We start from the raw sequence: 49547 nt of genomic DNA, 5'->3' as shown, positions 1-49547 counted from the left end.
AACGGGAAGAGTTACCGAAGAGAGAAGAAAGCATAATCATTAAATATGATTATCCAAGAGTGAGTATTTAAAGGGGGGATCAGTTCGGATCGGCGTTAGGGGATCAATTTGGATCGGCGAATACAATTTTCGGTAAAAACGTCGAACTTATCGCAGAACATGCACTCGATTCCAGAATCCGACCGGTAGTTATTGATGAGGTGATCTGGATTTGAAGACAGATACCTTTTTATATCAGCCATATTATTCATGAGATTGACTACATCCAGAAGAAATGTGAAAATCAAACCATTGATGACCTTTATTCAGATGAGGATCTTCAACATATCGTATCCCGTGCCTTAGAAATCATTGGCGAAGCGTCAAAGAATATCTCTCCAGAGATGAAGAGCGCCCATGATAACATTCCCTGGAAAGAGATTGGTGGGATACGGGATAAGATCATTCACGGGTATTTTTCAATCAACTGGATTATTGTATGGGACGTTATCACTCATGAGATAGGGGACTTAAAAACCCTGCATTTAGAGATTAAATAAAATAAAGAAGGGGGAGCAATTCCCACATCCCCCAACAATCACAGGTAAAACAGCGCCCCAAAGAGCAGTGCAAACGAAACTGCGATTACCACAATAAAGATTAACGGGTTCCATGCAAGTACCTTCTTCCCGTCAAGTGGTCCGAACGGGAGCATATTGAAGGCGGCGAGCATCGCGTTGATCTTGACGCCGACAGCGCCGACAAGCATCACAAACCAGCCGAGACCAAACATTGTTCCCGCTATAAAGAGCAGACCAAAGGGGATTGCGAGGAGGAGGTTTGTTACCGGGCCGGCAACCGAGATCAACCCGTTCTCCCTCTTTGAGAGGGTCGGACCATAGATCATCGTGGCGCCGGGTGCCGCAAAGACAACCCCGACGAGGGCGGCAATTGCTACTGCAACAAGGAGCATCTGGTTATCTTTCTGAAATTCTGCCCAGTACCCATACCGCATCGCTGTGAACTTATGGGCAAGCTCATGAAGCACAAAGCCCACCCCGACCGTTATCAGCGAGAGGAGGAAAAAGAGGGCGGCAGTTCCAAGATGCACGCCGGTTGCCGAAAATCCGCCGACAAGCGCAAGGGTGAACGCCAGGGCAAGCGCAAGCCAGGCAATGCCGAGATCCTTGCGCTCACGTTCCGATATACGTTCCAACATACTGTATACCTCTGTTGCATGAAGAGATAGGGTTTCTCATTTTGATCAAATCCATCAATCAATCATCCAAATCAAGAAATCGTCCTGATCTTCATTCCCGGAGAGGGAAGAGAGGGTAGTGTGCGGGAGACAGGTGAAAACTCTCAATGAACAATCGGTATCAGAACATATTTTCTCCTCTTCTGCAAAATATCTCTTTAGGGTTAAAAATTCGGAATGAATACCATGAGTACTATATCATCACCCAGAAAACTCATCTTCACTATCTCTCTCCTCCTGATCCTCAGTGCACTCATCGGAGCAGCGGGATGCCTCAGTGAAGAACAAAACCAGAACCCGGCCACTGGGACAGAACAGCCGATACAGGCAGAGTATGCCCCGGGCGAAATAACCCTCCTCTATGCAGAGGCAGAAAACAAGGCACGAGCCGGATTCGATGCAATCGCAGATATACCGGCAGATAAGCGGACATTTGAGAATACCTTCCTTGCTTTTGATACCATCTTCACCGATTATACGGATCTCGTCCACCCCATGCTGGTGATGGGGTATGTCCATCCCGATCCAACCGTCCGGGAGGAGGGGATGGCCGCCGATGAAGCCCTTTCGGTATTCACAACAGAGACCTATGCCCGGCGGGATCTCTATGATGCTCTGGCTGATCAGCTGCCCCGGACAGCGGATGAAAAACGTCTCCGTGATGTTATTGTGAGAAGATTTGAGAAGCAGGGGCTCCACCTCGACGATGATCAGCTTGAGGAGGTCATCAGGATGAAGAACCGGATTGCTGCACTTGAGGCAGAGTACAACGCTAACCTCAACAGTGATAACACAACCCTGATCTTCTCAGAGGAAGAGCTCCGCGGACTCCCCCCATCCACCCTTGCGGGTTTTGGCAGGACAGAAACAGGAGCCTGTATCGTCACGACAAGCTATCCCGATTATATCGCAGTCATGAGCTATGCGGATCTGAGTGAAACCCGGAAGCGGATGCTTGCTGCTAACAATGCCATGCAGGGAGACAAGAACATCCCGCTTCTTGAAGAAGCCATCCAGCTTCGCCAGAAGGTTGGCCGTGAACTCGGATATGATACCTGGGCTGACTACCAGATCGATGGCCGGATGGCAGGGGATGCGGATTCAGTAATGGCATTCCTTAACGATCTGAAAGATCCCCTCCGGGAGAAGAGGGAGGCTGAATTTGCCACCCTTCTCTCAATCAAACAGCGGAATGAACCCGGAGCAGAATCACTCGATCCATGGGATATTATGTATCTCACCGAGATCTACAAAACCGAAGAGTACGGGTACAGCACGGATGAGGTGAAAGAGTACTTCCCCCTTGATCGGGTACTGGATGGATTGTTTGAAATCTATGAATCCCTCTATGGGATAATAATTGAGGAAGTCGATAATCCAGTCGTATGGCATCCCGATGTCCGGCTCTTCAAAATCAGCGATGAGGCAGATGGGACAACAATTGCACACCTCTATCTTGATCTCTATCCACGCGAAGGAAAGTACAATCATTTCGTCATTCATGGCCTTGAAAGCGGACGGATGACTGAAGAAGGGTATGCACAACCTTCTGCGGTGATAGTCGGAAACTTTAACACCCCACAGGTTGGCAAGCCTACCCTGTTAACAATAGATGAAGTCTGGACCTTGTTCCATGAGATGGGGCATGCCACCCACAACCTTCTCACCCGTGCACCATATGGCATTCTCTCAGGGTTCGAGGTCGAGTGGGACTTTGTGGAAACCCCATCCCAGGCATTCGAAGAGTGGATATATGACCCTGCCATCATGGAATCGATCTCCGGCCATTATACAGATCCGGAACAAAAGATCCCACCGGATCTTCGGGACCGGGTGATCGCCTCGGAAGATTTCGGGAAGGGATATACCTACTCCTCATTACTCCTCGGTTCACTCCAGGATATGATCTATCACACGACAGACGGGCCCGTTGACACTGTCCTGATTTACAGGGAGCTGCATGAAGAGCTGCGGGGGATGCCCGCAATCGAGGGGACACAACAGCCTGCCAGCTTCTCCCACCTGATGGGCGGATATGATGCCGGGTACTACGGGTACCTCTGGTCAAAAGTGTATGCGATGAATATCGTAGAGCGCTTCAAAGAGGACGGCATGACCAGCCGGACAACCGGAATGGCATACCGAAGAACAGTTCTTGAGAGAGGCAATATGGCAGACGGCATGGTGCTATTGACAGACTTCCTCGGGGAAGAACCGGGGATCGAGCCGCTATACCGGTTCCTCCGGATCGAAGGGTAAACCAATCGAATAATACCACATCCCCCTCTTTACAGGCTCCATGACGGGTGCTGGCGCCAGATTCCGCCATCCTTTGGAGTATCAGGCTGGAGCCCCTGACTCAATCTGGCGGATTTTTTTGTTCATAGTACACATAGATACCAAAGAAGCAGGAACAGCCACCAAGGAGACACTCTAACTATGCCCAGGCCAAAACGAACACCCGGACAGGCGCACCCGTTTCTTAAATGGGCGGGCGGCAAAACACAACTTCTGCCCGAACTCATCGGCCGCCTCCCGCCAGGGATTGCCCACGGGGAGATCACCAGTTATGTCGAGCCTTTCATTGGCGGAGGGGCGCTCTTCTTTGCCCTGCATGAACATCATACCATAGAACAGTCATATCTCTACGACATCAACTGCGAGCTGATCCTCTGTTACACCGTTATTCAGAAGGATGCCGAGGCGTTGATCGGAGAACTGGAACACCTTCGATCTGAGTTTTTCAAACGTGACGAGGAGGGGAGAAAAGCCTTTTATTACGAGATCAGGGAGAGCTTCAACAGGCAGCTCTCTCTGATATCATGTGAAGGATACAACCGGGACTGGATCACTCGTGCGGCATGGATTATCTTTTTAAACCGCACCTGTTTCAACGGGCTGTTCCGGGTGAACCAGAAAGGCGGGTTCAATGTTCCCTTTGGGAAGTACAAAAACCCGGATATCCTGAATGCAGAGAACCTGAGGAATGTCGCAAAACTCCTTGCGGACACCACAATCAGGCAGGGAGACTTCACCTGCTGCCGGGATGTTGTGGATGATAAGACGTTTGTCTATTTTGATCCCCCCTACCGCCCACTCAACGAGAAGACTGCCGTATTCACCTCATATGCAAAGGATGGGTTTGACGAAGGCGATCAGGTTCGTCTCGCTGAGTTCTTCCGGGAACTTGATGCAAAGGGAGCAAAAGTCATGCTCTCCAATTCAGATCCCAAAAACACCGATCCCGATGACTGCTTCTTTGATGATCTCTATTCCGGCTTCACCATCAAACGCGTACCTGCAACACGGATGATCAATTCAAATGGTGCTGGGAGGGGTGTAATCAACGAGCTGATCATCACGAATTACCATGTAGACCTGACCACTACCAGCGGACTGTAGACGTGGTCCGGGGAGGTGCCACCTGATCGATCCTGATCCGGACAGATTTCAATGGTAATGGCTAAGTGGGTGCATTCGATGCCACCCTGAATGTATGTTATTCTGTGGGGAAGAGCAGCAATTCATAAGATCATTATACAAACAGGAATTGACATTTTCAGGAGGCATCCGGTCTCAAAAGACTGCCTTTAGCCAAAAAGCCTTTCTTTCTTTGGGTTTATTACTATTTTATATTGTTGAGGCCATCTCGACTGTCTGCTGAACGACCGATAAAACGTAAAACAAACATAAATATAATAAACAGAAACAAACAGGGGCAGCCATGATGCCGATAAAAAACAACTCAAAGGCAGTTTTTACAACCATTCTATTGATGGGCATCGCAATTGGAGCCATAATACCTGTAGCATTGGCATCATCCATCCCGCTCCTTCCCTGCGAGATATCCGGCACCGTCACCATCAACGGTGAACCGGCTCCTGCCGGGACAATCGTCGTTGCGTACATAGACAATCTGGAACGTGGCAGGATCATAATCAGAACATCCGGGATATTCGGTGGGACAGGAGCCTTTGATGAGCGGATCGTCATCCAGGGGGAAGGGGATGACCTGGGGAAGATGATCACATTTCTGGTGAATGATATTCCGGCAAATAACACTATCCCCTTCGTAAGCGGAGAAAGCTACCAAATCGACCTTGATGCCCGACTGCTCAGAGGTGATTTAAACCAAAACGATCGGATCGATATCGGGGATGTCGCAAAGGTTGCCTGGATGGCAGCCGGGCTTATTGATCCGGATCCGGCAGCTGATTTCAATAGTGATGGAGGGGTTGATGCGGCAGACGCAGCCCGGATTGCATATTATTATGTGGGGAAGAACCAGGTGCTCTGAGAGTAGTATCGAATATAGAAGCCAAATCATCAGGCAGGGTTTGAGGTACTACACGGAAATCACTTAGCAGGCGCATCCCGCATCCCCTGAATAGAGCTAATAGATCGGACCCCGAGTATCAATAACCCCGAGTCAAAAACAATCCTCATAATTATGGAGATTGACACATTACAATTCAACATCTGAAAAGATTAGAGAAAATACAATTTTATATTTAACATTAATTGAGCAATAAATTGCTCAAGAGATAGATATTAATAATAACAGATTATACTCCATTTAAAGCTGGATGGAACCATAAAATGGATGTCCAAACAGTTAATTTTTTTTAAAATTTTGGAGGAGAGAGATGACAAAAGCACTGTACAGAAACCGGAAAATCATACTAATTGGATTTCTTCTTCTCTGCTTCTGTTCTGGAACAGGAGTCATGGCTGATTCATTCAGCAGAGGAAGTAATATCCTCGTTTCAGTCGCAACAGACGGTAATCCAGGAAATTCAGATTCATTTCTGGGGGACATTTCATCGGATGGCAGGTTTGTGACCTTTTCATCAAGTTCATCAAACCTCGTGCAGGGAATGGACCCGCCAACCTGGCTTCAGAATATATTCGTGCGGGATAGAATAGCAGGAACCACAACTCTTGTATCCACTGCTATAAATGGAACACAAGCAAACGGAGACTCCACAAAACCTGTAATCTCATCAGATGGGCGATATATAGCATTTCAGTCAAATGCAAACAACCTTGTGCTGAATGATACAAACGGCAGGACTGATATCTTTGTATATGACAGGAATAACGCAAATATTACCCGTGTCTCCGTAGCAACAGATGGTACAGAAGGATGGGGCGGACGGAATCCATCTATCTCTTTGGATGGTCATTACATAGCATTTGAATCAATGGATGACTTTGGTGAGCCGACAGGCCACGCAGGGTATACCTATGTTTATATACATGATATAAACTCGAGCACCACCACGCGGGTTTCAGTCAGCTCAAGCGGGCAGGCAGGACTCGGACAGTCGTTAAACCCTTCAACTGCGGATAAAGGCGGCATCATTGCATTTGACTCCTCTGCAAACAATCTTGTGCCGAATGATACGAATGGACTGGCTGATATCTTTGTGCATTTGAAAGGTGCAAAAATCACTTCAAGAGTCTCGATTGCATCAAATGGGACCGAAGGGGATGGCGAATCATCCTCGCCTTCAATATCTGATGATGGAAGGTTTATCACATTTACATCAAAATCAAAGAATTTTGAATCAGGGGCAGAATCAAAGGGGTATGGTGAGCTTCCGGATATCTTTGTACATGACAGAGAACATACTACAACCACCCGCGTATCAAAAGATCCAAATGGAGCACCCGGCAACTACTGGTCACATAATCCCTCCATCTCCGGAGATGGCAGATATATTACATATGATTCTGAGTCAACAAATCTTGTCACCGGATTACCTCCAGAATCCTACATGAAACGCATCTTCCTCTACGAGATCGAAACAGAGAGCACCACGCTCATCTCTGTTGCATATGATGGAACACCCGCAGATGGCACCACTGAAAATGCTGTGATTTCTGAAGATGGCAGGTACATAGCCTTTGAGGGGAGAGCATCCAATCTCATTCCAGGTGGGTCATCATATCCCAAATCCATCTATATCCATGATAGAGAAACGTCTGCTCCAACTACCGCCCCAATTGCAAACTTCACCGAAGATCGAACGATCGGCATGGTACCACTCACTATCGCGTACACCGACACATCAACAGAATACCCTACATCCTGGCTCTGGGATTTTGGGGATCAGGCGACATCAACCGATCAAAACCCCACACACATCTACACAATACCTGGTATCTACACAGTTGAACTTGAGGCGAAGAATGGAATCGGATCAAACCGAACACAAAAGAAGGATCATATCGTTGCTCTTCAACCAAGATCCGATATGGGAATCCGTGCAGGAACACTCAACCTTGCTACCGGTATGAACAACACAATTCCAATTCAGATCACTAATATCACCGATGCCGGTAGAATATCCCTGAATGTAACGATCAGTCCCGAGTACGCACGAATTATCAGTATCATGGTTAACAACTCAGTCTCCAAAGGAGTAATCATTGAGAGCACAATCAATGATGAAACGGGAAGTGCCATGATTATCCTTATCGGAAATACCAGCACTTTTACTGCCGGCGCAACACCTCTTCAGATCCTGGAAATCATGGTTCGTGCCAGGGCCGTTCCCGGGGAAAGCAGGATCGAGATTCTTGATGCTGCCTGGAGCCGACCTCATTTCGCGGTTGAATTTGGCAGAATAGAGAATGCAATATTGATTATTCATCAGCGTGCCGACTTTAACGGCAATCAGAGGATAGATATCGGGGACGTTTCAAAGGTTGCATGGATGGCAGCAGGCCTCATTGAAGAAGATTTTGAGGCGGACTTTGACGGAGAGAACAGAGTCGGTAGCGAAGATGCTGCCAAAATCGCCTACTATTATGTAGGAAAGATCAGTGAGCTCTGAACTCACGTGAGTGGAGAGGGTCGGAAACCAACAATAGTTTTTTATATAAAAAGAGATATTAGACGGATAATGATGGGAAGAATGCTCCCCACTCATCATGTCAGTATCTCACAATCTGGTTACTGAATCACCCCATTTCGTTTTTTTTCTGAAATACCAGTATGACAGGGAAGCGGATATCGCCAAACAGGATTTTACCGGTGCAATAAAGTCGTATATCCTGCGGTGTTGCCATGAACGGTGGTGGAAACGATGATAGGAAGACGAAATAACCAGGCAATAAGGATGATCCTCTTTCTCCTGATCATATTCTCCTTTCTTGCTTCAGGAGTGCAGGCTATTGAAAACTATAGTTATGTGACAAAGTGGGGTACTTTTGGGGAAGGGGAAGGGGAGTTTAGAACACCGGTGTATGCTACACTTGACACTGCTGGAAACGTCCTTGTAACAGAGAGCAGAAATAACCGCGTCCAGATCTTCGATAGCACAGGCCGATTTATCACCACATGGAAAACAAGGGATCCTGAAACCGGAAAATTATTTACTCCAAAGGGGATTGCATGTGACGCTTTCGGGAATGTCTACCTGACCGATTCATCCAATCACCGGGTATGGAAATTCTCACGCACAGGGATATTTATAACAAATTGGGGAGGATATGGAGAAAAACCGGGGCAGTTCATCTATCCACATGATGTCGCCGTTGATAGTAGTTCAGGAGTTGTCTATGTAACAGATGAAAATAACCATCGCGTACAGAAGTTTACAGGTGGCGGCACCTACATCACCAGCTGGGGATCTCATGGTTCGGGTGAGGGCCAGTTTTCAGCACCTACCGGAATCACAGTCGATATATCCGGCAATATATATGTAGCAGACAACCAAAACCATCGCATCCAGAAATTCACAGACAATGGCACCTATATTACATCCTGGGGGACACAGGGTTCGGAAGAAGGGCAATTATACTGGCCTTGGGGGATTGCAGTTGATGATACGGGTGGCGTTTATGTGGCAGATCTCCAAAACGACCGTATACAAAAATTCAGCAGTAATGGCAGATTCATCACAGCATGGGGAAGGTACGGTACAGCTGATGGAGAGTTTCTCAGACCAAGAAGTGTCGCTGTGTATGGGGAGGGGAGCAAAGTCTATGTGGTTGACAGCGACAATTCCCGAATCCAGATGTTCACCACAATACCAGTCATACTGCATCTAAACTACTCCCCTAAAATACCAGTTACGGGACCGGAAACAAAGACAATATTCTCTGCCGTTATCGCTGAAGTGCCCGGATATGAGATCTGCGGTCTGGAGTGGGATTTTTTGAACGGCACAGAAGCATCATCACGTCCTGAAGAAAGACTCGGAGGAAAAACAAACCTGAATTATTCTCAGGGAAAAACATGGCAATACGGAGAATATGGCAATAAACAGTTACAAGTGAAGCTCTTTGGCAAACAAAATGGCGAAAACGACCCATACCTTCTCGATCAGAAAGATATTGATTTCAAAGTGTTCTTCCCAATGGGAGGTCCATCTGACTGGAAGACAAATCCCTATGCATCCCCGCTAAACTGGAGAAAGGATCCATCCATTCTAACTAACGAGCCAAACTGGTACCATTACTGGAAAAGGGAGGGTTCTATCGAGAAGATCAATCTGACAACCTATGATCCAGGCACTGGCAGCGCAGGTTATTATAATTCATCAACAGGAATCATCGCCCTTGGTCCGGCAGCTCCGACACTATGGAATACAATCACCCTCAACACCGCTCTCGAACCTGATGGGGAGACCATCGGTGGGACAGTTGGAATAACAGGGGCAACAGCAACAGTCTTCCATGAACTCCATCATGAAACAATACGGCTTACACGTGAATCGGGAATATTTTCAGGATTGCATGACTCTGATTACAATAACTCATCATTACGATATAATTATAGAGCAGATGGCCGATCATACTATCAGACATCAAACGACAATCTACCTGATGCTTTTGAAAATGGAACACTGACGACAGAATGGGAACCCCGGGGATCCCAAACCGACATCAACCATACAGACACATACAATTTCCGTACTCATTTTGATCAAAATTACATCACGTATGGAGACGAAGAGTATCTCTGCTACCGGGAGGAGAACCGGGCTCTCGGCCGTGTCGAAGGCTTTGTACCCAGGTATGATTATACCAAAGACTGGTCAGATGGAGGGAGGATGGCCAAAGAGCAGGCAGATTCAACTGTCCCATCAACATATAGTAGTGAACGTGTAACCATACCCTCTCTCGATCAGACAATACTCCTCTCAGAAGAGACCGATGACTCTGGATTCCTTCATTTTGTAGATAATGGTCTCGATACAAACGGGAATGGATTATACAATCTTCTTATCGTTGATGTGACATTGGGCGTTGACTATCCGGGAACATATACGCTATATGGAAACCTCACTGATGAAGAGGGTACCTTCATAGCATCCTCATCGCAACGGATCCCTCTTGCCACCAACGGCATTTTCGAAGTTACTTTACAATTTAACGGGACAGAGATCCATCAATCTGAAAGAAATGGACCATATATACTCAATGTAATCCTGTCAGAGTCCGGGGGAAGGGAAGCATTTATCCTTGACAATAGGGCATATGCCCATTTAACTGAGAGCTACACCCCCTCCCAATTCGAAGGAGCCCAGATCTCCCTAACAGATACATATGCCGATTTCGCTATTGATTCAGATGGGGACGGAACCTTGGATTTCTTGAGAATTGATACCGGACTGTCAGTGACACACGCTGGAAGATACAAAGTCTCAGCAGCACTGTATGGATATTCCGGGCACATCACCACTGCATTTTATGAAGGAGAATTCTACATGGGAGAAAATATAGCACCCCTTTTATTCAGTGGACGGGTAATCGGATTACAGGGTATTGACGGGCCTTATGAGTTGCGGGATGTAGTTATAATGAGCCAGGATAATATTCAAATAGATTATAATAGATCTCCTTATAGAACACATGATTATTCCAAAGGAGATTTTCTCCCATCCCCACCCAATGCCACCTTCATAACCGCACCGCACAAGGGAAATGCTCCCCTTACCGTTAATTTTACCGATATGTCAACCAAAAATCCCGACGCATTCAGATGGGAATACAATACAGGTATCGGCTGGAGAACCTTCTCACAGTTGAAAAACCCCCAATACACCTTCTTCGAACCAGGAAACTACTCCATCAGGCTCACCGCGAAGAATGATGGCGGAATTAACACTGACACCCAGATAGACAGAGTTATCGTTAATATCCAAGGTGATTTCAATGGAAACGGGCATGTTGATATAGGAGATGTATCAAAAGTCGCATGGATGGCATTAGAACAAATCAAACCAGATTTAGCAGCAGATTTCAACAAAGATGGCAGAGTGAATGGTGCCGATGCCGCAATAATCGCTTACTACTATGTCGGGAAAATTTCAGAGCTTTGATTGGGTAGTGTACTATCCGGTTCCATGGATTTCATGGGAACGGCAAACGTCTCAAATAACCCCAATCACAATCAATATCAGCACAATCCCCCCGATTGCAACCGTCAGTACCCCGGCGATCCCAAGAGCCAGATAGAGGAGCGGCAGATAGTCATTCACCATCGCCGCTCCTCCCCCCGTGCCTTTGTCCGTTTCCTCCTGAAGAGATCCTCCCGCTCCATCTCCTCAAGATAATCCGAGATATAGGCAATAATCCTTTTTTGCTGCGGGATCATGATCGAATCAAGGGCATTTGCCCGCCGCCTGACCGAAGTTATCCGGGACGAAAGGCGGAGGAGGGCGCCTTCCACCTCGGCGAGCCGGATGGCGGCGGCAATTGCCTCTTCTGCAAGATCGGAAGCGCAATCCAGCCTCCCGGTTGCTGCCGGGAAGCCGTATCCGGGGACACGCCCCTCCCTGAGCGGATCGGGGATATCAAATCGCGGAACCCCTACCCCCATGATACCCTTCTCAATTACCAAAAGATCGGGTATGATCCGCTCGACAGCGGCACAGCTCTCCACTTCCCGGTGAGACGCCGCCATCTCCGCTGCAAAGAGTGCCGGGTATGCCGCAGCAAACGCCTTCTCCATCACTCCCCTCAGCTCATCCCGCCGTTTTGAGAGGGAGAAGAACTCCATCACCATCGCGTCAAGCTTCTCCCTGAGGAGCTCGTGCCCCTTCTCCGCGATCACAAGCCGCTTGCGCACCTTCAGCAGTTCGATCCGTGTCGGGCGTGTACCGGGGGGGAGCCTCCGGCTCACCCGGTGCCACCCCGGTAATGCTCTTTAATATACTTCGGATCAATCCGCTTCAGCTCATCTTGTGGGAAGATCGAGAGGAGATCCCATGCACGGTCGAGGGTTTCATCAAATGATCGCCCCTCATCCCGCTTCTGGCCGACAAACTCATGCTCGAACCGATCGAGGAAGGTCAGGTACAGGCGGTCGACATCAGTCAGCCCTTCATCGCCGATCACTGCCACAAGCCCGGCAAGCCGCCGTCCCCGGGCATAGGCGGCATAGAGCTGGCTTGATACATTCGCATGATCGGGCCGGGTCCTCCCCTCCCCGATCCCGCCCTGCATCAGCCGTGACAGGCAGGGAAGCACATCGATCGGGGGATAAATCCCCTTCCTGTGCAGTTCGCGGGAGAGGACAATCTGCCCTTCGGTGATGTACCCGGTCAGATCAGGAACCGGATGGGTGATATCATCATCAGGCATTGAGAGGATCGAAAGCTGAGTGATCGAGCCTGGCCGCCCTTTCACCCGACCGGCCCGTTCATAGAGCGATGCGAGATCCGTGTACATATATCCCGGGTACCCTCTCCGTGCCGGTATCTCCTCACGGGCAGCCGAGACCTCGCGGAGCGCCTCGCAGTATGCGGTGATATCCTGCATGACAACAAGCACATGCATCCCCAGGTCAAATGCCAGGTATTCAGCCGCAGTCAGGGCGAGCCGTGGGGTAACGATCCGCTCAATCGCAGGGTCATCGGCACGATTCAGAAAGATCACCGCATGTGCCCGGGCCCCGGTCTCGGAGAACTCCTCGACAAAGAATCGTGCCTCCTCGTGGGTGATTCCCATCGCCGCAAAGACGACTGCAAACGATTCGTCAGTCCCCCGTACACGGGCCTGCCGTGTGATCTGGGCGGCAAGGAAACTGTGGGGGAGGCCTGAGCCCGAGAAGACCGGGAGTTTCTGGCCCTGGACAAGCGTATTCATCCCGTCGATTGCGGATATCCCGGTCTCAATCGAATCCTGCGGGAACTCCCGTTTTGTCGGGTTGATCGCATAGCCGGAGATCTCCATCTCCTTCTCAGGTACGACACTCCCTCCGCCATCGATCGGATCAGCCGATCCTGAGAAGATCCGGCCGAGCATCTCTTTTGAAACAGGCATCGTCATCGGCCTGCCGGTGAACCGTACCGCGGTGATATCGCAGTCGAGATCGCGTGTTCCTCCGAAGACCATCACGATCGCCATCCCTTTCCTTGACTCAAGCACCTGCCCTGTCCGGACTGTGCCATCGGGGAGGAGAACCTTCACTACCTCGTTATACCCGGCATCATCGATCCCGGATACTGCAAGGATTGGCCCTGCCACCCTGACAACAGACTGGAACTCGCGGAGCGGCGGCATCAGGCATCACCCCCTGGAAATGCAGAGTTCATCTCTTCACAAATCTTTGGATACAACGAGTCGAACTCCTCATGCGGTATCGGGCCCAGCCGGGAGAGCCGGGCAGTCACCGGAAGCTGCTGGATCTCAGCAGCTGTCATCCCCTCACCAACTGCATGACGCCCCAGCCGGTAATACCGATGGATCAGCGTCATCATCCGATACTGCTTCTCTGGTGGGCAGAAGGTATCGACCGGATCAAATGCAGACTGCACCAGAAAGGACTCCCTCAGGATGGCAGCGACATTCAGCGTGAACTTGTCTTCTTCGGGGAGGAGATCGGGGCCCACCAGCTGAACAATCTCCTCAAGTTCGTTCTCTTTCTGGAGGAGGGCAAGCAGATCAGATCGCATCGTTCCCCATTCAGATCCCCCGTGCTTCTCCCACCATGGGGCAACAAGATCCGAATAGAGCGAATAGCTGAGGAGCCAGTTCACTGCCGGGAAATGGCGCTGGTGTGCAAGATCAGCATCCAGAGCCCAGAAGACCCGGACAATCCGGAGCGTGTTCTGGGTCACCGGCTCGGAGAAATCGCCCCCCGGCGGCGAGACTGCCCCAATCACCGAGATTGAGCCTTCTTCGCCGGAGAGCGTCTTCACCCGCCCTGCCCGTTCATAGAAATCGGCAAGCCGGGAACCGAGGTAGGCAGGATAGCCATGTTCACCCGGCATCTCCTCCAGGCGGCCTGAGATCTCCCGCATCGCCTCTGCCCACCGGGAAGTTGAGTCTGCCATCAGGGCAACAGAATACCCCATGTCACGATAGTATTCTGCAATCGTAATACCGGTATAGACCGATGCCTCACGGGCCGCAACCGGCATATTCGAAGTATTGCCGATCAGGACAGTCCTCTTCATCAGGGGCTCCTTTGTCTTTGGATCGACAAGAGACGGGAACTGCCTGAGCACATCTGCCATCTCATTCCCCCGCTCACCGCACCCGACATACACAATGATATCTGCATCGCACCATTTGGCGAGCTGGTGCTGGACAACCGTCTTGCCAGCACCAAAGGGACCAGGTACAGCGGCGGTTCCCCCCTGCACCATCGGGAAGAAAGAGTCGATCACCCGCTGGCCGGTGATCAGGGGGCGGATCGCCGGGAGCTTCGACTGTATCGGGCGGGGCACCCGGACCGGCCAGCGCTGGAGCATTGTGATCTTCTGTACCTTGCCGGTATCATCTTTCAGCCAGAGGATCGTTTCATCCACGGTATACTCACCTTCACCTGCGATCCGCTCCACCGTCCCCGAGAGATCAGGTGCGAGGAGAATTGTGTGCAGAATCTGCTTCGTCTCAGGAACTGACCCGATCACCGCACCACCGGAAATTTCGTCTCCCTCAGAGAGGGAAGGGGTGAAAAGGAACTTCTTCTCACGCGATAGTGCCGGAGCCGAGACACCCCGGACGATGAAATCCCCGGAGAGATCCCCAAGCTCTGTCAGCGGCCGCTGGATGCCATCATAGATCATCTCAAGAAGGCCGGGGCCAAGCTCCACCGAGAGCGGCATCGTTGATCGTTTTACCGGCTCACCGGGGGTAATACCGGTGGTATCCTCGTAGACCTGGATGGTTGCGGTATCGTTATACAGCCCGATGATCTCGCCGATAAGCTCATCCTCGCCGACAAAGACGACCTCATACATCTGTGCTCCACGCATCCGGTCAGCCTCGACAACCGGTCCTGTAATCCGAATTATACTGCTCTCTGTCATCCAATCACCCTGGCATCCCCCGCCCGGCAACCCGTCTGATCGCCTCGGTTATCGTATCATCCCCTTTCACCGGACCCTTTGGCCCCGGTATTTCTACAACAACCGGATAGACCCGGTGCGACCGCCCATGCTCTTCAAGCATCGGGATGAGCGGTCGCACATACCGATCCTGTATAAGGACGATAGCGACTGATTCCTCCATAAGAAGCTCTTTCAGTGCAGCTTCAGCAGATGAAAAATCCTCGCACCGGATCGTCTCTGCCACACCGCCGAGCCGGCATAGGAGAGTGACCGTCCGATCACCAAGTGCAACGATCTTCACCTGCCGCTCACCTCCACCACCATCTGCCCCCTGATCGTCTCGGCAGGTACATGATACAGAATTCCGGCAGCAGCCGCCCGCAGGTTTTCGCATTCGATGCCAAGCGCCATCAGGTACCGAAGAATCGGACCGCTCCCAAGATGATACTGGCTGCTCACCATCCTGCCGACATCAAGCAGGCATTGAGAGAGGGCCATCTCGATTGCACCGGGATCACGGCTCTTCCTCACCTGCTCAATGAAAGGCTCGATATAGGGGCTATACATCGTCTCACTGATCAGGGAAGAGAGTTCCACAAGATCGGCAGAACGGGTTAATGCCCGGAGCATATCATCTGTGATCTCAAAGCCTCCCTTTTGAATGAGGAATGGCTCGATTGCTGCTGCATCCGCACCAGACAGTCGTCCCCGGATCAGAATCCCAAGGTTTTTGCAGTCTATCATCCGTCCGGCCATCAGGACTGCCGGTTCGTACTGGGATTCTTCGATGCCCCGTGCGGTCATCATCAGGGAGAGGTAGCTCTCAGAGAGAAGCGCTGATTCGAATGCCGCATATTCTTCCTGTTCACCAACCACCTTCCAGAGATCCCTGATTCGGGGAAGAATACCTGCCCGGTCAAGTCGCTGGACTGCCTCTTCAACAGAGCCTGAATGGGCGGCCTTCCTGATCGCTGATTCAGAAAATGAGCCGATTGGAACCGCCCTCTTCTCGATCAGATCTCCCGGCAGACCGCCTGCAATCCCCCTCAGAACGGCTGCAACCTCCAATCCCTCGTAGACCTGGATATATCCGAGGATCAGGGAATGGATCGCATCCGGGACAGATACAGCGAGGTTGCCTAGTAATGTATAGTGATAGTGACGGATCAGCCGTTCGGTATCGTCTGCGGTCATCCCCTCCCGGTACTCAATTGAATGGCCTGACCTTCCGGCCCGTTCAAAGAGTTCGAGGAGATCACCTGCATCCGAGAGGGTATCTGCACCCTCTGCCGTCACGAGCGGATTTCCCATCGCCCTGACCCGTGCAGATGGATAGGCAAACGAGGCGATGCTTAAAATCAGCCTGAACCATCCGGCAGATACCGCGATGAAGACTGCGATAAAAAACGCAATGGCAAACGCAATCGCGATCAGCCCTGATCCTTCTCCGGTGAAGAGTTCTGAGAAGATCAGATCAATATCCATTCTCCCCACCTCCATAGAGAATCCCGGATACCTTCCATGCCAGGTGATCCCGCATCTGATCCAACCGTGTCGCAAATGTCTGGTCACACCGGATGGGAGTATCTTTGGAGATGACGATCACCCCGCCAGAGCGGATCTGCGGATCATGGGGTGGTAAGGAGCGGATTGTCACCCCTTCAAGTCCTTCTGCTGCGCTTTCAACTGCTTTCATATCAGCAAACCGGCAGAGAAGAACGATCTCTCCCCCCCCGAGGATCTCCCTCCCTTCATCGATTAGGGTTCGAAGAATTTCGGGGTATCCGGGAGATGACGAGAGTGCAGCCAGCTCTTCTTCAGCAGAAACAAACACCTCCCGTATCCCATGCCATCTCGCATCCCGGATGGCCTTCATCTCATCATACTCAGCCTGGAGGAGGATTTTCTGTTCTTCACGCAGAGCTTTCCGATCACCTTCAAGAAGGGTGCGTTCGTGTTCACGACGAGCCCTCTCCCATGCAGCATCGTGGATCGCATTACTTTCTTCTTCTGCCTTCTGCCAGATCCTCGCGATCTCCTCTTCGGTTTCTTCTTTAATCAAGGAGATGATCTTCTCAAGCCCCATTCAGAGACCCCCAAAGAGCCCGATTCCAAACATGATCAGGATCGCAACAAGAAGGCCGAAGATTGCAAAGGTCTCTGCCATCACCGCAAAGACGAGGCTCTGCCCCATCGCCTCTGGCCTCCGTGCAACCGCACCAATACCGGCAGCAGCAGTCATCCCCTGTCCTATTGCTGAGAGTCCTGCAAGGCCGACGGCAAATCCTGATCCGATACAGGCAAGACCCGCAGCCGCGGTTGCCGTCACGTCGCGGGTGATAATCCCGGTGAAGGCCATGATCAGGATTGCAACCAGCAGGCCATAGATAGCCTGCGTCTCAGGAATCACCGAGAAGACAAGCCCTTTCCCAAACATATCTTCCCGCTCGGAGGTGGTCGCAATCCCGGCAGATGCGGCAATACCCTGACCGATTGCAGAGAGTGCAGCAAAACCAACTGCAATTCCACAGGCAATCGAGGCAAAGCCGGCGGCAAGGGTGGGAACGATATCCCGGGTGATCATCCCGGTGAACGCCATGATCAGGATCGCAACCAGTAATCCATAGATAGCCTGCGTCTCCGGGATCACCGAGAAGACAAGGGATCTTCCGAATGCTTCCGGTTTCTCTGCGGTTGCCGCTGCACCAGCGGCAGCAGCAATACCCTGACCGATCGCAGAGAGTGCAGCAAGGCCGATTGCAAATCCGCACCCGATTGCAGCGATGCCAATCGAAATATCCGAGATCGGGCCGCCTGCGATCATCCCGGTGAATGCCATGATCAGGATCGCAACTAAGAGGCCATAGATAGCCTGCGTCTCCGGGATCACCGAAAAAACGAGGGCACGTCCAAATGCACCCTCATGCTCGGCTGAAGAGGCGGAGCCGGCAGCAGCAGCAATACCCTGGCCAATCGCAGAGAGGCCGGCAAGGCCGACCGCAAGGCCGCAGCCGATCGCGGCAAGGCCGGTCGCCATCGTCGCTACCGCGTCACCTGCCAGGATTCCGGAGAATGCCATGATCAGAATCGCAACAAGCAAACCATAGATAGCCTGCGTCTCCGGGATCACCGAGAAGACGAGGGATCTTCCCATCGCCGTATCGTCCTCCGAGCTGGTGGCAATCCCCGCAGATGCGGCAATACCCTGACCGATTGCTGAGAGACCCGCAATACCGACCGCTAATCCGGCACCAAGAGCAGCAAGCCCCATCGGGGTGGAGACTGGATCGCCGATACCGCCGATCACCCCGGTCGAGAGGAGGATCAAAACCGCCACCAGAAGACCATACATCCCCTGTGTCTGGGGAACCGCCTGGAAGACAAGTGCCTGCCCGAACTTTTCGGGCTTGATTGCGATTACTCCGGCACCGGTAGCGCCGGCAATGCCGACACCCATGCCGGATCCAATCGCAGACAATCCAACGGCGAGCCCGGCACCGGTGACTGCCAGGATAAATCCAGGTGTTAGTTCAGGTATCATGGTTCATCCTCCAAAAGGATCGTCTTCTCCCGGTTCGTGAAAAATGGCTGGAAGAGACGCCCTCCGCCCTCGTAAAAATGCCCAAAAAACTCAACATACTGGAGACGGAGGGCATGGATAAATCCGCCAAGCGCCTGGAGCAGGAAGTTTGCCAGATGACCGGCGACTGCAAAGAGAATAGCAATTATGAGGAGATATGGATGAACTGATCCGATCATCTCAGAGAGGATATTCACTGTCATCGCAATTCCGGCGGTTGCGAGTGCAAGCGCAAGAATCCTTGTATAGCTCAGCCAGTCACCAAGGAATCCCGTGATGCTGAAGAACCCAAGCGGCCCTTCGAAGGTGAGGATCAGACCGGCGGCGGCGGCAGCTCCAGCTCCCGCTGCAAAGAGAAGAGGGAGGGGGATCTCAGCCCACCCGAAGAAGGCGAAGAGGAGGATTGCCGCACAGGGCTGAATCAGGAACCAGACGCCCTGTTCCCTGAGCATCTTCCTGAAATCTCCTGCCCTTATATAGCTGTATGCCGCGATGCCAAGACCCAGGTTCAGGTGTGCGATCCCGAAGAGGAGGGCGGCGGTGAGGATGGTAATCGGATCCATCAGGGGATCGATTATAGCGAAAGGGGGGGCAATGCCGAAGAATCTCGGGAGGAGATCCCCGAAGAATCCCCCCTGTAAGATGCCAAAGAGAATACCGGAGATACCGCAGGCAAACAGGATGAACGAGAAGTCACGGGTGGATCCCGGGTACCGTGCAGGGCCTGCAAGGAGGGCTGCTGCAACCAGTGCAAGCAGCAGTCCGTACCCGGCATCCCCAAGCATCACCCCAAAGGTGATGACGAGTACTGGAGCAATAAAAAATGTCGGATCCACCTCACGATACCGGGGCGGGGCAAATGTCGTGGTGAGAGACCTGAATGGCGAGAGCCAGCGTGGATGGTTGTAGGCAACAGGAACAGCGGCATCCCCGTCCTTCCCCGGAACTGCCCGGTAGATCATGGTGCCGCCAGCATGAAGGTCTCCGATCTTCTCAAGGAGAGGGAGATCATGGCTCCTTATCCATCCTGAATAGAGCCTGAGATCACGGGTTGAACCGGTGAGGGCGGCAGCATCAACTGCATCACGGGCGATCCCCAGGTCTTCTCCAAGCCCGGCAAGCAGCTGAAGGTATTCTGTGCCTTTTTCCCGCAGGAGATTCTGTATCGTTTCGTCTTCCTGATAAAGAGAGCTCTTCTCTTTACGGATATGCTCTAGCGCCTCAGTAACAGAACTTCCATGATCACCGAAGGTAAAATCCGCAAAACCCCTTGAACGGAGGAGTGCATCCACTCTTTCGGCAGCACGTAAATGGGAAAGGACGACTGCAATCATCCCTTCTTCCTTTAGCCTGCATGCTGAGTGAGCAATTGCCTCTGATATTCCCTCTTCTTCAAAAAGTGCGTTTAAATCCTCGCATTCACCGGTTGGAATAAGCCCTGCCCGGACAGTGATAAAACGGGATGGCTCCCGCGGAGGGAGGGACTCTGCAACGCACCGGAAGAGGAGAAGATGCTCCTCCTCTTCATCAAGGCGGGCGATACGCTCATGGATAGCTGAACGACGAACCCGGCAGGATAGGATATCCGAGATCACCGGGTTATACCTATCCACCACCTTCAGCAGTAAGGTGGGATCAGATCGCTCTGCAGGAACAGGGGATTTCCGATCCGGGAGGAAGAAACCAGTGATCCTCCCCAGCTCTTCCCTGTGATCAAGAAGGGCCTCCACCGCACGCTCTATCCTGGCCTGGGCAGATGCGAGTGACTGCCGGATCTCATCCCTTTGCACCAGTGTGATGAGGTGGAGGAGATGCTCGTCACCGGTGATCGGAGTCAGTTCAATAATCCCCTCTTCATGGAGAGCAGAGAGGAACGATGCTGCATGCCGGCGATGAATCCCTACCGTCACCTTCTGCATCTCAGCCGGATAGAACATCCTCCCCTCCGGTGATGGCGGCTATGATCGCTGCAACTGCCTCTTCCTTTCGTGAAGCGGCGGCAGTCGTGATCTGCTCAACTCGCTCTTCTGTTGCAACTGCAATCTCCCGGGCTCTTTCCTCTGCATCCTGTATAGCCCGGTTAACTGTCTCTGCTGCCTCTGTCCCTGCCTTCTTCAATTCATCTTCGATATATGCTGCCGCTTCAATCCTTGCGGAACTGACTGCTTTTTCTGCCTCCTCTTCAGCAGCCAGAATCCGTGAGATCGCCTCTTCCTCCACCTTCAGGACAGCCTCAATATCATGAACCGGCATGAATGTGTTTATAGATTGAACCTGTTATTAACGTACGCCTTCAGGGTATGCTTTATCTGATCATAGAGAGGAAAGATGGTATCCGGCAGAAGATATGGCGGAGTGGGGAGGCATACATGCAGCGAATCCTGACAGCAGATATAGGCGGGACATATAGCAGGTTCTCTGGATTCACCTTCAGTGATGATGGTGCTATCTCGCGGCTGAATACTATTTCATTCATAACCGGCAGTTTCAGTTCATTTAACGATCTGATCAAAGGAGCTCTCATGAATCCGGGCATGGGAGACGTGAGTTCGTGGGACACAATCGTAATTGCGGTACCTGGACTGGTCAGGGAAGGTGTGCATGGGATCCTCCCCAATGTACCGTGGATGGCTGATATACGCACCCTCACCACGAAGATGCCAAAGACTGCGATCTACCTGATAAATGATTTTGTTGCACAGGGTTATGCCTGCCTGATGGAAAAGCAGCTCAAACAAGATGTGGTACAGGCAGGGAGAGCCGAAGATGGCGGGACCATCGCAGTGGTTGGTGCCGGAACCGGCCTTGGGCATTGTGCGATCAGGAAGGGAGCGGGAGATTGCATCTGTGCTCTCCCTTCAGAGGCAGGCCATGCCGCCTTCCCCTTTTATAAAGATGATGAGATTGGTTTCATGGAATATCTCCTGAAGATAAACGGTACCAGTTACCCGCATAACGATCTGGTGGTAAGCGGTCCCGGCCTTTCCCACCTGCATGCATGGCTCACCGGCGGGACGCTTCCTCCAGAGAAAGTGGTTAGCAGAATTGGACCGGAGTCTGAGACAACAGAATTTTTTGCCAGGTTCTTTGCACGTGCGTGCAGAAACTATGTTCTCAGTACGCTTTCAACCAGCGCCCTCTACATCACCGGCGGTGTTGCGATGAAGAATCCATTCCTCGTGAATAACGATTATTTCAGGGAGGAGTTCGCCGATGTTCTGCATTACCGGGATATGCTCGAAACAATTCCCATATCTCTCGTTCGGGATGAAGATATCGGGCTCCTGGGAGCAGCCCTATACGGCAGGGTGCATCTCCGGGTATAAGCCGATCAGGAGGCTTTTTATTTTACCGGGTGAGAGAGATTCCACATGACCATTGATGAGATCCGCGAGGAGATTGCAACTGTGGATACCGAAATTGTCGATCTGATCAAAAAACGGCAGTCGCTGGCAGGTTTGATGGCACATGAGAAGGTGAGGGCAGGCAGGCCACCCGTAGATCCGGCTCAGCGTGAGCAGGTGATTGCACGGGCGGTGGACCGGGCAGTTGAGGCAGGTGTCGATCCGGCAGGGGTGCGTGAGATCTTTTTAAGGCTTGTTCAGATGAGCGAGGATAAGCAGAGAGGCTGTATGGGGGATGGAAACCTGCCGTGAAGCATTCAAAACAGGAGAATCTTCTGGCAGGGCAATAAAAGTACAATATTCTCTTTTTTTCTACGCTTTTTTGTAGATATTCAGCCCGATCTTGATCTCTTCATCATCAGGTATGCTGATATTCCCCTCGCTTGAGGCGATGATCTTCGATTTGCCAGACTTAGAAACCCCGAAGTCCTTTGTGAGATCCACTTCGATGATCAGTTTTGATCCCTCTCTACTCATTTCCATGTTCTTCATGATGCTGATTGTGTGTACCACTCTGCAATGAAGATGCCGGATGGATCGTGCTTCCTCACATCTGGCAGGGAACCCGGAGGGGAGCCTGGGATCTGTTGGTAGAGAGAGGGGCAGGGCAGTCCGGCATCCGGGAGAACTCAGGAGAACCGCATCTTCCATAAGCGAAGGCCAAGATCCTCTGCAATGAAATACCATATGCTGTCATTCGGTTCAAAATGCTGCGAGAGAGATTGCGCAGATGACCTGATCCGGTAGCACCGGACGATATCACGGAGCAGCTTCCGGGAGAAATACTCGTCTTCAACCGGCGGCATCAGGATATGGAGTGCTTTCCCCGAAACGACCATCATCGATCGCATCTCAAAGACACAGGCAGTCTCCAGATCCGCTAATGAGAACGAAGAGCCGCGTGGATGGTTGTGAATGAAGATGGTGTGGGTGAGAGCGAAGAGATCCCGGTGCCCAAACTGTATCCGTGTCCTCTCGCCGGTGAGTTTCTCAAGAAAGGTTCCATGCTCGTCAAAGACAAATGCATGCTCGATTCCTTCATCCCGGATCATGGAAGTATACGCAGCAAGCACCCCGGGAGAGAGGGGATCGCAATTCCGGAAAGGATAGGGGAGCTCAGATAACTGCATCTGCGGGGAGGGGAGCAGCGGGTATGCCGATCCCCGGAAGAGAGCCGGAAACGAAAGAAGAGCCTCATCCGTTTTTTCAAGAATACCCCGGTAAATACCCAAAGGAAGGGGGTTATCCGATGTGGCAGAATGATCCATCATAATAAAATTAATTTGTTATAACCAATATTTTTTTGCCAAAACTGGCGAATTGGCGAGTGACAATTGCCGTCATGCAGTCGAACGATTCTTAAGATAGAACGAGATACAATTCCTTATGCAATCTTCCCATGCGATCATTATTGCCATTGCCTGCCTGCTCGTAGGAATGGGCATTGGGATAGCTCTTGCTCCGGTGCCTGATGCAGATCATGATGCGGCAATGATCCTTCTCAGGCTCCAGTCTGAGATCTCAGCATCACTGGAGATGCTTGACAATAGTATGGCAGCCGCCGCATATGATCTCGGATCAACCGGCCTTGATAACCAGGCAGCACACGATATCCTGCTTGAAACAAGCGGTATTCATCCGGCGATCATCGACTGCACCACCGTCAGCCCGGATGGCATCATCCTTGCTGCAGAGCCGTCCATACACCACGGTGAGGAAGGAACAGATGTCTCTGATCAGAAGGCGACACAGCAGATTCTTGCAACCCGCCGCCCAATCATGAGCGGAATTGTGCCTGTTGCAGAAGGCGGCGATGCATCGTTTATCAGCGCACCTGTCTTCACCAGGGGCGGGATCGCAAGCGATCCGCCGGGGAGGTTCCTCGGGTTCACCTCAATCGTCTTCAGGCCGGATATCCTGATCGGGGGGGTAGCTGAGCCGGTTGTTTCAAAAACACCCTATTCAGTCACCGTTGTAGATACTGACGGCCGCGTACTCTATGATACCGACCCGGATCAGATCGACCTCCCCCTTGATGATCCCATCTATTCTGCATATCCTGTGCTGATCGAATTCGTAACCCGCGTCACAGAAGAGAGGCAGGGGAAGGGGAGCTACATCTTCCGGGATCAGACAAAAGAAGCTGTCTGGACCACCGTCTCCCTGCATGGGACAGAGTGGCGGGTGGCGGTTACCCGGACACTATGAAGGAGATCAGAGCCTCCTCCTTTTTTGTATAAACAGGGCAAGTGAGAAGAGAGCAATCAGAGGAATTACTGCAATCGGGGAGGATTCTTCTGCCTGTGGCATTTCGCGAACCGAAGGGTTATAGAGCTCCGGATGAAGTGCCTCTGCCACCTCTTCGAGCGCATCAACGATCCGGGGCCCTCCACGGCTGATGACATCTGATTCGATGATACATACACGCCCGTTCTGAACAGCATCCAGCCTTGCGAGCCGTGGTTCTGTCATAACGTACGTATAGATGACATCATATCCCGCCTTTCCCATCCCCGTTCCCGAGCTTACCAGAATATAATCGGGGTTTGCTGAGACAAATTCTTCAAGGCCGACAATCTTCCATTCGTCGAGTTCAGCAAAGGCATTCCTGCCACCTGCGGTTCTGATCACCTCGTTCTGGAATGTCCGGTCACCAGACACCCATATCGGATCATGCCAGACGATATGGGCAACAGACGGGGTGTTGGATCGGGTGGCAACCCGTTCCTCCACCGCAGTAATTCTCATACTGAGCTCCTGATTCAGCGCTTCGGCTTCATCTTCAGCACCAGAAACCCTGCCAAGCAATATGATCGTCTCCAGAATCTCGTCGATTGTTGCCGGATCGATGATGAGCACGGTAATTCCAAGTGATCGGAGCCGGTTCAGCACCTCTTCGGAGTTCTTTGGAGCAGCCACCACCAGGTCGGGCTTCGCAGAGACAACCTTTTCAGCACTGATCGTGGTGAATCCACCCATCGATTCGATCTGTCGGGCTTCTGCAGGGTAGTCACTCTGTTCAGCAACCCCGACAAGCCGGTCCCCGACCCCGATTGCAAAGAGAAGTTCGGTATTGGATGGTGCAAGGGAGACGATACGTTTCGGATATGCCCTTATGGCAACCTCACGTCCGGAATCGTCGGTGACAGTGATTGACCGGTTCCCTTCCATCGAACTCCCGATAAGCATGGCTCTGTCAGGATATTCACACGGATCATCTTCTCCCGTTGCCAGACCGGCAGCCCCACCTATACAGAGAAACAGAATAAATAAGCTATAAACGAATCGATTCATAATTGAATTCCTTTCATTATCTTTCATGTACACTCTCCTCTATCTGCCACATTATTACCCGGAATTGGTTTGTTTCCGGAGATGCAGCATAGCAGAGTCAAGGGATGTCTCCACCCGTGCCCCATTTTCGATCAATGATCCAAGGACACACCCCGCCTCTCCTCCGGTATAATCTTCAAAAGATTCGCTAGATCCGATGATCACTGTCTTCTTCGCATGCGGATGTAAAAGCCGGATATTATCCAGGTTCCCCCGCCCAACCGGCATGGCAACCAGGATGATTTTGTCAGCTTTCTCAAAATACTCCATGAGCAGCGATGAGGAAGCCTCTGATATCGGGGCAAACGGAGCCTCGCTCAATGCAGGAATACCAAGCTCTTCTGCCGTTCTATAATCAGAATCCAGCACATTCAGGATACCGGTGGTAAGATGCCAGCCTGCCTGGTGAAGCCGCCGGATCAGTGGTGTGCCGCATCCTCCGCCACAGACAATATGCACCCTTCCGGCCATTGCATCATGCATCCCGTATGTGTAAAGCGGGAGGATATATGGCCTCCCGGTCGTCGGATGGGTACTGATGAGCACATCGATCCCATAGACCAATCGAATCATCTCTCTGGTTAGCACATCTTCAGGCGATCCGATTGCCGCAATCTTCCTCTCTTTTAAGAGAATGATCCGGTCACAGTAATAGGCGGCGAGGTTGATGTCATGGAAGACGCTGATCGTCGTCGTCTCCTCCATCTCCTTTCTGATAATACTCAGGATTTCAATCTGGTGGCTGATATCAAGGTGAGAGGTCGCCTCGTCAAGCAGCAGGATGTCCGGCTCCTGTGCAAGAGCCCGTGCAATCAGCACCCGCTGCCGCTCCCCCCCGCTGATCGCATTCACCGGCATTTCAGCAAGAGGGGAGACATTGGCAAGCCGCATCACCCGATCACAGATTGCGTGATCCTCTCTGCTTTCTGATGCGAACCTCCCGATATAGGGATGGCGTCCCATCATCACGATCTCGCGGACGGTGTAATCGAAGTTGATTGCTGTCTCCTGGGGAACGACCGCAACCCGCTGTGCCAGCATACGGAATGAAAGATTCTCCATATTCTGATTATTATAATATATCTCGCCACCTGAAGGGGCGACTATCCTGCTCATTGCCTTCAGGAGTGTCGTCTTTCCCGATCCATTCGGTCCGCAGATCCCAATCATCTCCCCGGGAGTTGCTGAGAAGGCAATCTCCTCAAGGATCTGGTGTGCCCCATAACAGACATCCAGATGCACCACATCGACCGTCTTCATGCGTGGATCCTCCGCTGCAAGAGGAACATAAAGAAGGGTGCACCAAGGAATGCAGTGATGATCCCAACCGGCATCTCGTTTCCGAATGTCCGGGCGAAGGTATCAGCCCAGAGTAGGATGAGCCCGCCTGCAAGAATAGCAGCAGGAATCAGCACCCGGTGATCGGGACCAACGATGATCCGCATCAGGTGGGGGGTGATCAGGCCGATGAAGCCGATTGCACCGGCGATCGCAACCGCAATCCCCGCCAGAACCGAGCTTACAAAGAGCAGGAGCACCTTCAGCTGCTCAACATTCACGCCGAGATGGACGGCATCCTCGTCACCGAGCGAGATGATGTTGATATCGCGTGCGAACAGGTAGATTACGAGACAGCCCGCCGGGATAAGAAGTGCGACATGCACATCATTCCACGAGACGGTCCAGAACCCGCCCATCAGCCAGAAGACAATCTGCTGGAGGCTCTTTCCTGAACCATACATAAGAAATGAGAGCATTGCAGAGAGGAACATCGAGAGTGCAACGCCTGTCAAAAGCAGGGTTTCTACCGGGATCTTCCCACCCCGGCGGGCGATTGTATAGACCAGGAATGTCGCTCCAACCGCTCCGGTGAAGGCAAAAACGTGAAGGCCGGTTCCTGCCAGAAATACAATAGAGGCAACCGCGCCAAGCGATCCACCGGCAGATGTCCCGATGATATAGGGATCTGCCATCGGGTTTTTGAAGAGCGCCTGCATGGCTGATCCGGCAGTTGCAAGCGCTGCTCCCACCAGCACCGCTGCAATGACACGGGGTAGACGGATATCAAAAATGATCTGGTAAGCGGTTGCATCCACAAATATGGAGGAGAGCATGATGCTCGTTGGCCCGATCATCACAGAAATGATGAGGCTCAGAACAAGGGCAGCAGAAAGAAGGAGGATGGCAGGCAGGCCCCGGTAGCGCATTATACCAATTTTGTTTTTTTAACGTAAATAAATACTCATAATCGGGGAATCGAGCGGGAGTGCTTTGAGCCGGGTTGATATACATGCCCAATGGAAATGAACAGCCGGATCACCTGCACCTGCACGACAATAATTGTTTGATGAGAGCATCACATACATCGAAAATCGGAATATATTTGCTTTGAAACCCTAAATATCATGAACTGTGATGAAAAAGAATGCAAACAGTTAATTTTCCGGTGCAAGTGGTGATCGAATAAACGAGATAATTGAATGAGGAAAACAATGAGACAGAGAGAGAAGATAACAAAATATCAGATCAGAGGGAGAATGTTTGGATACATTATCGTAGTATTGTTCTTCCTTACACTATCGATTGCAGGATGTGTGGGTACACAGGCAAACCCGGTGAGCGAGCGTGAAAATATTACCACTCCAGAATCAACGGCATCAGCAGATGTTGCAGCCACATCAGAAAATGTTGAATCAGCACCACCCTATCAGGAAAATCCTGAAAAACTGCCCAAACCCGCTAGTATGCTCTCGCCAGGAGCACGTTGTAATTACCAGGATGATGGAAAAAATAATGACATCTCAATCGCATTTATACAGTCAACAACGCGAGGCAGCTTCTTTTTTCAAACCAAATCAGGATCTATAATAGTCAAACCTCCACCAGGTAACCGCTTAGTTCTGCTATCATTCAAGGTCTGCCATATGGGCTCTCGATCGGTTTCAGATCAACAGATAACCACCCCGGGGCTCCCATCATTCAAACTCTATGATTACCATAACATATATTCGCCGAAATATATCTCAATTGATGACGGTAGTTTCATAGAATCTACATACCTCAATAAATTCGATGAGTTTAAACGCCCGATCTATCCATGGACAGGTAATATTGTGCATCATACATCCATTGGAGAGCTATATTGCGAAACAATATTGAATCGAAAGGAAATGAAAGAGGGATGGCTTCTGTTTATCGTTCCTGAAGAGTTCTCCATACAGGATGCCTATATCGGGGTAGAGACAGATTCACCAGGGGAGACATTTTACTGGAGTCTCTCCTGACCCACTTAATTCATGGGCACATACAATGTTAGGACACTATCAGAAGAAACCACCTTCTACACTAAATGGAGAAATCAGCCTCCATAGAAGCTATATTGTTCTCTCTGCGCTATTGAGAGAATAGCATCGGGAGTGAGATCAGCAATAGAATAATAAGCGCCCTGGCTGGCATCTGCAATCTCCCTGCAGTATCCCAGAGATAGGATTCTCCCGTTCTCAACAGACTCAGTATCAAGAACGACTGTACGGATCCCTGACGATGCAATATAACCAGATACCATCCGAAGCTCCTCTCTGATTGATCCGGATCCAACATTAGCCCGGCCATCCGAGATCAGCATCATCATCGGGATTATATCCTTTTTCTTCCTCTTTTCACGGTTCAGTACCTCCATCCCCTTCATAAGTCCGGCCCCAAGAGGCGTTCGTCCACCTGTCGGGATCTCCCGCAAGCGTTGGAGTGCAAGTTCCGGACTTCTTGAAAGAGGGAGTACAATATCGGCAGTACTCCCCCGGAAAGCTACGAGTCCGACCCGGTCACGATGTATATATGAATCCTTCAGGAGGGAGAGTATGGCCCCTTTAGCACTCTGCATCCGATTCTCAGCCCCCATTGAACCGCTTGCATCAACAACAAATACACAGGCGATCTCTGCTTTACCCTTCCGACGTGCCCGCCTGAGATCCCCATCATTAATCACGATTGCATTTCCATTCTTCTCACGGTGAAATTGCCACGGTGCTGCAGCACGTATCGTTGCATCAATTACCAGTTTCTCCCATCGTGGGGTTTGATAGATGGTAGTTCTTCTTCCCCTGAGATCGTCGGTCAATGTGTCAATCATATGCCCCCGTGCTTTTTTTCTTAGATCCCGTTGTGGCATCTGATCCTTCCAGATCGGGGCGGTATGGAGACCTGATCCGATCGGATGCTGTTGTGTGTTTTCGCTCCCGGGGGATGAGGTTCCATCTCCAGAGGGTTGATCCACCTCAGATTTCTCTTTCCCCTCTTCATCATCCGGAGGATCGGAGATCATCTCATCAAGAGATTCGGGTTTAAGCTCCGGCTCCTCAAACGGCCTCTTCCTCATCCGGTGAGGGAGGGCAAGCGACATAGCCCCCTTTATATCCTGAGCAGTAACCTCCACCCTCCCATCAAATGCCGCAATCGTTTTTGCAGTCCTGATTACGGTTATATCAGCACGGTGTGTCGAGATACCAAGAGATAAGCAGGCGTTAACCACCTGGCGTATCAATGAATCTGGCACTTTCACGGAAGGCAGGATCTCTTGAGCCCTGATGATTGCAGATTTGAGTTCTTCTGTTCTTACAACATGCTCTTCTGTTAATTTCCCGGGATCACGATCCCATGCTTCTACTGCGGAGATGACAGCAACACGTTCATCAGAATCAGTGATCCCGGTCACATTGACCATCAGGCCAAAACGATCAAGCAGCTGGGGTCGAAGTTCGCCCTCCTCCGGGTTCATCGTTCCAACGAGAATAAACCGGGAATGATGAGAGACCGATACTCCCTCCCGCTCAATGGTATTTACGCCCATTGCTGCAGCATCAAGGAGGATATCAATGATATGATCATCAAGAAGATTCACCTCGTCGATGTAGAGTATTCCCCTGTGAACTGCTGCCAGAATACCTGGATCAAGCGCAGCAATTCCCTCTTTTATGGCTCGTTTCAGATCAAGTGTACCAATAACGCGATCTTCTGTGGCGCCAAGAGGGAGAGTCACTATTCTGACTTTACGGGTGATGGCAACTGGCTCTTCATTGGTGTAGTGGTGGCATATATCCTCCTCAGGATCGCAGGAGAATGGGCATCCTGATACCACCTTTATCTCCGGAAGCAAACCAGCAAGAGCCCGAACAGCAGTGGATTTGGCAGTTCCCTTCTCCCCACGAATTAATACTCCTCCTATGCCCGGATTGATCGCATTGAGGAGGAGAGCACGCATCATCTCCTTTTGACCGATGATTGCAGTGAAGGGCAGGGTTCTATGGTGAGGCACGGATCTCATCATTTTACTATTATCTTATTAGTTAATACCATTTATGCACAAAAAAATTATGCTTCATACCATATTGCATCTTTCGTAATATCAATTATAATAATACGCTATAGAACGTATCATAAGACTAATAATTTGTTTTGACTCTTTTTCCAATGAACGTACAGTACAGAGAGAGATCGGCATCCGGACTAAGTTGAAACAGTAGCCGTAAGAATACAAATCAGTCATCATTACTTTTCTTCATTCAATGTTACGTATCATTTAATATTAAAATACATTGGCTCATCGAACAATATTGTACAAAATAGCACATTTTTAATATTTTCCCGCCAACCACTCTATATGACTCTATCGCGGCGCCTCATTCTCACGATTCTTATGATCCTCCTCTGCTTAGGAATCGCATCCGCCGGAATTGAGCGTTCCATTACGGAGAATGGGGATGGTACAGTGACTGTACGGATTGAACTGGCTGAGGGTATCATCATGGGGATCACCGAAGAGATCCCGCCCGGCTTTACGTTCGTTGACACCAGCCACCCGCCTGAACAAACTATTATTGAAGACAAACGCCTTCTCTTTGCCGTCATCGGAGATGAGATGGTGACCTATACGCTGCGCGGCCCAGGCAAGCCAGAGATACAAGGCAGTACCCTGATATTCTCTGATGAGAACAGCCCTACAAAAGAGCAATCTCCAGTTCCGCTTCTCATCATCATCGCCGCGTTAGCAGGAGCTGCGCTTATAGTCCGGAGGCGCAAGGCATGAAAGGATTCGGCGCTCTCACACTCATCCTTCTTCTGATTGCACCAGTTTCATCTCTTGGAGCCGCGAGCGACGACTCACATCAACTCCTTGCAGAGGGGATACTGGCAACACTGAAGGGGGATGGTCCGGGTATTGATCTCCTCCGTGATGCAGCAGCACTCTATCCTTCCTATCCACGGAGCATTACAGACTCAGCAGGTGTGGAGATTGTTCTATACCGACCACCGGATCGGATAATCGCAATGAATTCAAATGCCGCTGATGTTCTCTCAGTAATCGGCCTTGGCACTCAGGTTATCGGGGTTGGAGATACGGTTGTGAAGACACCGCTTCAGTTCCCTGATCTTGCCCTTCGGACGAATATAGGGAAGTATAATGAACCTGATATCGAAACCATTCTTGCACTCAGGCCGGATCTGCTCATCTCATATGTACTCTGGCCAGATGCTGAGAAGCTCGATCGCCATCTCCCGAAACGGATTACGGTCATAAGGATGGATCTCTATAAGGCAGAAACATTCAGGGATGAATTCAGCCGGCTATCCTATATAACAGGCGATTCAGAAAAAGCGGCGGCATATCTTGAATGGTACGATAAGATACATACTCTTGTACAGGAGCGGGTCATGACCATCCCGGAGGAAGAAAGAACCCGGGTATTTGTGGATTATGGAGCAGGTAAGAGCACAGGACGGAGAACCATGTCTGAAGGGACAGGGTTACATGATATCATCGTTACTGCGGGTGGCATCAATATTGCAGGGGATCGGGTAACAGGATATGCAGATGTTGAGAATGAATGGGTAATTGCCCAGAAGCCTGACGTGATCCTGATCTGGTCACCAAAAGGAGGCTATGTCCTCGGTGAGGAGGAATACTTCCATGAAGCATGGGATGATGTGATAAAGATGCCGGGTTTTAATCGCATACCTGCGATCAGAGATGAACGGATCTATGTCATCTCATCAGCATATGGATTCGGAACATCATCCCCCGCCTCTCTTGTGAAGGTTGCCTCATGGCTTTATCCGGATCTCTTTGCAGATATCGACCCTGATGCCATTCATTCTGAATATCTGGATCGATTCACCCACACTGGCAAAGAGATCAAAGAAGAGGGTACCTTCTATTATCCAAAACGGTGAATCATATGGAACAAAGCAGGATTCTGGAAGGTTATATTAAGAGGATACATGGAAGAATCATCACCCTCATCCTCCTCACTGCAGTTCTTCTCACCCTCATCGGTGTTGCTGCGACACTTGGATCCTATCCGATCAGTGTCATAGAGGTCTATGCCACGATCTTTGCAGGGCCTGGAACCGGAACTGAGGCGGCCACAATCGTCTGGGATTACCGCCTTCCCCGAATCCTGATGGGAATTCTGACAGGAGCTGCACTTGGGGTTGCCGGTGCTGTGATGCAGGGAATTCTAAGGAACCCACTTGCAAGCCCCTTTACCCTGGGTATTGCCTCAGCCGCAAGTTTCGGGGCATCCCTTGCTATCATACTCGGTGCAGGCGTTGTCGCCGGAGGCTATCTCATTGCAGCAAATGCCTTCCTCTTCACCCTCATTGCCGCTGCCCTCGTCTATGGTCTTGCGCAGGTTCGGGGGATCACTCCGGAAACGATGATCATGGCCGGGATTGCGATCATGTATCTCTTCTCCTCTCTTACGAGTTTTCTCCAGTATATCGGCACCTCTGAAGATGTGCATGCAGTCGTCTTCTGGATGTTCGGAAGCCTGGGACGTTCCACCTGGGAGACAGTGACGATTGCAGCAGTAATTTTCCTCTTCACCTTCCCGCTCATAATCTTCTTTGCACGGAGCATCAATGCCCTGGCAGCAGGTGATGAAACTGCAACAAGCCTCGGTGTGGCTGTTGAACATGTCAGGTTAATCGGAATGGGTGGTGCATCACTCCTGACAGCTGGCGTGATCTGCTTCACAGGCACCATAGGGTTCATCGGCCTGGTTGCACCGCACATTACCCGGATGATGATCGGGGGCGATAACCGTTTCCTCATTCCCGGAACTGCACTCATGGGTGCAGTTATTCTGCTTGGTGCCGACAGCATCGGCAGGACCATTATGGCCCCAATGATCCTCCCGGTTGGGATTATGACGGCATTCCTTGGCGTTCCATTCTTCCTCTATCTTTTCCTACGCAGGAGGCGAGACTATTGGTAACAATCACTGTTGATTCTCTGGATTTTTCATATCAGAGCACCCGGATACTGCATGGCCTGAACTTCACTGTTGGAGAAGGGACTGTACTCTGTATCGTCGGGCCAAATGGCTCAGGTAAGACCACCCTCATCAGGTGCCTGGATCGTATCCTCCATCCAAGTGGTGCGATCCTGATCAATGGGAAGCATATCCGTGATCTGGGAAGGAGGGAGCTTGCAGAAATTATCGGATATGTGCCCCAGATTGGGGCAAAAATCGCTGCTGCTACAGTATTTGATGTCGTTATGATGGGGAGGACACCTCATATGGGATGGCAATCACGGAAAGAGGATCTCTCCCTGGTCGAAGAGGCAATCCAGCTACTCAAAGTCGATCATCTCGCAGATCGGGAGTTCAACGAGCTCTCAGGCGGCCAGCAGCAGAAGGTATTGATTGCACGTGCAGTTGCACAGGATCCGAGGATTCTGCTTCTGGATGAACCCACCAACAGCCTGGATATCCATCATCAGTTAGAAGCGCTTGCAATGATCCATCGTCTCTCAAGAAAAACCGGGATAACCGTAATAATGGCGGTGCATGATCTGACGATTGCTGCACGCTATGCCGATCAGCTGATGATGCTTCATAATGGATTGATTGTCGGATATGGAAGCCCTGAAGAACTCATCACACAGGAGCGGATCCGCGAGGTCTATCGCGTGGATGCAAAGATATTTCGTGATCCCGAGGCGGGCTTGATCGTGACCCCGCTACACCCGATAGCTGACGTGATCCCATGAAGATAGCCGCGATCGTCTGGGGGTCAGATGCAGTCCTTCTAACTCAGGCGGCAAGGGCTGAATCTGTCGAACTATCTGTCATGGGAACTCATGAGATCACCGAATCACACGCCAGAAATGCATTTCTTCAGTACCAGCAGGATGCTGATATCATCCTTCTCCACCCGTCCCAGCATGCCATTTGGGATGATCTCATTCCCCATATCAGAAATGATCTCCCTATCATCTCCTTCGGCTATGATCAGGCATTCTGGACCTTATCAACGGTTCCCTATCCTGTCGTCTCTGCCGTATCAGCATACGCAACCCATGGCGGGGAGGAGAATTACCGGCGGATGATCCGACTACTCCGAAAAGTTGTCTCAGGGGATGCATCTATCCCCGAACCCCCTGAGATTCTGCCTTGGGAAGGGATCTATCACCCCGATCTTGCCGAAGCATCAGCAGATCCAAATCATTACTGGCGATTGAAACCAAAAAGACATACGGGAACAATCGGAATCGTCTTCTCCCGAACCTACTGGGCAAATGGCGATACAATGGCGGTGGATGCCCTCATACGAAAAATCGAGGCATATGCTGATGTTATCGCAATCTTCTGCCTCTCAGGCGGGGATACTGAACTGGGTGCACGTCCCGGGCCAGAGGTGGCAGCGGATTGGTTTGGATCTGATGTGGGCGTTATTATCAATCTCCAGCCGGTCTTCCGATCCGGGATTCAGGGCGCTGCCGAAGGTTGCTTCAAAGATCTGAATGTTCCGGTCATCCATCCGCTCCTCCTCTACCATCAGACTCAGCAGGAGTGGCTTGATTCATCACTCGGCCTGCCATCGATGGAGCTCGCATGGAGTGTCGCCCTCCCTGAGATGCAGGGCATGATCGAGATGCTTCCATTCGGATCCGAAGAAGTGAATGTAGCATTCGGCACCCATGATCCAATTGATGAGCGTATAAACCGGATCGCTGCCCGGGCACATTCATGGTTAACACTCCAGACAAAAGCCCCCTCAGAACGGAGAGTTGCTATCATCCTTCATAACAAGCCCTGCTCCTCGGTTGAGGCAACAGTCGGGGCAGGTGCTCATCTCGATACACTGGAGAGCACCGCCCGGATACTCAAACGGATGGAGAAGGAAGGCTACGCTGTTGATCCTCCGTCAGATGGAAAGAAATTAATCGATACAATACTGGAACGTCGGGCGATCAGTGAATTCAGATGGACGACGGCTGCTTCAATCGTCCGCTCAGGTGGTGCCCTTGCTCTCATTGATCTGGATGAATATCTCGGGTGGTTCGACGAACTGGATAGCTCTGTCAGAACCAGAATGACAGAGGCATGGGGTTCGCCGCCTGGAGAGGAGATCGATGGGATTCCTCCGGCGATGGTGTATAACAACCAGATCATCGTTACGGGTGTATCCTATGGAAATGCCATCGTCTGTGTTCAGCCAAAACGAGGGTGTGCAGGATCACGGTGCGACGGATCTGTATGTAAACTCCTCCATGATCCGGAGGTGCCACCAACTCACCAGTACCTTGCCACATACCGCTGGCTTGAACGGGTTTTTGGGGCAGATATGATCATCCATGTCGGGACTCACGGGAATCTGGAATTCCTCCCCGGAAAATCGGCAGCACCCTCGGATAGCTGTTTCCCGGACAATATGATCGGCACAGTGCCACACCTGTATATTTATAATGCCGATAACCCTCCTGAGGGAACAATCGCAAAACGGCGGGCTGCTGCGACTCTGATTGACCATATGCAGACGGTGATGCAGGCATCCGGCCTCTATGGTGAGCTGAAGGAACTTGAAACCCTCCTTGATGAGTATACCCGTGCAAAAACAAGTGATCCTGTACGGGCACATGACCTTCAGCATCTCATCAAAGATGCGGTCACCGCCGCTGGTCTTGCAGAAGAGACTGACATGCCGGTTGGCCACCTCGGGTTCCATGCATTCATTGAGCGGGTTCACCAAATCCTTGGCAGAATCTCATCTACGCGTATCCCTGATGGCATGCATATCTTCGGGGAACGCCCGTCTGGTGAGGATCGTGCCCGTTTCATTCATGCAGCTGCACGGTTTGATGATGCCCTCTCATCTGCCCTCTTCGGATCAGATTACCAAAATGAGTCCCCTGAGAAACGTGAGTTGGGCGAATATGTTTTTGTACAGGCCATTCTGGAAGGTGCTACCGAGGACGATGCAGTTCAGGCAGCGTGCGGGCGACACCCTCTTCCCGGCACACGGGTTCAGATCATCCTTATGGCCGAGCTTATCCGGAGCTTAAATGAAGGGATTGATGATTCAGATGAGATGGGAGCCCTCCTGAGTGGCCTGGATGGAGGATTCATCGCCCCGGGCCCCTCAGGTCTGATAACACGGGGGAGACCAGATATCCTCCCGACCGGGAGGAACTTTTACTCACTCGATCCGGCAACAGTACCAACAAAGGCTGCATGGATGGTCGGACAGCGGCTGACCGATGCCCTCCTGGCAACATTTATAGAGGAGCATGGCGCCTATCCGCGTTCGGTTGCAATGTACTGGCAGTCTACGGATCTGATGTGGGCTGATGGCGAACAGTTTGCCCAGATCCTGCATCTTATCGGGGTCAGGCCGATCTGGAAGGCAGGAAAGGTTGTTTCTTTTGAGATTATTCCGGTTCATCAACTAGGAAGGCCCAGAGTCGATGTGACGATCCGTGTATCCGCTATCCTCCGCGACTGTTTCTTCTCAGCAATTGAACTGCTCGATCGTGCATTCACCGCTGTCTCGGAACTTGATGAGTCAGATGAAGAGAACCCGATTCGTGCACATACGCTGGAGAGCGGGACGTCACGCCGGCTCTATTCAAGCCGTCCCGGAACCTATGGCAATGGGATTAATCTTGCAGTATTTGCATCTGCATGGAAAGACGAGAAGGATCTCTCTCAGATCTTCATCGAGTGGAACGGATACTCGTATGGGAACGGGGATTCCGGGAGCCAGGATCTTTTGGGTTTCTCTGCCCTACTGGCAACAGTCCAGGCAACCTTCAACAAGACCGCAACAGATGAGTACGATCTCACCGGGTGCTGCTGTTATTTCGGCACTCATGGAGGGATGACGGCAGCGGCTCGGCACCTGTCAGGAAAGCGGATAGAATCTTACTATGGTGATACCCGCACCCCGTCACGGGTTGAAGTACGGACACTCGCGGAAGAGATCCGTAGGGTTGTCAGATCAAAGATCCTAAACCCTGCCTGGATTGAAGGCATGAAACGGCATGGGTACAAAGGTGCCGGCGATATTGCAAAGAGAGTTGGAACTATCTATGGGTGGGAGGCATCAACCGGGGAGGTTGATGATCGAATCTTTGATGATATCACCCGGACTTTTATTCTTGATGAAGAGAATCGTGCATTCTTCCGGGATAATAACCCATTTGCCCTTGAAGAGATTGGGAGGCGGCTGCTTGAAGCAGAGGCCAGAGGTCTCTGGACCCCCGATCCTGAGCTCTCTTCAGGTCTCAGGGAGGCATACCTTGAGACAGAAGGGTGGCTTGAGGATCAGATGGATGGGGAGAATGGTCAGATGCAGGGTGGAAGTATCCATATGATGAGTCTGGATGAGGTTCGGGAGAAGATAAAACGATAGTGATGATAATTATATGATCAGTTTTACCATGGAAACATCGATAGAATCTGTGTGATATGATATTTGTTATGTATTTATTGAGTTTATTTCCTATGAAAGAATCATTATTTAGTATTGACGAGTAACATTATTTCATGATACGTAATACTCACTCATGGACCCTCCTTATCCTCGTCATAGCATTGCTCTTCTGTCCGACAGCATCAGCCATCTATGCATGGGAAGGTATCCCGGTCGAGCCGGTGATCCAGGGTGAGATGAACGGTGATATTCTCTATTTTGGGACATATGGCCTGGATACACCACCTGTTGATCTCCGCTTCACCCTCCCCTCAAAGCCGGTCTTTTCACGGATCTATGCCGGTGTGTGGGGTGGAACCGAGAAGTATACCGGACGTGCCGAGATAACCGTGAACAATCTCCAGAAGGTGATATACCAGCTTGAAGGGGATAGGGACCGGAACCGCGATGTCTATGTTGCAAGCCATGGATCCTATTGGATCGCCTATGATGCAACTGATCTGATGCGTTCAGGCCAGAACCTTGTTTCGGTGACCACAAGCCGTGGAGAAGCGGGGAACCGGCTTGATGGACGAGTATATTGCGTAATCGTCGTTGCCGGGGTGGAAGATCCGTCTTCCGGCAGGTTACAGTACTGGATCGCAGAAGGGAACGAGAATCTCCATGGAGAGGGATGGGCCGGAACAAACCCCACCCGGAAGGATTCATCGACGACAGTATTTGAAGGGGCAGATCTCGAGGGGTTGAAATCTGCCGAACTCTTTATTACACTTAGCGCAACAAATGCCGGCCAGCCCGACTATCTTCTTATCAATGGTTATGATCTCGGTGTTGAACTCCCGGATGGTTCCCGCGATATCGGAAATGAACGCTCATTCTCAGCAACCGGCGGTGAGGGGATTCCATCCCGCTATATAGATGCTGAGCGGTTCGATGTGACCGCTTTTGTCAGGGAGAGAAATGAGATCACCTTTGAGCGGGGTCGTGATCTCGATTTTGACGGAGAGATCAAAACAACTGGATCCTTTGTTGAGGGGGAGGATTATATGCACCCATTGCTTGCCGTTATGACTCTTAAAAAGAGTTCTGGAACGATAGCTCCGGATCTGGCAGTTGCCGGCATAGAGATCGCCAATGCATATGCAGGAGAGACTGCGACGGTGACAGCCGATATCAGGAATTATGGGGGGATTCCTGATGATCCGGCAACGGTGATCTTCAGGTCAGATGGCATTGAGTTTGGACGTGAGATGGTATTACTATCCCATGATGGAGTCGCTTCCGTCTCTGTTCCCTGGAAGCCTGCCTCTGGAAGGATTACCCTTTCTGTAACTGTTGAAGCTGGAGGCGATAGGGATGTGAGCAATAATGAAGCGAACCGTGAGATCACCGTCGGATCGCCTCCTGATCTGGCTGTGATGATCCTTGAGCCGCGCCGAGCCGGAGATGATGCCCCCATTCGTTCAGAGCAAAGTCCAATTCACGGATGCGTTGTCATTATCAGTGTTTTTCTGGCATTTCTGATTACCCGTCAGAATGCAGGGAAGATTATGGCACCTCTTCTGACAGGGATGATCATTCTCTCCTCTGTTGGGCTGATGGTACCTGCAGCTTCGGCAGATGGGGGATATGTTGCCTATGATCTCCCCGTTACAATCAGGAATAATGGTGGGAGCGATGCATTGGCATTTGAGGTTGTCGTCTATATTGATGGTGAGCGGGCTGCGGTAATGCGGATCAATGATGGGGTTACAGCAGAGAGCAGCAGGCAGATCATCATCCCGATCTACACGACACCAGGCAGGCATATGGTGAAGGTAGTTGCCGATGAACCGAGAATGCTTAAGGAGAGAAATATTGACGATAATGTGATGGAGAGAGCGTATGTCTTCCCCTAAATACATATTCATGCTAATCATCCTGCTCATCTCTCCGGCAGCGGCAAGCTATGCAGGAGATAAAACGCTCACTACAGTATTTCATACCGATCGTCCGGCAGCCATATCATTCTCCACCGGAAACAGCCATTATGGGGGGGCGATGAATTCCGGGGATCAGTACAGGGTTTCACTCCCCTATGAGATTCCTCCGGATGCCGAAGTCTTATATGAGCGGATCTATCTCTACTGGTCATGGAGCAAAATCGGCCAGGATGCGATCTACCCTCTTCTCCAGGTTGAAGCAGATGGAGTACCCCTCCCACTCATTGACAGGTATACTGATTCAAAGGGATTTGTCGCTACAAATGACTTCTTCTCAGGAATGGATACCTATGCCCCTCCTGAAACTCTCCTGAGGAGTGGTGATATCTCTCTCCTGATCACAAATAACGCAGATGATACCCGTTCTTTTGTGATGACAGGTGCCGCTCTCCTTGTCGCCTACAGCACCCCGTCAGACCCTCCCGGTCTTTTATGGATCTCGGAGGGCTGCGATATGCTCTATGCAAGCCATGGAATCACCCCGGCAATGGCAAGCTCTGCTATCATATTTGAAGGCGATGTCAGGACACGGGATGTTACATCTACGGATCTGCTTCTGGTTGCACCATCAGGTGGCTATACCCGGACAGAGATTCCACAGAAGAATTCCATCTTCGTCAACAGGGAGAGAGGGAGTGATCTGCCGGGCTTCATCGAATCGATAATCGCCTCACTATTCCCGGGATATAATGGGAAGGTCTGGCATGATGCATTTGTTTCAGATGAGATCAACCAGATTGGAATCGATAACCGTGATATACGCCAATACCTCCGATCAACCGGTAATACCGTCATAGTGCAGGATAATGGAGATTATCTCACCCTGACAAATGCGATCCTCGACATCCGGTATGGGGGTGCCTGAGGATGGCTGCCATCGTCAGGACAGAAAACCTGCAGAAAGTATTCGGCAGGCATGTCCATGCCCTTGATGGCATCTCGATTATAGTTGAAGAGGGAGAGTATGTGACCGTAACCGGAAGGAGCGGGAGCGGGAAGTCGACCTTAATGAATATCATCGGATGCCTCGATCAGCCAACAGGCGGCACTGTCGAGATAGCTGGCCAGAATGTAGACTATTCAGATCCTGAACAGCTCGTCTCCCTCAGGAGATCTAAAATCGGTTTTATCTTTCAGCAGTTCAGCCTGATACCCTCAATGACAGCGGCAGAGAATATCGAATATCCCCTGATCTTCTCGGGGGTTCCCGGTTCTGAGAGGAAGAGGCGGACGATGGATATGCTGGAACTGGTTGGCATTCTTGATCGATCCGATCATCTCCCCGGAGAACTCTCAGGCGGGCAGCAGCAGCGGGTGGCAATATCCCGCGCCCTTGTTGCAGGACCCAACCTGGTGCTTGCTGATGAGCCGACCGGAAATCTCGATTCAACAACGAGTAATGAGATTATAACATTGTTAAAACAGATCAACGAAGAGATGGGTACGACGTTTCTGATTGTTACACATGAACCATCGATCTGGTTTGGTACTGATCGGACGATTCATCTCTCTGATGGGAAGGTGGTTCCGTAATGGTAAAAATGACCGATGTTGCGACGATATCGTTTCGCCAGGTTACAAGGAAAAGGCTCCGTTTCTTCCTGACAGTCCTGGGAATTGCCATTGGTGTTGCCGCAGTCGTGGGTGTTGTATCACTTGGGGAGGGAGTCCGTTCTCTCTCTGTTGAGATGATCAAGGATCAATCCGATCTGACGCTCCTTGAAGTGAATGCGGATATCCGGGATGGGGTGACGATACCGATCACCGGTCAGAAGATAGCCGATATACAGCGTGACCCCGGCGTGGTTGGAGCGGTTCCTGCCCGGAGGATCACATATGCGACCGAGCGGCAGACATTCCTCTCAGCTGTTGATGCAGGTTCAGCAGGTATGCAATCGGTATTCTCACTCACGTACCTTGATGGCAGGAGTGTGGAGACGGGTACAGGAGAGGCCGTCTTTGGGTATGATCTTGCAGAAACACTCCGAAGATATGAAGGTATACGTATCGGCGACCGTTTCACGCTCCTCGTCCGTGATTATGATGAGGATGGAAGGCCAGCTGATATCAGGCATGAGTTTCTCCTGACCGGTGTCCTGAGGGAGCGGGGGGATGAACTGGATCGGCTGATGATCACCGATACCGGGAACAAAGACGAACCCTTTGATGCGGTCTTTGTCAGGGTGGTGAGCCCCGATGTGGTATTTCCGGTTGTCGACCGGGTGGAAGGGCTTGGACTCTCTGCCCATGGGGCTTTTGAACAGATACGTGCAGTAAACAAGCTCTTTGATATCATCGTCCTTGTCCTCTCCGGTTTTACCGGCATCTCCCTTGTGATCGGGGCACTGATGATTATGAATACGATGATCATATCGGTCTTTGAGCGGACACGTGAGATCGGGATCTCAATGGCGATCGGGGCTTCATCAGGAGATATCCTCCGGTTGATCCTATCCGAATGCTTCATTATCGGTATTGCCGGAGGTATCATTGGAAACCTCCTTGGGATCGTCTTTGCCGGGGTGATCAACTCGGTTGGAAGGAACGTTGTGATCGCCGAGCTTGGGGCAGGGTTCTCCGGTTTTGCAGGGGCGGATATTGTCCTGGTGACACCCGGAGTTATCATCTCCGGGATGGCGATTGCCATCGTTTTATCGCTCATTTCAGGCATTTATCCAGCATTGAAGGCCTCCCGTCTCCATCCGGCTGATGCGATACGATCGTTGTAGGGGGTCTTCATATGCATACAGTCACAAGATTGATGATCGTTTTTATCATTGCTACCCTTCTCCTGATACCAGCAGCAACAGCAGACAATCAAGTAGGTGGAATCCCCCTCCGAAAGGTCGCAGATGGTGTTGTATCCGGGGGGCTCTATTATGATGGATGGTTTGGGATGGGGACGACAGCTCAGAAGAGCTTCACCATACCGGATCACACAGAGATACAATGGGCCCGGCTTTATGTCGTCGTCTATTGCGGTAACATGAGGGAGAATTACCAGGTTGCGATGGATGTCCGGTTTGACGGAGATGGCGACAGCAGTTATGAGCGCACCTGGAACGAGCATATGAACTCAGAGTATAGCTGGCCCGGGGATGGAGGATCCGGTCCTGTTGAACTTGGAAACGGGAACCGTGTCACAAGCGATTACCTGTACTGGTATGATGTGACCCGGGATATCCATGGAACAAAGGTGAATACCGAGGTAAAAACAAGCCGCCCTGCCGGATATACTGGCACTTTTGATGGCAGGATAAAACTGGTCGCTCTCGTTGTAGCCTATGATGATGGGACAATGGATCAGATCTATTACCAGGTGAACCAGGGTCATGATGTTTCGTCATATTATGATGAACTGTATGTTGGCCAGACCGAATTCGATCTTCCTTCATTTGATGAAGATCCAGTAGCTGCTTCTCTCTCAGTGATTCATCTTGCCAGTGTTGATGGAAAGTACTGGATCAATGGCGAAGAGTTTGAAGGGAGGAAACCTCAGGGAGCTTACTCAGGATGGAACCAGTGGAATGTCCTTGATATCGTCAGTAGTGCTTTCTCATGCTCGCTTGAATACCAGAAGGCACCAGATGCGACATCATATAAGATCCCGCTTGCTATGCTGAGTGTATCTTATCCGGAAGAAGAGCCAAAAACCGGTGAGATATCAGTAGAATCCGTACCTTCAGGTGCATGGATCATCCTTGATGGCGTGAATACAACAAAGAAGACGCCCAGTATTCTATCTGATATACATGTAGGAGAGCATAACATTGCAGTAAAACTTGAAGGATACAGGGATACATCAAAAGATCTGACTGTTGTTGAAGATGATGTTGTTGAAGCCCTGTTTGAACTGGAGCGTGCCATCCCTATACCATCCGGTGATGATGGTGGTAACACCCCAGGAACCGGATATCACGGCGGGATTCTTGCCCTGTACCAGAGAGGGGAGATCAACGGGACGCTTAGTATAACAACAGCAGGCACCTATACAGGTCTTCTTGAGAGCGGAAAGGGAGATGAGAATGTCCACCAGTTTCATCTGCCAGACAATGCAACGGTTCAAGAGGCCCGATTGTATGTATACACTACCTGGGCCCATAATCTGAATACCAGAGTCGGTATTACGCCGACGATACGGGTTATGATGGATGGATACAGTCTTCCAATGGTAGCAACATATGGGGATCGGAAAGGGTACGGTACTTTTGATTATCTTGTGAATACCTTTGTATTTGATCTGGATGAGCGGATCAGATCGTCTGGGAATTATAGTTTCATCATTACCAATAATGGCAGGGATGGTGATACATTTGCCCTCTATGGATCATCGCTTTTGATACTTGCAGAATCTCCGGATTCGCCAGCAATTGAATACTGGATTACCGAAGGGTGTGATGCCATTCTTGCTGATCCTGTCTTTGGAACAACACCAGATGATGCAAGGACTACCGCTTTTTTAGATGGCAGTGTTGATGTGGAGCAGTTATCACAGGCAAAACTGATCGCAGTATCAACAGCGGCATCAGGTCTTGTGGATGAACCAAACCGGATTACAATGAATGATATGGAGTGGATTAACCGTCTCACAGGCGGGTCTTCAGAGATCTCCTTTAGGGAGTTGCCAGTCTGGGATCATCTGATCGAGGCAGAGAATACTGCAACTATCCAGAGTTATGCGGATGATGGGGGTACCGGTGATTACATGGAGAACAGGAACCTCATTCTAGTAATCCAGAAGAGATCTATTGATGACGATCTGGATGATTCTTCAGTTTTGATCAATCCAGAGGTGCATCCTACAGGTTTTGAGGCAGTATATGCTGCTGATGATGGCAGGATACAGGGCAGCCGTCTTGAAAGTGATATGTTCACACTTATCATCAGTGAAGGAAGTCGGGTGGGCATCGAGGAGGGTCGTTTCGCATCATCCCTGTTGCTTCTTCCACTCACCGAAATTCCTGATGGTGGCAGAATCATTCCGGGAGTGGCGTGCCAGATCGAACCAGTAGATGGGGAGACCGATATCCCTATCATCCTGATGGCTACAGGAGATGAGAGTTCTGTTATCCTCAGGTATGATCAGGATCTGCTGGAATGGGTAGCACTTCCCACGCACTATGATAGCGTTTCATGCACAGTATCGACACGTATAACCAATCTTGGTTTCTATGGAGTTGGAATTGGCGAGGGTCTGATAGAATCGGAGGAAAGTGTCATTAATGAGAGCACTTCATCTTTCACCCCTGTTTTCGGGCGTGTGGATATCCTATCTGTTTTCTCCCGGAATGGAATGGCGAGAGATAGGACGTCTTTAGAAGAAGAAGGTACTCTTTCTGATTATCCGGAGGCTATCAAAACCAAACGCCTTCTCTCACCAGAAGTGATTCAAATCGATCATAGCGATACATGCTATTCAGTTATGATCCGATCAAATCCTCCTGGTGCCCTTATCCACCTTGATGGTAAGTATCTGGGTAAAGTGACACCATATATGCTCCCTTCATTACCGTCAGGTTTCTATGTAATTGGTCTCTCTCTTGATGGTTTCTCATCGGTGAATACAACTGTTGATCTGACAATGGATACGATTCTTGATATCGATCTTTCTGTATCAAACGCGGATAGCAGGGTTTTGAAAGTTGAAGAACCCGATACATATACCGCGACGCTTGGTGGCATCTATATTCATTCACGGCCAGATGGCGCTGAAATATATCTTGACGGACGACGTACCGGCCGGACGACACCACAGGTGCTCTATGGGGTGGCACCCGGAAGTCATACCATCCGGCTTCGCCTGAAGGACGTATCGTTTCCAGTAGAAGAAAAGAATATCCGGGTATATCCGGGCGAGATCACTCCTGTCTCGTTTCTCACCTATGATGAGGTGTATACCCGGACGATGTACATTGATGATCCGGAGTATAGAGAACTGCCTTTCTCATCAAATGGTATTCTACACAAAGAAACGATTCCATCTGAGGTGACTGTCAGAGGTCTGCATCCGTATATCACTGTTCATGATGGTTCATCGTACCTCTCCTATCGTCTCACAGCTGGATCCATCAACTGGGATAGAACAGAATCAGGTACGATATTTGTTGAATCAACCCCTTCAGGAGCCGCAATCACACTTGACGGCTTCTCAACCGGGCTCTATACTCCGGCCAGAATTCATAATGTATCATCCGGCCCCCATCATATTACGATTTCAAAACCAGGGTATCTTCCTGAAGAAGGTGAGTTCTGGATGACGCCATCAATTCATGGAGGAGATTCCGAGAAATTCCGTTTCTCTCTTGAACGTTATGTCTTTGGAACACTCCGGGTAGACAGCACTCCCTCTGGTGCCAGGATCTACCTCTATGGTCAGAATACAGGGCTTCTGACACCCCAGGAATTTCCTTATATGAATATCGGAGGGTATAATGTGCGTTTAACAGGAAAAGGCTGGTCAAAAACTGTCGAAACAACAGTTCATCCGTTCCAGGTCACAGATGTGCATGTGGATGCGTGATTTCCATCATAGCAATGTAGTTTATTACTAAAATCTTTATTTCTTTTCGTAAGTATTATAAGTTCTCAATGTTTATTCATCTTTGTATACTGATTCTGCATTCATTATATGCAAGATATCAGGAAGTATGTTTGATTATGAAAAAAGTATGACACACTATTTAAACCCCCCAGGTAATAATCATTCTAACCGGAATCGAACCATGACCATATATGAGAGAGAATACTCTCAGATGAAGGATTTTTCAGGCTTTGATTTGGAATTCAGGTACGTGTTGCCAGAAGCGTCAGAATGGTGTTTGGATGTTGAATATGGAGACGAATATGTTGCTTACAATCGCTTCTTAGAGACGGGGGGGCATGCATTGAGTATCCTTTTGCTTATCAGAATCTGGAAATTAGTAGTGGAGTACGTGATAGTCACCACTCGTAGGCTGGCAATGTACTTGTGCTTCCGAATTGCATTTGGATTTTCTCCAGCATATTTTAGTTGATTTATTTAAGGTGATTGACTATGATTATGAAAAAAAAGATGGAATCTCTATCGGTATCTATCGTTTTACTTATTATGTTCCTTTTTATTACGCCAGTTGCTGCAGATGAGTACAATGGCTACATGGGCAAATGGATGTATGGCGGGGATAATAGTACTACAGTATTGTTATTTGAAGGGTACGGAAATATTACCTATTATACGCAGCCTGAGGGTGCATATAAAGGCATTGGCTGGACCGAGAGAACAGAGATCTGGAGTCCAACAGATCTGCCAATCCCAGCCGGTGCAGGGATAAAAGAAGCAAGGCTTTACATATCATATACCTGGGACTCAACACCCGGCGGTGTTCCGAATATTTCGGTATCATTCAACAACCAGCAGATCACTCTTGCAGATCCATATACTGACCAGAGCAACATGGGTAACTATGGAGAGATGAAATACGGCCTTTTCTCTGTTAATGTAACAGAGCAGTTCAATGATTTAGATGAGAATATTCTTGTCATGACAGCCAATAATGGCAATTCACAGGCCCTGTACCCAAGCACGCTGGCTGTCATATATACTGATAATGCTGAGACAAAAAAGCAGATTTTCATCAATGAGGAATGTGATCTGATTGGGTATTCTGCAACCGCTGCAACCTACCAGACAACACAGGTGGAGGCAACTACCTACGCACCTTTCTCTGGTAAAGAGATTGAGATAGATACGATCAAAAAAGCCACCCTCCACAGTTTTGCAGGAAGTGCAGGGCCCAATGAGGGCAATCTGATCTGGAACAATGTGATCATTGAGAGAAATGCTTGGCATGGAACTTCCAATACTGCCTCAGCAGAGATCTTTAATGTCACCGATCTCCTGACAAATACCAATGTCGCCGGTATCCAGGCAACAGAAGGAGTTATGGTGCCTCTCCAGCAGATTATGGTAATTGAATATAAGCAACCTGAGGATCTCCCCCTTGAAACCATTCACTCCGGTACAGTTACTGGTGGTTTCTTCTTTGAATCACAGGATGTCTATGGTGCAAAGCCGGATGGAGCTGATAGAACAGTAACATTTGAGCTTCCTGAATATGACTCGATCGAATGGGCCAGGATCTATACACTTGTCTATTCCGGACATATGACCGATGACCGTGCAGGACGCGTCATTACATCATTTGATGGTGGAGATGGAGTAACCGAGCTTGGGAATGAGCTCCTGAATATCCCGGCTCCAAGAAACGGACAGGTATACCGGGTAGACGATCATGTGAACCGGGTGACGAGCGACTACCAGATCTGGTATGATGTCACCGATAAAATTACCGGAACAGAGATAACTGCCCGTGTACTCTCTCAGGAGGTTGATGATACCTGGGATGGCAGAATCCGGTATATTGCACTGGCTGTCGCATACAAAAATGATGAGGGGGAAGAGACAACATACTGGTTCAATGCAGGTCATGCCGTGACAGCTTCAGGGTATAATCCGGAGCCAAGGGAAACACTATTTGATACCAGTGTACTCTCTGATAAACCAGATGATGCCGAGCTGACAGTTGTTTATACCACCTATGCAGATGCAACATACACCTATAACGGGACAGTACTCCCTGATGCGGGCACAGGGGGAAAGAGTTATGGAGCCAAGACCAACTCCTGGTATATTACTGATATATCTGATGAAGAACCAACCACACTGACTGCGGAGCGTATCGGTTCGTCCTATAAGTGGACACTGGCGGCTCTGGTAACCCCGGCACCGCCACCAGAAGATCTGCCACTGGAGACAATAAAATCCGGCACAATTACAGGCGGTTTCTTCTTTGAATCACAGGATGTCTATGGTGCAAAACCGGATGGAGCAAATAGAACAGTAACATTTGAGCTTCCTGAATATGACTCGATCGAATGGGCCAGGATCTATACACTTGTCTATTCCGGACATATGACCGATGACCGTGCAGGACGCGTCATTACATCATTTGATGGTGG

Annotated in this window: 37 protein-coding genes; 21 read left to right on the top strand and 16 right to left on the bottom strand. The window is 50.3% G+C overall.

The features are described 5' to 3' along the window. Window positions 1-221: 221 nt before the first annotated feature. On the top strand, window positions 222-539 hold the full coding sequence (locus tag FTO68_RS08995) for a HepT-like ribonuclease domain-containing protein (protein ID WP_368659891.1): 318 nt from the start codon (window positions 222-224) through the stop codon (window positions 537-539). Between the two features lie 38 nt (window positions 540-577). Here FTO68_RS08995 and FTO68_RS08990 read toward each other — a convergent pair whose 3' ends face one another. After that, window positions 578-1198 (bottom strand): zinc metalloprotease, encoded by a 621-nt coding sequence (locus FTO68_RS08990; protein WP_255333063.1) that lies wholly within the window; start codon window positions 1196-1198, stop codon window positions 578-580. Between the two features lie 225 nt (window positions 1199-1423). Here FTO68_RS08990 and FTO68_RS08985 point away from each other — a divergent pair, with 225 nt between their 5' ends. The 5 genes from FTO68_RS08985 to FTO68_RS08965 all read left to right on the top strand — a co-directional run bounded on the left by FTO68_RS08985 (window position 1424) and on the right by FTO68_RS08965 (window position 11574). Next, on the top strand, window positions 1424-3496 hold the full coding sequence (locus FTO68_RS08985) for a M3 family metallopeptidase (protein ID WP_255333062.1): 2073 nt from the start codon (window positions 1424-1426) through the stop codon (window positions 3494-3496). Window positions 3497-3676: 180 nt separating this feature from the next. Then, window positions 3677-4639 (top strand): DNA adenine methylase, encoded by a 963-nt coding sequence (locus FTO68_RS08980; protein ID WP_255333061.1) that lies wholly within the window; start codon window positions 3677-3679, stop codon window positions 4637-4639. Window positions 4640-4961: 322 nt separating this feature from the next. Beyond that, window positions 4962-5534: a hypothetical protein gene (locus FTO68_RS08975; protein ID WP_255333060.1), complete on the top strand. Its 573-nt coding sequence runs from the start codon at window positions 4962-4964 to the stop codon at window positions 5532-5534. 349 nt (window positions 5535-5883) lie between these two features. Beyond that, window positions 5884-8079 (top strand): PKD domain-containing protein, encoded by a 2196-nt coding sequence (locus FTO68_RS11885; protein WP_304364236.1) that lies wholly within the window; start codon window positions 5884-5886, stop codon window positions 8077-8079. 330 nt (window positions 8080-8409) lie between these two features. Next, on the top strand, window positions 8410-11574 hold the full coding sequence (locus FTO68_RS08965; protein ID WP_255333059.1) for a PKD domain-containing protein: 3165 nt from the start codon (window positions 8410-8412) through the stop codon (window positions 11572-11574). Window positions 11575-11729: 155 nt separating this feature from the next. Here the strand turns inward: FTO68_RS08965 and FTO68_RS08960 are convergent, their stop codons facing one another. Genes FTO68_RS08960 through FTO68_RS08920 form a run of 9 tightly spaced genes read right to left on the bottom strand, consistent with a single transcriptional unit; the run spans window position 11730 to window position 21367 of the window. Then, on the bottom strand, window positions 11730-12377 hold the full coding sequence (locus FTO68_RS08960) for a V-type ATP synthase subunit D (protein ID WP_255333058.1): 648 nt from the start codon (window positions 12375-12377) through the stop codon (window positions 11730-11732). After that, window positions 12374-13759, bottom strand: coding sequence for a V-type ATP synthase subunit B (locus FTO68_RS08955; protein WP_255333057.1), 1386 nt, complete (start codon window positions 13757-13759; stop codon window positions 12374-12376). The genes FTO68_RS08960 and FTO68_RS08955 overlap by 4 nt, the downstream gene beginning before the upstream one ends. Beyond that, on the bottom strand, window positions 13759-15513 hold the full coding sequence (locus FTO68_RS08950; RefSeq protein WP_255333056.1) for a V-type ATP synthase subunit A: 1755 nt from the start codon (window positions 15511-15513) through the stop codon (window positions 13759-13761). Before FTO68_RS08950 ends, FTO68_RS08955 begins: the two co-directional genes overlap by 1 nt. A gap of 4 nt (window positions 15514-15517) precedes the next feature. Further along, the gene (locus tag FTO68_RS08945) at window positions 15518-15835 is read right to left on the bottom strand and encodes a V-type ATP synthase subunit F (protein ID WP_255333055.1); all 318 of its coding nucleotides are present in this window, start codon (window positions 15833-15835) and stop codon (window positions 15518-15520) included. After that, entirely contained in the window at window positions 15832-17019 is a 1188-nt protein-coding gene (locus FTO68_RS08940) for a V-type ATPase subunit (RefSeq protein ID WP_255333054.1), read from the bottom strand. The genes FTO68_RS08945 and FTO68_RS08940 overlap by 4 nt, the downstream gene beginning before the upstream one ends. Next, a complete protein-coding gene (locus tag FTO68_RS08935; RefSeq protein ID WP_255333053.1) occupies window positions 17009-17620 on the bottom strand; it encodes a V-type ATP synthase subunit E in 612 nt (203 codons plus the stop codon). The genes FTO68_RS08940 and FTO68_RS08935 overlap by 11 nt, the downstream gene beginning before the upstream one ends. After that, window positions 17621-19075, bottom strand: a complete 1455-nt coding sequence (locus FTO68_RS08930) for an ATP synthase subunit C-like protein (RefSeq protein ID WP_255333052.1) — start codon at window positions 19073-19075, stop codon at window positions 17621-17623. After that, window positions 19072-21051: a V-type ATP synthase subunit I gene (locus FTO68_RS08925; protein WP_255333051.1), complete on the bottom strand. Its 1980-nt coding sequence runs from the start codon at window positions 21049-21051 to the stop codon at window positions 19072-19074. The genes FTO68_RS08930 and FTO68_RS08925 overlap by 4 nt, the downstream gene beginning before the upstream one ends. After that, window positions 21035-21367 carry a hypothetical protein gene (locus FTO68_RS08920; protein WP_255333050.1) on the bottom strand — a complete coding sequence of 111 codons (333 nt, stop codon included), beginning with the start codon at window positions 21365-21367 and terminating at the stop codon, window positions 21035-21037. Before FTO68_RS08920 ends, FTO68_RS08925 begins: the two co-directional genes overlap by 17 nt. A 47-nt stretch (window positions 21368-21414) precedes the next feature. Between FTO68_RS08920 and FTO68_RS08915 the strand changes: the two genes are divergently transcribed. Together FTO68_RS08915 and FTO68_RS08910 are read left to right on the top strand one after the other, a co-directional pair. After that, the gene (locus FTO68_RS08915) at window positions 21415-22440 is read left to right on the top strand and encodes a glucokinase (protein WP_255333049.1); all 1026 of its coding nucleotides are present in this window, start codon (window positions 21415-21417) and stop codon (window positions 22438-22440) included. A 45-nt stretch (window positions 22441-22485) separates the two neighbouring features. Further along, complete coding sequence (locus FTO68_RS08910; RefSeq protein WP_255333048.1) at window positions 22486-22770, top strand: chorismate mutase; 285 nt, start codon at window positions 22486-22488, stop codon at window positions 22768-22770. 60 nt (window positions 22771-22830) lie between these two features. Here FTO68_RS08910 and FTO68_RS08905 read toward each other — a convergent pair whose 3' ends face one another. Continuing rightward, a complete protein-coding gene (locus tag FTO68_RS08905) occupies window positions 22831-23010 on the bottom strand; it encodes a hypothetical protein (protein WP_255333047.1) in 180 nt (59 codons plus the stop codon). A 137-nt stretch (window positions 23011-23147) separates the two neighbouring features. Then, window positions 23148-23789 (bottom strand): hypothetical protein, encoded by a 642-nt coding sequence (locus FTO68_RS08900; protein ID WP_255333046.1) that lies wholly within the window; start codon window positions 23787-23789, stop codon window positions 23148-23150. Window positions 23790-23904: 115 nt separating this feature from the next. Here FTO68_RS08900 and FTO68_RS08895 point away from each other — a divergent pair, with 115 nt between their 5' ends. Beyond that, window positions 23905-24726, top strand: coding sequence for a cache domain-containing protein (locus tag FTO68_RS08895; protein WP_255333045.1), 822 nt, complete (start codon window positions 23905-23907; stop codon window positions 24724-24726). Between the two features lie 6 nt (window positions 24727-24732). On the opposite strand, the gene FTO68_RS08890 is transcribed toward FTO68_RS08895, so the two are convergent. The 3 genes from FTO68_RS08890 to FTO68_RS08880 are packed head-to-tail and all read right to left on the bottom strand — an operon-like array spanning window position 24733 to window position 28058. Continuing rightward, the gene (locus FTO68_RS08890) at window positions 24733-25839 is read right to left on the bottom strand and encodes an ABC transporter substrate-binding protein (RefSeq protein WP_255333044.1); all 1107 of its coding nucleotides are present in this window, start codon (window positions 25837-25839) and stop codon (window positions 24733-24735) included. A 27-nt stretch (window positions 25840-25866) separates the two neighbouring features. Next, window positions 25867-27111, bottom strand: coding sequence for an ABC transporter ATP-binding protein (locus tag FTO68_RS08885; RefSeq protein ID WP_255333043.1), 1245 nt, complete (start codon window positions 27109-27111; stop codon window positions 25867-25869). Continuing rightward, window positions 27108-28058, bottom strand: a complete 951-nt coding sequence (locus FTO68_RS08880) for a FecCD family ABC transporter permease (protein ID WP_255333042.1) — start codon at window positions 28056-28058, stop codon at window positions 27108-27110. The genes FTO68_RS08885 and FTO68_RS08880 overlap by 4 nt, the downstream gene beginning before the upstream one ends. 285 nt (window positions 28059-28343) lie before the next feature. Here FTO68_RS08880 and FTO68_RS08875 point away from each other — a divergent pair, with 285 nt between their 5' ends. Further along, window positions 28344-29135: a hypothetical protein gene (locus FTO68_RS08875; RefSeq protein WP_255333041.1), complete on the top strand. Its 792-nt coding sequence runs from the start codon at window positions 28344-28346 to the stop codon at window positions 29133-29135. Window positions 29136-29209: 74 nt separating this feature from the next. Here the strand turns inward: FTO68_RS08875 and FTO68_RS08870 are convergent, their stop codons facing one another. Beyond that, window positions 29210-31174 carry a magnesium chelatase subunit D family protein gene (locus FTO68_RS08870; protein ID WP_255333040.1) on the bottom strand — a complete coding sequence of 655 codons (1965 nt, stop codon included), beginning with the start codon at window positions 31172-31174 and terminating at the stop codon, window positions 29210-29212. 333 nt (window positions 31175-31507) lie between these two features. On the opposite strand from FTO68_RS08870, the gene FTO68_RS08865 reads away from it, so the two are divergent. From FTO68_RS08865 to FTO68_RS08815, 11 genes are all read left to right on the top strand, one after another. Next, on the top strand, window positions 31508-31933 hold the full coding sequence (locus FTO68_RS08865) for a hypothetical protein (protein ID WP_255333039.1): 426 nt from the start codon (window positions 31508-31510) through the stop codon (window positions 31931-31933). Further along, entirely contained in the window at window positions 31930-33078 is a 1149-nt protein-coding gene (locus tag FTO68_RS08860) for an ABC transporter substrate-binding protein (RefSeq protein ID WP_255333038.1), read from the top strand. Before FTO68_RS08865 ends, FTO68_RS08860 begins: the two co-directional genes overlap by 4 nt. A gap of 5 nt (window positions 33079-33083) precedes the next feature. Then, window positions 33084-34124 (top strand): FecCD family ABC transporter permease, encoded by a 1041-nt coding sequence (locus FTO68_RS08855; RefSeq protein WP_255333037.1) that lies wholly within the window; start codon window positions 33084-33086, stop codon window positions 34122-34124. After that, window positions 34118-34903, top strand: a complete 786-nt coding sequence (locus tag FTO68_RS08850; protein WP_255333036.1) for an ABC transporter ATP-binding protein — start codon at window positions 34118-34120, stop codon at window positions 34901-34903. Before FTO68_RS08855 ends, FTO68_RS08850 begins: the two co-directional genes overlap by 7 nt. Continuing rightward, a complete protein-coding gene (locus FTO68_RS08845) occupies window positions 34900-38547 on the top strand; it encodes a cobaltochelatase subunit CobN (protein WP_255333035.1) in 3648 nt (1215 codons plus the stop codon). The genes FTO68_RS08850 and FTO68_RS08845 overlap by 4 nt, the downstream gene beginning before the upstream one ends. Before the next feature lie 134 nt (window positions 38548-38681). Next, window positions 38682-40466, top strand: a complete 1785-nt coding sequence (locus tag FTO68_RS08840; RefSeq protein WP_255333034.1) for a DUF3344 domain-containing protein — start codon at window positions 38682-38684, stop codon at window positions 40464-40466. After that, window positions 40453-41415 carry a DUF3344 domain-containing protein gene (locus tag FTO68_RS08835; protein ID WP_255333033.1) on the top strand — a complete coding sequence of 321 codons (963 nt, stop codon included), beginning with the start codon at window positions 40453-40455 and terminating at the stop codon, window positions 41413-41415. The genes FTO68_RS08840 and FTO68_RS08835 overlap by 14 nt, the downstream gene beginning before the upstream one ends. Before the next feature lie 2 nt (window positions 41416-41417). Then, the gene (locus FTO68_RS08830; RefSeq protein WP_255333032.1) at window positions 41418-42083 is read left to right on the top strand and encodes an ABC transporter ATP-binding protein; all 666 of its coding nucleotides are present in this window, start codon (window positions 41418-41420) and stop codon (window positions 42081-42083) included. Further along, window positions 42083-43279, top strand: coding sequence for an ABC transporter permease (locus tag FTO68_RS08825; RefSeq protein ID WP_255333031.1), 1197 nt, complete (start codon window positions 42083-42085; stop codon window positions 43277-43279). Before FTO68_RS08830 ends, FTO68_RS08825 begins: the two co-directional genes overlap by 1 nt. A gap of 11 nt (window positions 43280-43290) precedes the next feature. After that, window positions 43291-47070: a DUF3344 domain-containing protein gene (locus FTO68_RS08820; RefSeq protein WP_255333030.1), complete on the top strand. Its 3780-nt coding sequence runs from the start codon at window positions 43291-43293 to the stop codon at window positions 47068-47070. 567 nt (window positions 47071-47637) lie between these two features. Beyond that, window positions 47638-49547 (top strand): DUF3344 domain-containing protein (locus FTO68_RS08815; RefSeq protein WP_255333029.1); only part of this gene is annotated, 1910 nt, incomplete at its 3' end.

Origin of the sequence: Methanocalculus taiwanensis, assembly GCF_024372745.1 — an archaeon.
GTDB lineage: Archaea > Halobacteriota > Methanomicrobia > Methanomicrobiales > Methanocorpusculaceae > Methanocalculus > Methanocalculus taiwanensis.
Note: the sequence above shows the minus strand (reverse complement) of the source record. Positions and strands in the feature narration are given on the sequence as shown.

Excerpts from the sequence above, each read along its gene's own strand:
- FTO68_RS08900 (WP_255333046.1), bottom strand. The coding sequence starts at position 23,789 with ATGATGGATCATTCTGCCACATCGGATAACCCCCTTCCTTTGGGTATT.
- FTO68_RS08990 (WP_255333063.1), bottom strand. The coding sequence starts at position 1,198 with ATGTTGGAACGTATATCGGAACGTGAGCGCAAGGATCTCGGCATTGCC.
- FTO68_RS08820 (WP_255333030.1), top strand. The coding sequence starts at position 43,291 with ATGCATACAGTCACAAGATTGATGATCGTTTTTATCATTGCTACCCTT.
- FTO68_RS08885 (WP_255333043.1), bottom strand. The coding sequence starts at position 27,111 with ATGAAGACGGTCGATGTGGTGCATCTGGATGTCTGTTATGGGGCACAC.
- FTO68_RS08875 (WP_255333041.1), top strand. The coding sequence starts at position 28,344 with ATGAGACAGAGAGAGAAGATAACAAAATATCAGATCAGAGGGAGAATG.
- FTO68_RS08985 (WP_255333062.1), top strand. The coding sequence starts at position 1,424 with ATGAGTACTATATCATCACCCAGAAAACTCATCTTCACTATCTCTCTC.
- FTO68_RS08975 (WP_255333060.1), top strand. The coding sequence starts at position 4,962 with ATGATGCCGATAAAAAACAACTCAAAGGCAGTTTTTACAACCATTCTA.
- FTO68_RS08880 (WP_255333042.1), bottom strand. The coding sequence starts at position 28,058 with ATGCGCTACCGGGGCCTGCCTGCCATCCTCCTTCTTTCTGCTGCCCTT.
- FTO68_RS08980 (WP_255333061.1), top strand. The coding sequence starts at position 3,677 with ATGCCCAGGCCAAAACGAACACCCGGACAGGCGCACCCGTTTCTTAAA.
- FTO68_RS08860 (WP_255333038.1), top strand. The coding sequence starts at position 31,930 with ATGAAAGGATTCGGCGCTCTCACACTCATCCTTCTTCTGATTGCACCA.
- FTO68_RS08955 (WP_255333057.1), bottom strand. The coding sequence starts at position 13,759 with ATGCCGCCGCTCCGCGAGTTCCAGTCTGTTGTCAGGGTGGCAGGGCCA.
- FTO68_RS11885 (WP_304364236.1), top strand. The coding sequence starts at position 5,884 with ATGACAAAAGCACTGTACAGAAACCGGAAAATCATACTAATTGGATTT.
- FTO68_RS08925 (WP_255333051.1), bottom strand. The coding sequence starts at position 21,051 with ATGTTCTATCCGGCTGAGATGCAGAAGGTGACGGTAGGGATTCATCGC.
- FTO68_RS08930 (WP_255333052.1), bottom strand. The coding sequence starts at position 19,075 with ATGATACCTGAACTAACACCTGGATTTATCCTGGCAGTCACCGGTGCC.
- FTO68_RS08910 (WP_255333048.1), top strand. The coding sequence starts at position 22,486 with ATGACCATTGATGAGATCCGCGAGGAGATTGCAACTGTGGATACCGAA.
- FTO68_RS08825 (WP_255333031.1), top strand. The coding sequence starts at position 42,083 with ATGGTAAAAATGACCGATGTTGCGACGATATCGTTTCGCCAGGTTACA.
- FTO68_RS08845 (WP_255333035.1), top strand. The coding sequence starts at position 34,900 with ATGAAGATAGCCGCGATCGTCTGGGGGTCAGATGCAGTCCTTCTAACT.
- FTO68_RS08855 (WP_255333037.1), top strand. The coding sequence starts at position 33,084 with ATGGAACAAAGCAGGATTCTGGAAGGTTATATTAAGAGGATACATGGA.
- FTO68_RS08905 (WP_255333047.1), bottom strand. The coding sequence starts at position 23,010 with ATGAAGAACATGGAAATGAGTAGAGAGGGATCAAAACTGATCATCGAA.
- FTO68_RS08940 (WP_255333054.1), bottom strand. The coding sequence starts at position 17,019 with ATGGATATTGATCTGATCTTCTCAGAACTCTTCACCGGAGAAGGATCA.
- FTO68_RS08830 (WP_255333032.1), top strand. The coding sequence starts at position 41,418 with ATGGCTGCCATCGTCAGGACAGAAAACCTGCAGAAAGTATTCGGCAGG.
- FTO68_RS08870 (WP_255333040.1), bottom strand. The coding sequence starts at position 31,174 with ATGATGAGATCCGTGCCTCACCATAGAACCCTGCCCTTCACTGCAATC.
- FTO68_RS08915 (WP_255333049.1), top strand. The coding sequence starts at position 21,415 with ATGCTTTATCTGATCATAGAGAGGAAAGATGGTATCCGGCAGAAGATA.
- FTO68_RS08840 (WP_255333034.1), top strand. The coding sequence starts at position 38,682 with ATGATACGTAATACTCACTCATGGACCCTCCTTATCCTCGTCATAGCA.
- FTO68_RS08890 (WP_255333044.1), bottom strand. The coding sequence starts at position 25,839 with ATGAAAGATAATGAAAGGAATTCAATTATGAATCGATTCGTTTATAGC.
- FTO68_RS08835 (WP_255333033.1), top strand. The coding sequence starts at position 40,453 with ATGTCTTCCCCTAAATACATATTCATGCTAATCATCCTGCTCATCTCT.
- FTO68_RS08935 (WP_255333053.1), bottom strand. The coding sequence starts at position 17,620 with ATGGGGCTTGAGAAGATCATCTCCTTGATTAAAGAAGAAACCGAAGAG.
- FTO68_RS08865 (WP_255333039.1), top strand. The coding sequence starts at position 31,508 with ATGACTCTATCGCGGCGCCTCATTCTCACGATTCTTATGATCCTCCTC.
- FTO68_RS08950 (WP_255333056.1), bottom strand. The coding sequence starts at position 15,513 with ATGACAGAGAGCAGTATAATTCGGATTACAGGACCGGTTGTCGAGGCT.
- FTO68_RS08895 (WP_255333045.1), top strand. The coding sequence starts at position 23,905 with ATGCAATCTTCCCATGCGATCATTATTGCCATTGCCTGCCTGCTCGTA.
- FTO68_RS08920 (WP_255333050.1), bottom strand. The coding sequence starts at position 21,367 with ATGCCGGTTCATGATATTGAGGCTGTCCTGAAGGTGGAGGAAGAGGCG.